Source organism: Streptococcus sp. HMSC062B01, from assembly GCF_001811085.1.
Classification (GTDB): Bacteria; Bacillota; Bacilli; order Lactobacillales; family Streptococcaceae; genus Streptococcus; species Streptococcus gordonii.
In genome coordinates this window covers 32,173-75,293 of the sequence record NZ_KZ672795.1, presented here as the reverse complement: position 1 = coordinate 75,293, position 43,121 = coordinate 32,173, and the positions used below count along the sequence as shown (strand labels likewise).

Genomic DNA, 43,121 nt, shown 5'->3' with positions numbered 1-43,121 from the left:
GTCGCAGGTTCGAATCCTGTCTTCCCGATTGTATTTAATTAGGACTAAACTTATTGTTTAGTTTTTATTTTTTAAAAAAGTCAATTGAAGAAACTTCAATTGACTCTTTTCATAATAGATTTGTTTATTACATGATTGAGTATTCATCTGCTAACATAATCGTTTCTTTTCCATTATTATCTGTAATGTAGATAGTTCGAGGATAGAATGGATTGAATTTATAGGTGAAATCAAAGGAGATCAGTGTATCAAGATGAGCTTCAGAAAATCGATAAGTTAGTTTTCCATTATTATTGAGAAGTTCGAATTGGATGAGATTTTCTAGTGGAAATGTATCTTTCAGGAAGTTATCAATAATGTACCAAAATGTATCAATAACTTCATCTGGTAAACTAGTAACTATTCCAAAACTGGCATATCGTCCTTTAGTGTTGGTAAATGCCATATTAACTGCTCCTTTCGTAAATTGTTTTCTTTATGATACTGAAAAATTGCTTAGATTGCAAGAAATTGCTTTTCATTTTTGGAAAAAAAAAAAGAGCGTGAGCTCTTTTGACAACTTTAGCGATTCTTTAGTTCTATATAGCGTTTGTACCAAATGTTAACATAAGCTTGCGAAAATGGTCCACGCTCTTGGTTGATCCAATCAACAAGAATTTTTACATTTTCCTTTAGAATATAATCTAAGTCATTTGAATAATTCATTTTTTTCTTATGACGTTCGTATTCTTCTACATCTAGCAGGCGTTTTTCTCCGTCAGCAAAGACTTTTACATCTAGGTCGTAGTCAATGTATTTTAAAGCTTCACTATCGAGATAGTAGGGGCTGGCTAGATTGCAGTAATAAGATGTGCCATTTTCTCGAATCATTGCAATGATATTAAACCAATATTTCCTATGAAAATACACGATTGCTGGTTCACGAGTGACCCAGCGTCGTCCGTCACTCTCCGTAACAAGAGTATGGTCATTTACCCCAATAATCGCATTTTCTGTTGTTTTTAGTACCATGGTGTCGCGCCATGTACGGTGCAAGCTACCATCATGCTTATAACTTTGAATTGTAATAAAGTCGCCTTCTTTTGGAAGTCTCATTTTTTACCAACTTTCTACAATTTTTAAAGTTTATCACTAATTATTGTATCATATTTTCATGAATAATTCTAAGTTTTTCCCTAAAATTTTTAGAAATAATCTCTTAGAGCGCTAGCGATGTCAGAGAAATCATAGCCTTTGCGAGCTAGTGCTTGGGTCAAACGCTGTTTTAAGTCATAGCCGTCGTACTTTTTTGAGTACTTGCGGTATTGCTTGTCTAACTCTTTATAGAGTAGCTCTTCTTGGTTCTCTTGGTCTTCTTCGATGTCCAAATGCTGATAGGCTTTTTTGGCTTGGCTATAGGAAAAACCTTTGTTTATAAAGGATTGAAGAATTTTTTCTTGTAGGGCCTTGTTGGGCAGTTTTCCCTGGTATTTTTTGAGCAGCTTTTGGGCAACCTTGTCTGTTAGTTCAGTGAAATCAAACTGGCTCAATTCTTCTTCTATGATAGTGCTAGAAATTCCTTTTTGCGTGAGCTTTTGCTTGAGAACAAAAGCGCCTTTGTCACCAGTGAGAAGGTTGGATTGGATAAAAGAATTAGCATACTTTCTATCATTAATCCAATTATCTTTTTTTAGATTGTCCAAGACCTGGCTGATGGTTTCCGGTTTGATGTCGTGCTGCGTTAAGTAGTCTTTAACTTCCTTCGTAGTTCTTTGCTTAAAGGAGAGTTGGTAGAGGGCTAGGTTTTTGCCATAGGAAAATTGGGCATACTCTTGAATTTTTTTTAGCTCTTGCTCTGTGATTTCCATTCCTTTAGACAGCATGAATCGGACGATGGTGTCTTCTGTAATATAGAGCTTTTCACTGTCGTCCAACTCCAAGAGGTAGAGTCTTTTTTTCTTTTCGATTTTTGTAATTTTCATAGGGGATTTTGGTGAAGTCCTTTCTTTTAGCTAAATGCTTCAAAGGCAGCTATCAAGCGCAGTTTGTCTGTATCAACATCCTTCCGGCCATAGTAGTCAAGAAAGAGCTCTGCGTATTGTGGATCAGATAAATTATAAGTAAGAGACCAGATGGCCCAATAAAGGTCAATGTGGCGATCGCTAAGGCCAGCGAGACCAAGGTCAATAAAGCAAGAGAAGGTTGTTGCATCTTTCAGGATAAAATTAGGCAAGCAGGCATCTCCATGAATCAGGGCGTCCGTCGTCAATAGGTGTCCCTGTTTTTGGATAATCTGGTAGGCTTCCTCACGGCTTTGGATATGAAATTGAGGCAGCAAGGCTTTTTGATAAAAGCAGCCTTTCCGATAATTTTCCTCTGCTTGCTCTTTATAGTGTTGGAGGCGATGCTGGATTGGGAAATGCTGGGGTTGGAGGCTGTGAAGTCTTCTGAGTGTGACAGCCATTGTTTGGCAAAGTTCTTCTGGCTGTTGGAGAAAGGCGAGGGCGTCCTTGCCCTCGGCTTCTTTAGTCAGCAAGTAGTCTTTATCTGCTGTCAGGTAGTGAATGACAGACACACCGAGCCCTTGTTTTTCAAACCACTTGGCAAGTGTGGCCTCTTGTGCTAACTGGCCTTTTTGGTCGATTTTCAAATAATAGCCCGTATCAGCATAGAAAACACTGGCTGCAGAATGTGAGGAGCTGTCGTAAAAATTAGCTCCCTCTAGATAAGTTCGTATTTGCTCAGGGAAATGGTCTAGTGGAAGGGATATTTTTTTTGATTTCATACTTTTATTGTAACATATTCTCAACTAATGCGAGGCAGCGTGGTATAATAGAAGCATGAATGTGAAAGTGAAGCAAAGAATCCCTTTGAAAATTAAGAAAATGGGGATTAATGGTGAAGGGATTGGATTTTATAATAAAACGCTGGTCTTTGTGCCTGGGGCTTTGAAAGGTGAGGAAGTCTACTGTCAGGTGACTAGAGTTCAGCGTAATTTCATCGAGGCCAAGCTCTTGACCATCAACAAGCGGTCGAAATTTCGGGTGGAAGCGCCATGTGAGATTTATGATAGCTGTGGGGGTTGTCAAATCATGCACCTCCATTATGACAAGCAGTTGGAGTTTAAGGAAGATTTGCTGCGTCAGGCCTTGAAAAAATTTGCGCCAGCAGGCTATGAGAACTATGAGATTCGTCCGACTATTGGTATGCAGGAGCCACTCTATTATCGGGCTAAACTGCAGTTTCAGACTCGGAAATTTAAGGATGAGGTCAAGGCGGGGCTTTATGCCCAGAATTCCCACTATCTGGTCTCGCTGAAAAACTGTCTGGTTCAGGACAAGGTGACTCAACAGATCATTAATAAGGTGGCTCGGCTTTTAGGCAAGTACAGGCTGCCTATTTATGATGAACGAAAGACTGCTGGAGTACGCACTGTCATGATTCGCAGAGCCAGAAAGACGGGGCAGGTGCAGATGATTTTTGTGACAGGCCGCAAACTGGACTTTTCTCCAGTCGTTCGAGACCTAGTGGCGGAATTTCCAGAGTTGGAAACAGTGGCGGTCAATTATCATACGAGCAAGTCCAGTGAGATTTATGGGGATAAGACAGAGATTATCTGGGGGGAAGAGGCTATCCAAGAAGGGGTGCTGGACTATGAATTCTCCCTGTCGCCTCGGGCTTTCTATCAGCTCAATCCTGAGCAGACAGAGGTGCTCTACGGGGAGGCGGTTAAGGCGCTTGATGTGACGAAAGAAGACCATTTGATTGATGCTTATTGCGGGGTTGGAACCATCGGCTTTGCCTTTGCTAAAAGAGTCAAGTCTCTGAGGGGCATGGACATCATCCCTGAGGCCATTGAAGACGCTAAACGCAATGCGAAACGCATGGGCTTTGACAATACACTCTACGAGGCTGGAACGGCAGAGGAGATTATTCCTCGCTGGTATACTGAGGGTTTTCGGGCGGATGCCTTGATTGTCGATCCGCCACGAACTGGTCTGGACGATAAGCTGCTGGAGACAATTGTCCGCTATGCACCTGAGAAGATGGTCTACGTTTCCTGCAATGTCTCAACTCTGGCTCGGGATTTAGTCAAGCTCTCTCAGGTCTACGATGTCCACTACATCCAGTCAGTTGATATGTTTCCGCATACCGCTCGGACCGAGGCAGTGGTGAAATTATCCAAGAAAGACAGCACTCGTATGAGTTAATCAGAAACAACTCGCAAGAGTTGACAAAATAGCTTTAAAAAAGGACTTAGTTTTCTGTGATACGGAGCTAAGTCTTTTCTTTTGTCAAATTAGAAGAGTAAGTTCGGAAGGTTAGTCTCCGTCAAATCACTTAGTCAAAAAAAGAGAACACTCGTCAAGTGTTCTCCAATGGCAATCAGTTATATTAGAATAAGCCAAAGACTAGGACTGCAAGAACGGCACCAATGATTGGTCCGACAACTGGAATCCAAGCATAGCTCCAATCACCATCACCTTTTTTGGGAATAGGAAGAAGACTGTGCATGATGCGAGGTCCTAAGTCACGAGCTGGGTTGAGGGCATAGCCAGTTGTTCCACCAAGTGAAAGACCAATCCCGACAATCAATGTTCCGACTGCAAAAGTGCCAATGCCTGCTTGCAGCTTATAAAGTCCAAGAGCGAAGATAGTCAGCACAAGAACAAAGGTTCCAAGGATTTCGCTAATCAGGTTAGAGAAGGTATCTTTGATAGCTGGGCCTGTGCTGAATGTACCCAAAACGTTAGCTGGATTTTCTTCAGCCAAATAGTGAGGTTTGAACTGTAGGAAGACGAGGAACTGTCCGACCATAGCACCTGCAAACTGAGCGAGGATATACGGAAGAACAGATGCCCATGGCAAATCACCTTTCAGAGCGACTCCGATAGTTAGGGCCGGATTCAGATGGGCTGGGCCAAGGTTGCCAGATACAAAAGCAGCGATGGCAACAGCGATCCCCCATCCCATGGTAATCACAATCCAACCTGAATTGTGGCTCTTAGTTTTGGGAAGAACTACACCTGCAACTACGCCATTTCCCAAAAGGAGCAAGAGCAGTGTTCCTAAAAATTCGCCAAATATTTCTTTCATCATCTATATTACTCCATTTAAAAGAAGGGGTGGCTGACAGTTCTTGGTCTACCGCCTCTTCTCGTATTTTCTATTTTTTTAATTCTTCTAAATCGTTATTTGCAAGGGCAGCTTGAACATCATTTCGATAAGCTGCTTTTTCATCTTCTGTCCAGTCGTAGAATCGTCCCATTTCATCCAGAACAGGTTCTACAATAGCATCTAAACTATCTCGCATAAAGAGCATGTGATTTGTCCGGCGAAGCAGGAAGTCAACTGGGCTGAGAGCTAATTCATTACGCATAGCATAATGCAGTGACAAGGTATCCGCTAGGCTAAGACCTGGTGCTTGTTCAATGCTGTGAGCGAGGGCATAGACTTTAGGAGCATTTGATCCGTAAAGGTTTGCAAGATAGAAGGCTTCTTTGCTGTCTAAGCCGCGTGAGACACCAAGTTGAGCAAAAGCTTCGATTTCGGAATCCACATTTGCTGGATTGAGCTCTCCGCCTGAAACAGGGTAGGTCTTCGAATTGATGAGTTTGAAGCTGCGGTCAAATTCTGCTCTGAGGATGTCAACGACACGCTCCATAGCACCTTCCGCCATCTTACGATAGTCTGTGATTTTACCGCCAGCAAGAGTCAAGAGACCATTGTTATCACGTTCCAGGCTGGAACCACGTGAAACTGCAGATGGGTCCAAGTGTTTTTCAGAAGTGCTGCTTTCGAGTTTGGTAACAGCCGCTTCGACATCCTCACGGGATTTTTCTTTGGCAAGATAGCTTTCAACAGTCGCAATCAGTGCATTGAAACTTTCGTCGCTAATGGTACCGTTGTTTCCGCCGTTGTAGTCAGAAGCACTGTTTCCAGCAATCAGAGGACGCAGACCTGCCCAACTGCTTTCGATGTCGTCAATTGTGATGTTTGCTTCTGGGAAGCGATTGTTGACAATGCCCAAGAGGTAAGCTACATCTTCTTGTGTTACTTTTGGATGCTCCAGGTCACCAGTGTAGTCAGTGTCAGTCGTACCAAAGTAAGTCTTGTTTTCACGTGGAAGAACAAAGACCATCCGACCGTCTCCCAAGCCTGTATCAAAGTAGACTGGCTGAGAAACCTTGATCTTGCTAGAGTCAACTACCAAGTGGACACCCTTGGTTGGACGCATTTGAGAATATTGCTCACCGTCATTTGACAGATTGCGTACCTTGTCGCTCCAAGGTCCAGTTGTGTTGATGACCAAGCGAGCCTTGATTTCAAAGACTTCATCCGTCAATAGGTCACGCGCAACAACGCCTGTAATCTTTCCAGAATCGTCAAAGAGGAAGCCTTCTGCCTTGACATGGTTGGCAATCAGAGCGCCGTCTTGGTTGGCTCGTTTGATATTTTCAATCACGAGGCGAGCGTCGTTGTTGCGGAAGTCAAGATAGACACCGCCACCAACCAGACCTTCCTTCTTGAGTTCAGGTTCCCGTTCTAAGACTTCTTCCTTGCTCAAGACCTTGTTGGCAGCAGGAGTGTTGTTGACACCGGCCAAGAGGTCATAGAGGTCCATAGCCACTTTGAGACGGAAGAGGCTGAAGGTAGCGCCCTCTTCTTCATAGACAGGCAGCAGCATAGGATCTGGTTTTGGAATATGAGGGGCAATTTGCTGTACCACAGCACGCTCAGAAACTGTATCTGAGACCACTTCTACGTCGAATTGCTTGAGGTAACGAAGGCCACCGTGGACCAATTTTGTAGAACGGCTAGAAGTCCCTTCAGCAAAGTCCTGCATTTCAATCAGACCGGTCTCCAGGCCACTAGCTGCAGCTTGCAGGGCTACTCCAGCACCGGTAATCCCACCGCCGATAATCAGGAGGTCCAAGGTGCGTTCCTGCATTTTTTTTATCGATAATTCACGTGTTTTCTTTGAAAATTCCATAATTGTACACTTTCTAACTTAGTCATTTCATGCTTCTACTGACTTGATTATCAAAATCAGTCGTCGATTTCTGCAAAGACTTGAGTTGCCTTAACGGCTTTTTTCCATCCTTTGTAAAGTTGTTCCTTGCGGGATTCATTCATAGACGGCTCAAAGAGTTCTCCTGTTTCATTGAGAGTACGGAGTTCGTCTAAGTCTTTCCAGTAGCCTACGGACAGTCCTGCTAAGAAGGCTGCACCGAGAGCAGTTGTTTCTAAGTTTTTAGCACGGGCAATATCGATTCCCAAAATGTCAGCCTGGAACTGCATGAGGAAGTTGTTCATAGCAGCACCACCGTCGACTTTGAGGACTTGAATAGCTGTCTTAGCATCCACCTGCATGGTATCGATGATGTCGCGTACTTGGTAAGCGATGGATTGCAGGGTAGCCTTGATAAAGTCTTCCTTGCTAGTTCCGCGGGTCAAGCCAAAGACAGATCCACGTGCATTTTGATCCCAGTAGGGAGCGCCCAGACCTGTAAAGGCAGGTACGACATAGACTTCGTCATTGTTGTGAGAATCAAGGGCATATTTTTCAGATTCTGGTGAATTTTCAACCATCCGAAGACCGTCGCGCAGCCATTGAATGGCACTTCCTGCGATAAAGATAGAACCTTCTAAAGCATAGTAAACCTTGCCGTTGATACCGTAGCCAATAGTTGTTAAGAGGTTGTTTTCAGACAGCTGCATCTCTTCACCAGTGTTCATGATGATGAAGGAACCAGTTCCGTAAGTGTTTTTGACCATACCAGGCTCAAAAGCTAACTGTCCAAAGAGAGCTGCCTGCTGGTCACCAGCCATACCAGAGATTGGAACTTCTCCACCGTAGAAATGGAAGGCTGCAGTTTTACCATAGATTTCTGAGTTAGAACGAACTTCTGGAAGCATGGCTTTTGGAATGTTGAGGATTTCCAAAATCTCATCATCCCATTTGAGTTCCTTGATGTTATAGAGCATGGTACGGGCTGCATTTGAGTAGTCGGTCACATGAGCCGTACCGTCAGTCAATTTCCAAACCAACCAAGTATCAATGGTCCCAAAGAGCAATTCACCCTTTTCAGCTCGCTCTTGAGCGCCTTCTACATGGTCCAATATCCAACGAACCTTGGTTGCAGAGAAGTAAGCATCGATGATCAAACCAGTCTTTTCATGGAATTTTTCTACGTAGCCTTGGCTTTTCAGCTGTTCAGCTAGAGGAGCTGTCTGACGAGATTGCCAAACGATAGCATTATAGATAGGAAGTCCCGTATTCTTATCCCAGACGACAGTTGTCTCACGCTGGTTGGTGATTCCGATGGCTTCAATTTGGTTAGGTTTTACTCCACTTTCGATGAAGGCACCGGCGATAACGGACTGCACAGAGTTCCAAATTTCATTGGCATTGTGCTCAACCCATCCAGCTTGAGGGAAAATCTGAGTAAATTCTTTTTGACTGGAGCTAACTTTTTCTCCTTTTTTGTTAAAGATGATGGCGCGGGAACTAGTTGTTCCTTGGTCAATGGCCATGATGTATTTTTCTTGTGACATGAACTGTCCTCCTGGTAAAAATCTTGAGGATGTTTCCTCTACAGTAACTAGTATATAAAATAAAACGCTTTCTTTTTCATCAACTTTTTTTAAATTTTAAAAAAATCTGAGGAGATTGTGCGAAAATCACAAAGAAACCTGGATTTCTCCAAGTTTCTCAATGAAATATCATGTTCCGAATTTTTGCTAAATCTTCCAAATCCAAGTCATTTTTTAAATAATAGACGGGAATCTGTTGGTTCTGATGGATGGGATTGTTTGTGATGATGAGATCGTAATTTTTGGTAAGGTCGTAGGATTCAATCGTAATAAAGCGATTGTACTCTAAATACCGCCTTAAAATGGCCGTCATTCTGGGAACAACTATAAAGCTATCGGTCAAGTCCATGCCTATCTTGATGACTTGACCGTCATTTTCAGCAATGTACTCCATCAGCTGGAGCCATTCCCACAAAATCTTTTTATCCAGAGATGTTCCCTGCTGGAAAATAGGCAGTTTGCTAAAAATCGTGTCTGCCACTTGTCGATAATCGTATTCGCTCCATAAGTAAGGATGGCGCAATTCCAAGTCATACTTGTATTTGTCTTGCAAGAGATAGCCTTTGAAAAGAAAGACACTGGCGCAGAGCTGGCTTAGTTCGTAGGTCACTTGGTCTTCGATGTAGTCCCCTAGCAAGTTCTGGCCCTTCATCTCTTGAATCAGTTGCGTAATCAGACTGGCAATTTCACCGCCAAAGCCCAGAATATACTCCATGGTGTGCAAGGGTAGAACCCGATGGGAAAGCAGAAATGAAAAGAAAATCATCATTTCCCCGTCTTCCTGACTCAGAGTGATGTGCTGTCCAGCAAAGAAATCATTTGTCCTGCGATGCAAGCGCTGGTAGAAGATATTTTCAAAATAGCCCTGCATTTTCTGCTCAATGTCCTTGAATTGACAGGCATTGACTCTTAGGCGCTGTTGGGTGATATGTGCCCAAAGGGCCAAGTCCAATCGCTGGCCTTGAGAGAGCTGGGCTCCGCAGAGTTCTTCTAAGACGCCAACTTCCTTCCTTCTTTCTGGTTTTTGAAGTTCTTTCTCCCAATCTTGGCTGGACCAGACCTTGCGAAAGAGGCAGAAATATAAGTAGCGGATCTGGTGCTCAGGTCCTTTCAAGCGGCCATTTTGGATAGATAGTTCAAACTCTGATAAAATCTGATTTAGACCAGATATATGACGACCGAGTGTTGCTTCACTGATCATGAGCTCTTGGGCTAATTGATGGGCTAAAAACTGCTGATGGTAGAGCAGGTAGTCTAAAATATGGTATTTGACAGCATTGTCCAAAAAGAGTCTGCGAATGTCCCGTCCCTTGGTATCTGGACCGATCGACAGACTAAGCGATTCGTCCTGAAGCTGGATGGATAAGGCTACATGATGGTCGCTAGCCTTGTCATTTATCAGGCTAATGTACTTGGTCAAGGTTGCTTTCGAGAAGCCTGTTTCAGACATGACATCCTTCAAACTGGATGTAGAATGTTGCTGTAAATAAGATAGGACAATAAACTGCCCCGCTTCACTCTTTTCCATTAAGTCTGCTAGATACATACGAAAACCCTTTCAATTCACTAGTCTTAGCTTAACACAAAATAGGAAAAAGAAGAAACAATGTGCTTCAATTTTTTATCGTTGCCTGGGTCAATAATGGAAGGCAGAAGTCTGTCATCATGTCTATCTTAATTCGCTATTCCATTTCTTTTGAACAAGTATAAGAGGAGCAGACACTCCTGCTTTTTTTGCTTTGAGTCTGATAGCTTTTTTATGGTATAATTGTAGAAAAATGACGATGAAGGAGCAGCTATGGATAATGTGATTGATTTGTCTATCCCGGTGGCAGAAGTGATTGAGAAGCATCCCGAGGTTTTGGATGTCTTGGTTGAATTAGGCTTTACGCCTCTGGCCAATCCTGTCATGCGTAATACAGTCGGGCGCGTGGTTTCTATCAAAAAAGGCGCTGGTATGAACGGCATTGACCTTAATAAAATCAAGCAAAGTCTGGAATTAAACGGCTATGAAGTGGTGGGGATTTAGAAATGGCTACTGAACGCATTGGAGTCCTCAAGTCTATCTTGCTGGACCTACATAACGGAGCTTCTGCAGAGTCTGTTCAGGAGCTTTTCAATGAGCATTTTGCTGGTGTGTCCGCTATAGAGATCAGCCTGATGGAGCATGAGCTGATGAACTCAGATACGGGAGTGACCTTCGAAGATGTCATGTCCCTCTGCAATGTCCATGCCAACCTCTTTAAAGGTGCCATTCAGAATGTGGAGGTGGCTGATACCGACCATCCAGGCCATCCGGTTCAAGTATTTAAGCAGGAAAATCTAGCCTTGCGTGCTGCTCTCATGCGGGTTCGCAGGCTCCTATCTACCTATGAAAGCACAGAAGATGAGGACCTTCTTCCTGAAATCCGCAAGGGACTCCAGCGTCAGCTGGGTTTGGTGGGGCAGTTTGATATCCACTATCAGCGTAAGGAAGAGCTCATGTTTCCCATCATGGAGAGCTACGGCCACGATTCGCCGCCCAAGGTTATGTGGGGGGTAGATGATCAGATTCGCGACCTTTTCCAAGAGGCTAAGATTGCTGCAGAGCAGCTACCGGATACTTTGATTGAAGAAGTCAAGGACAAGTTTGAGACTTTTGCTGCTGAGTTTGAAGCTATGATTTTCAAGGAAGAGTCTATCCTTCTAATGATTCTCCTTGAGTCCTTTCATCAGGATGACTGGCTCAAGATTGCTGAGGAAAGTGATGCTTATGGCTATGCTATCATCAAGCCAACAGAGAAATGGATTCCTGCGCGGCACTCATTCTCGGAGGAGGAAGCTGGGGATGTTGCTGATGAAGGAAGCGAAGCGCCAGCCAGCAGAGAACAGGCTAGTGAGGGCAAGTTTCAGCAGGTCATTGATACGCCGGATGGTCAGGTCACCATTTCCTTTAAGCCTAAGGAAAAGAAGGAGCAAGCCTTTAATCGGGAGTCCCAGCAGTCTTTTGGCCATGGCTATCTGTCGGTGGCGGAGGCCAATCTGATTTTGGACCATCTGCCCATGGAGATTACCTTTGTCAATAAGGACGATATTTTCCAGTATTATAATGACAGCGTGCCAGCGGACGAGATGATTTTCAAGCGGACGCCGTCCCAGATAGGTCGCAATGTCGAGCTCTGTCACCCGCCCAAGTTTTTAGACAAGGTGCGGCGGATTTTCAAGGCTCTGCGAGAGGGAGAGCGGGACAAGTTTGAGATGTGGTTCAAGTCGGAATCACGGGGCAAGTTTGTCCATGTGACCTATGCGGCAGTGCGGGATGAGGCCGGTGAATTTCAGGGGGTGCTGGAGTATGTACAGGACATTCAGCCCTTCCGTGATATTGACAGCGATTTTTACCGAGATTTGGACTAGGTATTTGCAGTTAGAAAGTGAGAAACATGAGTTACGAACAGGAATTTTTACAGGAGTTTGAAGCTTGGGTCAAGACTCAGGTCATGATTAACGAGATGGCGCTCAAGGAGAGTCAGGCGGTCTACGAGGCGGACCAGGATGAGCGTGCTAAGGAAGCAGCCATTCGCTATGAAAGTCGTCTAGATGCCTACCAGTTCCTTTTAGGGAAATTCGCCAACTATCAGGCGGGCAAAGCATTTCACGACCTGCCAGACGGACTTTTTGGAGAGAGAAATTATTGATTTTTCACTGGAAAGGTGATAGAATAGGTTCATCAGAGGTGTTTTGAGTCAAGCATTTTACAGAAAGTGGCGGTGCTGAGAAGTCCACAAATGCGTCAAAGCTGGTTGCTGATGGATGAAAAATTGAAATAAAAGTGTCTTTTTGTTTCCTTTTAGGACTAGGCAAGGAGTTGCAGGCTATACTAGCGTATGCCAAAGCGACTTAACGACGTCATAAAAGAGAAAGAAGAAGAGAAAAGTTGCGGGCATCTGCCCGAAATTGGGTGGTACCGCGGATAAACACATTCGTCCCTGTCAGATTGATGACAGGGGCGATTTTTTGTAGAAAGTGAGGGAGGAAGATGATAAGAGCTGAGTTACCAGATCGATTAGAAACAGAACGGCTAGTCTTACGAGTCCGCACCGTGGCTGATGCAGTGGATATCTTTGACTATGCCAGTCGGCCAGAAGTCTCTTATCCAGCAGGCTTTCCGCCCGTCCAGACCTTGGAAGACGAGGTTTATTATCTGAAGCATATTCTTCCTGAGCGTAATCAAAAGGAAAATCTCCCAGTAGGCTACGGGATTGTCGTCAAAGGAACGGATAAAATCGTTGGCTCTGTCGATTTCAACCATCGCCATGAAGATGATGTGCTGGAAATCGGCTATATCTTGCATCCAGACTATTGGGGACGTGGTTATGTGCCCGAAGCAGCGCGTGCCTTGATTGATCTGGCTTTTAGAGAACTGGGTCTTCACAAAATTGAGCTGACCTGCTTTGGCTACAATGTCCAAAGTCAACGAGTTGCGGAAAAATTAGGCTTTACCCTTGAAGCTCGCATTCGAGACCGCAAAGATGCCCAAGGCAATCGCTGTGATGATTTGAGATATGGCCTGCTTAGGAGTGAGTGGAAGGTGATTTGATGTCTGAAGAAGACAAACAATTAATCTCATTATCAGAGGAGCAGTTACGTCAAATTGATGAGCAATACTCTGAATTAAATGATAGTGATATTATCGAGCGATTAGCTTATTTAGAAATTAACAACAATGAAAAACGTATTGTCATCTCTGATATTGAACCAACCAAGGAAATAATGTCAGTCTCGAACCAAATTTTTGAGATTCAAAAGGATTTTCAAAAAATCAAGAATATGTTCGAATTGTTTATTTCAGATGTCTCGGATTTTTTAAGTATTAAGAATAAACTTGAGTCAAAGGAATTAGAAATTGAAGAGGCAGACGTGAATCGTTTCATGATTCATTTATTATCCAGTGGAAAATTGTTTGTCGATTTTAACGAAAACCAAATTAAACAAAAATATTCCAAGGATAGTGAGGAGTTTGATTGTATACATGGTTTTGCAAGCTATCAGTATGATACCAATTTTGCTTATCGATTTTGCCATTATTTGAGGAATTATTCACAACATATTGACTTACCAATAAATGAAGTAAAAGCTATTAGCCCAGATGATGAAACTGTTATAATCGATTTCTATATTGATTTAGATTATCTTTTAAATTCCAACTTTAAATGGAAAAAATTGAAAGTGGAGTTGATAAAACTAAACCAAGAAACATCTAAGATTGATGCTATAGCTCTAGTGAAAGAATACTTTAATGCTCTCACAGAGCTCTATGGTAATTATAATAAGTTGTTTTTAAAGTTAAACCATAATACATTAGTAGATATTAAATCAAAGTTGGAATCATTAAAATTGAAACACTCTAGGTATTATATTTCAAAGATAAGCAAGTACGATCTCAAATATAATCCTGGAAATTATACTATGTCACCACTTGCAGCATTTGCTGAAATTGAAGAGATTTATATTGAACTCTCAAAAATTGGTTTGGTTAAAATTATCAATAAAAGTAATTAAAGGAGAATACACATGTCTAAAGAACTTTCACCTAAATACAATCCAGCCGAGGTTGAGGCTGGTCGTTACCAAAAATGGCTTGATGCTGATGTTTTCAAGCCTTCAGGCGATCAAAAGGCTAAGCCTTATTCTATCGTTATTCCACCACCAAACGTAACTGGGAAGCTTCACCTTGGTCACGCTTGGGATACAACTCTTCAGGATATTATCATCCGTCAAAAACGCATGCAAGGTTTTGACACGCTTTGGCTTCCAGGGATGGACCACGCGGGGATTGCGACTCAGGCTAAGGTCGAGGAGCGTTTGCGGGAGCAAGGAATTTCCCGCTATGACCTTGGTCGTGAAAAATTCCTCGATAAAGTCTGGGAATGGAAAGACGAATATGCCACTACCATCAAGGAACAATGGGGCAAGATGGGGCTCTCTGTAGACTACTCGCGTGAGCGTTTCACTCTTGATGAAGGTTTGTCAAAAGCCGTTCGCAAGGTCTTTGTGGACCTTTACAAGAAAGGCTGGATCTACCGTGGTGAGTTTATCATCAACTGGGACCCAGCAGCTCGCACAGCACTTTCTGATATCGAGGTCATCCATAAAGACGTGGAAGGAGCTTTCTACCACATGAACTACATGCTGGAAGATGGCTCACGCGCCCTTGAAGTTGCGACAACTCGTCCTGAGACCATGTTTGGGGACGTTGCTGTTGCGGTCAATCCAGAAGACCCACGCTACAAGGGCTTGATTGGTAAAAATGTCATCCTTCCAATTGCTAATAAATTGATTCCAATCGTTGGAGATGAGCACGCAGATCCCGAATTTGGTACTGGTGTCGTGAAAATCACACCTGCCCACGATCCAAACGACTTCTTGGTTGGTCAACGTCACAACTTGCCACAAGTCAACGTCATGAACGACGACGGAACCATGAATGACTTGGCCTTCGAATTTGCAGGTATGGACCGTTTTGAAGCTCGTAAGGCAGTCGTTGCTAAGTTGGAAGAAATTGGCGCTCTTGTTAAAATCGAAAAACGTGTCCACAGTGTTGGTCACTCAGAACGTACAGGTGTTGTGGTTGAGCCACGCTTGTCTACGCAATGGTTCGTCAAGATGGACCAATTGGCGAAGAATGCCATTGCCAACCAAGACACAGAGGACAAGGTAGAATTCTACCCACCTCGTTTCAACGATACCTTCCTCCAATGGATGGAAAATGTTCACGACTGGGTTATCTCTCGTCAGCTCTGGTGGGGCCACCAAATCCCTGCTTGGTACAATGCTGAGGGTGAAATGTACGTTGGCGAAGAAGCTCCAGAAGGTGACGGATGGACTCAGGACGAAGACGTCTTGGATACGTGGTTCAGTTCAGCTCTTTGGCCATTCTCAACCATGGGCTGGCCTGATGTCGACTCAGAAGACTTCAAACGTTACTTCCCAACTTCAACTTTGGTAACAGGTTACGACATCATCTTCTTCTGGGTGTCTCGTATGATCTTCCAATCATTAGAATTCACTGGCCGTCAGCCATTCCAAAACGTCCTGATTCACGGTCTCATTCGTGACGAGCAAGGACGCAAGATGTCTAAATCTCTCGGAAACGGGATTGACCCAATGGATGTTATCGAGAAATACGGTGCCGATGCCCTTCGCTGGTTCCTTTCAAACGGTTCAGCACCAGGCCAAGACGTGCGCTTCTCTTACGAGAAAATGGATGCTTCTTGGAACTTCATTAACAAGATCTGGAACATCTCTCGCTATATCCTCATGAACAATGAAGGTTTGACCCTTGAGCAAGCAACTGCCAATGTGGAAAAAGTTGTTAACAAAGAAGCTGGAAATGTCACAGACCGCTGGATTCTCCACAACCTCAACGAAACCATTGGCAAGGTCACTGAGAACTTTGATAAGTTTGAGTTTGGTGTAGCTGGGCACATTCTCTATAACTTCATCTGGGATGAGTTTGCAGACTGGTACGTTGAGTTGACCAAGGAAGTCCTTTATAGCGATAATGAAGAAGAGAAAGTCATCACACGTTCTGTTCTCCTTTATACTTTGGACAAGATTCTTCGCCTCCTTCACCCAATCATGCCATTCGTGACAGAGGAAATCTTTGGACAAATCTCAGAAGGCTCTATCGTTACAGCAGAATACCCAACTGTTAACCCAGCCTTTGAAGACCTTGCTGCCCACACTGGTGTGGAAAGTCTTAAAGACTTGATCCGTGCTGTTCGGAATGCGCGTGCGGAAGTAAACGTAGCACCAAGCAAGCCTATCACCATCCTTGTTAAGACAAGCGATAGCGACTTGGAAGCCTTCTTTAACAGCAATGTCAACTACATCAAACGATTCACAAATCCAGAACACTTGGAAATCGCATCAACCATCCCTGCACCTGAACTCGCAATGTCAAGCGTTATCACAGGAGCAGAAATCTACTTGCCACTGGCAGACCTCCTCAATGTCGAAGAAGAACTGGCTCGTCTCGATAAAGAACTCGCTAAATGGCAAAAAGAACTGGATATGGTCGGTAAGAAGCTCTCTAACGAACGCTTCGTAGCCAATGCCAAACCAGAAGTCGTCCAAAAAGAACGCGACAAACAAGCTGACTACCAAGCTAAATACGACGCGACCGTAGCACGTATTGATGAGATGAAGAAGTTGGTGAAATAAACATAGAAACACGGTGATAAACCGTGTTTTTTGGTATAATGAAATCAATATCTATTGATGGAGAAAGTGATGTCTAAACACCCTCATTATGAATTGTTAAATTTACTTGGCTACGGTCTTGCCAAGTTTGACAAACTTTTTATAAAAGAATTTCAATGTGCTAGTAAATCTGAGTTTTATCGCTATATAGTTTCTTTAGGTATCGCAGAAACAACTGGTGTAGTCAAAAATAGAATGGATTTATTCGACCCCTATTTTGAGAACAATCGAAAAGGTTGGTGGCAAAAAGCTGAAGTATACCGTTTTAGAAAAGATTTAATTGACATGATGTTTGGGAACGAAGATGTTCACAGCTATGCAGAAATAGTTAAAATGCTGCTTGCAAGCGGAGGGAAGAAAACAGGTATAACCATCATTGAAAAGCCAATAGTCCGAACTAAATTCAAACGACTACAAGAAACTGGAATGGAAGCAGAGAATTATTTTATACTCCATTATGATAAAGAAGAAAAATTTCAAGGTGGACAATTGACCGATGCCCGTCTTTATGGTGATGGATATGATTTCCAAGTAGATGTTCAAGAACATTCTTACCTTGCTGAGGTTAAAGGGATTCGAAAATCTAAGGGACGTGTTCGTTCGACAGCCAGAGAATTTGAGAAAGCAAAAGAGTTTCAATCAGATTTTGTATTATCCTTGGTCACCAATCTAGATGACATTCCAAAGTTAGTATTAATCGATAATCCTTTGAAGCATTTTGAATTTGAAAAAAATATTGTCAAAAGTGAAATCATAGAATATAGAAGTTTAGAAGACTTGTACTAGTCGTTTAATATTTATAGATTTATAAGCATAGAAATATGGCTGGTTATCGTATGATATTAAATCCTCAAATCCTAGGGAAATCAGTATCTCTTCACAGGGAAGTACATGATGCTCTGTACTTTGAGTATAATTTCAATTTAACTTTTATCTTACAGTATCGGTATAGAATTCATAGACTAGGTCTAGAAGATAATCAATATACTAGATATTATTACTTACAAACAAAATCCGAACCAGCTGATAGTGGTGATGCTGGTTATGACGAGAAAATTTATTCAAAATTAAAGAAGAAATTATGTATAATACTATTGATAATGGCGATTCAAAAATAGAATTTTCTCAAAATGAGATAGATGAAGCAATTGATATTATTGATGAGGAACGGAAGCGTATTATAAAAAATTTAAATTAAGGTATTACAGACCCTAAAAAGTTAGCCAATTAAATTTTGGAGTACAGATACATGTCTCTCCTATTCCTGTTTCATCAAAAAATTTCTCACATCTCAAATAATCTTCAAAGGATGTTTAATTATACTTGGCTTTTCTAAGTTTTTACGAATTATAAGATAGATCTATCCAATTTGTTTTTTATTCCAGTGTGTAGTAAAATATAACTACATAAGAAAACCAATTTTAAAAGGAGTAATTTCATGGCTGTACCAACTTCAGTCCGTTTATCAGATGAGTTAAATGAAAAACTGACTTTATGGACGAGTTCCCACAATATATCTAAGTCGGAGTTTATTGCTCAGGTTTTGGCAGAAAAGTTAGAGGATCTTTATGATATCCAAGAAGCTGATCTGGCGATGCAGGAGTGGCTTGATAATGGCCAAGAGACTTATTCTCATGATGAGATGATGAAGCGCTATGGCTAGATATCAGGTTCGTTATGCCTCAACTTTTTTCAAAGCCATGGATAAATTGGATAGAGGAACACAGAAGGTCATCGCCAAGTGGATTGATAAACATTTGGTAAATGTCGACTTTCCTAGGGCGCCAGGGAAATATTTGTCAAGCAACCTTTCGGGTTATGTGCGCTTTCGTGTGGGATCTTATCGGATTATTGCTAAGGTTGATGATGAAGATTTCGTGATTCTGAATATTCATGTAGCGAAACGTTCGGAAGTCTATAACTTTAAAGGAGAAGATTAAAACTTAATTTTAGTAAGGCAAGATTATTTATATCATGCTGATTAGCCCCATATAATAAGCTCCCAGACTTAGTTTGGGAGCTTAGTGTTTTATATCTTCTGTTTGGCCTTGATAGTGGTAAATGCAGAGCCGCTTTGCCTGGTCTGGACGGCTGATGGTAAAGTGGAAGTAATGGTCTTTCTGATCTAAACTTTTAGCCTTAGAGAGTTTGAAATAAGTGACCTGGCGGCTGGCCATATGGCGGAGGATATCATCTTCCATGGCCATCAGAGGCTGGGGAAGATTGGAGAATTGATAAAAATCCTCTTGAAATTGATAGTAATTCTGGGAAAAATAGTCAAATTGAAGTTCCTCATGTATATTCTGAGTAGTCATCTGTGCCTCCTAGGGCTTGTATCGAAAGAATCTGGTGAATAGCAAAGCCTTTGTAATGGTCACCTTCCTGCAGGAGGACCTGTTTGCTGTCCAGATGAGAGACTGTAGCAACAACATCAGTCAGCTTTCCCTGATTAAGAAAGGTGATTCGGATGGGAACTTGCTGGCTGTAGGCTTGACTGAGTAGCTGGTTTATCTCCTGTCTATCAAGCTGAGTTAACTGGCTCATATCTAGTTCTTTTTTGGCCAGAGCAGTACTGTGTTCAGAGAGAAAAAAGCCAGCCCACTTAGCCATCCCCCGATCCTGAAAGTCACGTGCCGACTGATAGGGGAGATAAGAGCGGTCAGTCATGATAAGCCCTCCAAACCTCCAGCAGAATGGCCACCAGTTAACTTGCTTCGAGCAATAGCACGAGAGGAGTCCAGTAAGGCCGAGCCCTTAAGCAAAGAGGCAAAGCCAAAGTGTTCTCTGATGTGGTCAATCGTCAGCTGGAGATCTTCTTCTTTTTGAACTTGCAGAGGATCATCAAAGAGAGAAATCATACCATAGCCTTGATCGACAAAGTCACTGTAAAAAACGCCAATCTGTCGGATAGCCCCGCCCTGATATTTAGAACGAAAAAGCTGAACTACGATTTGGGCCAGTCGATCGCTGTTATTGGTAGGCTCAATTTTTTTCTGTGTATGAATGGAAGGCAGACACTCCTGTTTGGAATAGCGGGCATAGATGGAGACACACTGGCATTTCTTACCAGAACGTCTGAGACGAATGGCGACCTGCTCAGCCATTTCTCGGAAAACGAGCTCAATCTCTGCCTGCTGTCTATAGTCTCGGGGAAGAATTTGCGAATTCCCTAGGCCGTGTGACTTGACCTGATAAGGCTTGTGCACATTGCTTTCATCAATGCCGTGAGCGTGAAACCAAAGCTGCAGGCCCATGACTCCCATTTCTTTTTTGAGAATGTCTGGGTTAAAGTGAGCCAAATCATAAATGGAATGGATGCCTAGCTTCTTAAGACGGGTGGCTGTTCGGTGGCCGATGCCCCAAAAATCTGTCATGGTCGGAATAGTCCAGACCTTGCTGGGAACATCCTCATAGGACCAGTTGACCCGCATCTTTTTTGTGTGTTTGGCTTCAATGTCTAAAGCTAGCTTGGCGAGAAGAGGATTGGCGTTGCTCAGACCGATAGAGGCATAAATCCCAGTCTTCTTCCAGATAGCCTGTTGAATGCGGGCAGCCAGCAGGTCCAGTTTGGTCCTGCGGTCCAGCGTCTGATCAGGAATGAAGTAGTTGATAGAGCTTGTCAAATCTAAGAAGCCCTCATCAATTGAGTAGGGGAAAATATCATCGGGAGCTGCGAAATCCTGGAAAATCTTTTGGATTTCCATATTTTTCTGGATGTAGTAGTTCATCCGAGGGGGGACCAATAGGGTCTTTTGGGCAGTGTCTTCGATAAAGCGCACATAATCTGCTGTAATAGGCAGTCCCTGCTTGCGGGCAGCAGCATAGTTGAACTTACGGGTGTGGACATCGAAAGGAAGATTATAGCTTCGGCTGACATTCTGGCTGCCGAAATTCTTTTTAAAGAGAGGGGTGGCAGCTAGTATCAGTCCAGAGGAATTTTCAACTCGGCTCATGACACAGAGTGAGGTTTTTAAAGGATCGAGACCGAGAGCAATGCATTCGCAAGAGGCATAAAAACTTTTCATATCCACAAAAGCGATGTCTGAACGGGGCTCGCGTGAATAATCAAATAGGACCATAACTACACCTCAATCGGCAGAAAATGTCCGACTACAATACCAACAATAGTAGGCTGGTCTTCATAAGGGGCAAAGAGGTCATCATAGTCAGGATTGATAGACTCTAAGCGTAGGCCTTCAGCTTCGCGGTAGACTTTTTTGATATAGGTCTTGCCATTCCACATAAGAGCATAGACTGCCCCATCGTAGTCGAATCCTGTCTGTTTCATAAGGGCAACAGAACCATTGGGATACTTAGGCTCCATAGAATCCCCAGAGACCCAGGATGCAAAGTCGTGCTGGATATCTTGATCAAAGTAGACAGTTTCGTAGTCTGTTTCATTGTCATAGTAGCTGTGACCGAGACCTGCAGCCAGCTCAACGGATAGAACCTTATAGGCTGTAAGGGAGCTAATCTTACGCTGTCTCTCTAAGAGCTGACTAGCGAGTTGGTCTACTTCTTTTTTATGAGGTAGAGTTAATAAAGGGTAGGTGTAGAGCGCGCTGGTCTCATCCACAAAGTAGTTCTCTTGGACCTTGAGACAGGTGGCCAACCTCCTGAGATTTTTGGCGTGGGGTTCTGCTAAACCATTTTCCCAAGCAGAGTAGGTCTTTCTGGAAATTCCAAGCTCTCGGTAAATGGAAGACTGAGTCAGATTAAGTTCCAGCCGGCGTTTTTTTAATTTTTCATGCGAAAACATATCACACCTCCTATGTAACGTTCTAAAAGTTACGTATAGTATAACAGATGAAATCGAGAAAAGCAAGCTCTTTATCGAGTATTGTTATTTCCTGCAAGAGTGTGGTAAACTGTAGGGAGAAATATAACCTGGAGGTAGAGACATGTTTCCTATGACAGCAAAAACGACCATGACAGAAGAAGCTTATCGCCGTTTCGCTTGGGCCAACTTTTGGTATCGAAAGACAGGGCTCTTTCCTCTGATCATTGGTGAAGTGGCTTTGTTAGCAGTAGGATTGGTCTGTCTATTCTTTAGGGAGCCTTTGCCAGCTATTGGTATTTTCATTTTCATGCCGATCATGCCTTTTTTACTTTATCGTTCTTTTAACCAACAATTCCTCAAGCTCTATAAGGATAATCCTCTCTGGCATGATTTGGAGCAGGAGTTTAGCTTCTATGAGACAGACTTTCAAGTCATTAATCGCAATCATACCTCCCGATATAACTATCAGGATATTGTGGCGATTTTGGATAAGCCGGAGAGTTTTTACATCATGGTTGGCCGGTCAATGGGACTGATTTTGGATAAGGCAGATTGTCAGCCTGAATTAATTGATTTTTTACTGAAACTAAAAGAAAACAGAAGTCTCTAATGCTGGGGTGCTTCTGTTTTTTATCTGCTTAATTTTCAAAAGATTGGCCTGCTAGAGGCTAGTTATGTTATAATACTCTTTATGAGAGTTGTTGCAGGTAAATACGGGGGCAGGCCCCTCAAGACTTTGGATGGCAAGACGACTAGGCCTACGACCGATAAGGTTAAGGGGGCGATTTTTAATATGATTGGTCCTTATTTTGACGGTGGCCGAGTGCTGGATCTTTATGCCGGGAGCGGGAGTTTGGCCATTGAAGCTATTTCGCGAGGTATGGAGGAAGCTGTCTTAGTCGAAAAGGATCGCAGAGCTCAGGCTATCATTTCAGAGAACATCCAGATGACTAAGGAGGTCACACGTTTTGACTTGCTCAAGATGGAGTCTGGCCGAGCTTTGGAAATATTGACAGGTGCTTTTGACTTAGTTCTCTTGGATCCGCCTTATGCCAAGGAGCAGATTGTGGCAGACCTTGAGAAGCTAGAGGAGCGTCAGCTATTGAGTCAGGATGTCCTAGTAGTCTGTGAGACAGACAAGGATGTGGAATTACCAGAAGAAATTGCAGGGCTGGGCATTTGGAAGCAGAAGATATATGGAATTTCAAAGGTGACGGTGTATGTCAGATAAGATAGGATTATTTACAGGGTCTTTTGACCCGATCACTAAGGGCCATGTGGACCTGATTGAGCGGGCCAGCAGCCTCTTTGATAAGCTCTATGTAGGAATTTTCTACAACCGAGAAAAGTCTGGTTTTTTCACAATTGAGGCTAGAGAGCGGATAGTCAAAGAAGCGCTAGAACATTTGGATAATGTGGAAGTCATCACTTCGCAGAATGAGCTAGCAGTGACAGTAGCTCGGAGACTGAGAGCTAAAGTTTTTGTGCGCGGGCTTCGTAACAGCCAAGACTTGGACTATGAAGCTGATATGAACTTCTTTAATCGCGAGTTGGCAGGAGAGCTGGAAACGATTTTCTTGCTCAGCAAACCAGCCTATCAGCATATCAGTTCATCGCGTATTCGGGAGCTGCTTGCTTTTCAGCAGGATATAGCGGACTATGTGCCCCAAAGTGTAATCAAAGAATTAGAAAGAAGAACTTATGAAAAAAATTAGTGTTTATAAATGGCCCATTATTATTTTTTCAAGCTTGATTTTGCTTGTCGTATCTTTGACGGTTCCTTTACCATACTATATTGAAGTTCCTGGCGGTGCAGAAGATATTCGAAAGGTCTTGCTGGTTGACAATAAGGAAGATAAGGAAGCTGGGGCCTACGAGTTTGTGACAGTTGGAGTTCAACGAGCAACCTTTGCTCATCTTGTCTATGCGTGGCTGACTGATTTCACGGATATCTACTCTGCTGAAGAAATGACTGGTGGATCATCGGACCAAGAATTTATCCGAATCAATCAGTTTTATATGGAAACATCCCAAAACATGGCCAAGTACCAAGGCTTGAAAACAGCTGGAAAAGATATTAGCATGAAATATCTGGGCGTCTATGTTTTGCAAGTTGCAAAAGATTCGACTTTTAAGGGAATTTTGAATATTGCGGATACGGTGACGGGAGTTAATGACAAGACTTTTGACAGTTCAGAAGAATTGGTGAAATATGTTAATTCGCAGAAATTAGGAGATAAGGTTAAGGTCACTTACCAGGAAGATGGCCAAGAAAAATCAGCGACTGGAAAGATTATTAAGCTAGAAAATGGTAAAAACGGAATCGGTATTAGCTTAATCGATAGAACAGAAGTCACTAGTAACATTCCGATTGAATTTACTACAGAAGGCATTGGAGGACCTAGTGCGGGTCTCATGTTTAGCTTGTCAATTTATACACAACTTGCAGATCCAACCTTACGAGATGGACGTGTGATTGCAGGTACAGGAACTATCAATCGTGATGGAGAAGTTGGTGATATTGGTGGGATTGATAAGAAAGTCGTCTCAGCTGCTAAAAGTGGTGCTAGCATCTTCTTTGCTCCCAATAATCCTGTAACAAAAGAAATGAAAAAAATCGATCCAAAAGCAAAGACAAACTATGAAACTGCAGTTGAGGCTGCTAAAAAGATTAAAACAGATATGAAAATTGTTCCTGTTAAAACCTTACAGGATGCCATTGATTATCTTAAGAACAATAAATAATAAAGCTGAGGCAGTCTTGTCTCAGCTTTATTTTTTGATGGAAGTCCTATTTGTCAAATTAGAGAAATTATCTGACTTTTCTCAGAAATGACTTTTTAAGGGTAAAAGCTTAAAATCTGCCTGTTTTTGTAGTATAATAGAGGAGTTATCTAGATAGAAGTGAGAAAATATATGCGCAAAGAAATTGCTCCAGAGCTTTATAATTACAATAAATTTCCTGGTCCTGAGTTCAAACAGATTGGTTCACAGGTCTTAACGGAGGAGATTGAGTTTAATTTGGTAGAGAACTACCGAGAAGCTTTTGATGTGACAGCTTTTAACCAACGCTTTTCAGAGATTTTAACCAAGTTTGATTATATTGTCGGTGATTGGGGCAATGATCAGTTACGGCTACGAGGCTTTTATCAGGATGAAAAAGCTAAGGAAAGTGACTTTAAAATCAGTCGTTTGGAAGATTATTTGCTGGAGTACTGTAATTATGGCTGTGCCTACTTTGTATTAGAAAACCTTCAGCCTAAGCGAGCTTCTTTTGATAAAAAATCTCGCAGTAAACGGGAGCAAGAACAGAATTCTGGTTCAACGTCAAAACGATCACGTTCTAGACGCTCAAGACGTCGGAATGACCAGAGTCGCGATAATCGTCAAAATAAACCAAAAGAAAAAGTCGCAAAAGAAGCCAATCGTCACTTTGTCATCCGTCAAAAATAAAGGAGAAACATGAAACCATCTATTTATAGTTTAACACGTCAGGAAATGATTGAATGGGCTGAAGCTCAAGGAGAAAAGAAATTCCGTGCTACCCAGATTTGGGAGTGGCTCTACCGCAAGCGGGTCCAGTCTTTTGAAGAGATGACCAATCTTTCCAAGGATTTGATTGCCAAACTAGACGATCAGTTTGTCGTCAATCCTCTTAAACAGCGTATCGTACAAGAGTCTGCTGACGGTACGGTCAAGTACCTCTTTGAGCTGCCGGATGGTATGCTGATTGAGACGGTGCTCATGCGCCAGCACTATGGACTTTCTGTCTGCGTGACCACTCAAGTAGGTTGTAATATCGGCTGTACCTTCTGTGCTTCTGGCTTGATTAAAAAGCAACGCGACCTCAACAATGGTGAGATTGTTGCTCAGATTATGCTGGTTCAGAAGTATTTTGACGAGCGTGGTCAGGATGAGCGGGTCAGCCATATCGTGGTAATGGGAATCGGTGAACCTTTTGACAACTATGACAATGTACTCAAGTTTGTCCGGACGGTCAATGATGATAAAGGTTTGGCTATCGGTGCCCGCCATATCACGGTTTCGACTTCAGGCCTGGCTCATAAGATTCGTGACTTTGCCAATGAAGGTGTGCAGGTCAATCTAGCTGTATCCCTACATGCCCCAAATAATGATCTGCGGACCAGCATCATGCGGATTAACCGTTCCTTCCCTATCGAAAAGCTTTTTGCAGCTATCGAATACTATATTGAGACGACCAACCGCCGGGTGACCTTTGAGTACATCATGCTCAATGAAGTCAATGACGGGGTAGAGCAGGCCAAGGAGCTGTCTGAGCTACTCAAGAACATTAAGAAGCTGTCTTATGTCAATCTCATTCCTTATAACCCAGTTAGCGAGCACGACCAATACAGCCGCAGTCCCAAAGAGCGCGTGATGGCCTTCTACGATACCCTCAAGAAAAACGGAGTCAACTGCGTGGTTCGTCAGGAACATGGAACGGATATTGATGCAGCCTGCGGTCAGCTGCGTTCTAATACCATGAAGCGTGATCGCGAGAAAGCATTGGTAGAAAATGTTCAGCCTTAAGAACTACCTGACTTCAGACGGTGAGTTGACTGCTAAGGGACGGAGATTGCTGATCGGAGGAAGCTGGCTCTATTTCTTGATGCTTTGCATTCTGTGCTTTATTCCTCAAGTTCCAGAGCCAGGAATGGAAACGCCGGGAGTCCAGTGTTTTGGCCGAATAGTGGTTTTGCTAGTCCCTTTTAATTCCTTTGTCAATATTGGCGAGATTACTTCTTGGATCCAGCTGGTCAAGGTTTTTATCCAAAATCTAGCTAATATCTTCTTGCTGTCGCCCTTAATTTTTCAATTGCTTTGGCTCTTTCCGAAGTTGCGGAAGACAAAGAAGGTTGTATGGCTGAGCTTTGGGATGAGTCTGTCTATCGAAGTGACTCAGATTCTACTGGACCTTCTCATCAACGCCAATCGAGTCTTTGAAATTGATGATCTCTGGACTAATACATTGGGTGGTTATCTGGCTTGGCGGGTATTTCAGCTTGGTCAGAAAATCTGGAAAGATCGTCAAGATGACGTTTTCAAAAGAGATTAGCGAGAGAAAAGTTCGGATTTAGAAGAAAAATTAAAATTTTTTCTTGACAAGAAAAAGGGAAAGACCTATAATAAAATAAATCATCAGAAAAGTAATAATTTTTTCTACTTTCAGGGAGCCTGTGGTTGGTGGAAACAGGTAGTGGAGGATTATGAAGTGGGCTGATGCAAAAAATGAATTTGAAGCAATAAAAATTCGGTGAGCACACCTTACAGTGCAGCTTGTTGTTAGACAAGACAGAGATATGGAGGCAGTCTATACTTTGCTCCATAATTGAGGTGGCACCGCGATTTTACGCCCTCACACAGAGTTTTTTCTGTGTGTGGGCTTTTGTTTTGCTTGAAAATAAAGAAAAGAGGCAATTAATATGACAGAAACTAAAGGATATTTTGGACAATTCGGCGGCTCCTTTGTACCAGAGCCTATCCAAGCCTTGCTGGATGAATTGGAAGCGACTTTTGAGAAGTATAAGGATGATCCAGAATTTTTAAATGAATACCGACATTATTTGGCGGATTATTCAGGCCGGGAGACCCCGCTCTACTTTGCAGAAAGTCTGACTCAGCACCTGGGCGGAGCTAAGATTTATCTGAAGCGGGAAGATCTCAATCATCTGGGCTCACACAAGCTCAATAATGTTTTGGGACAGATTCTACTAGCTAAGCGCATGGGCAAGACCCGGGTCATTGCTGAAACTGGAGCTGGCCAGCATGGTGTGGCAACTGCGGCAGCCGCAGCTAAGTTTGGTATGAAGTGCGATGTTTACATGGGTGCAGAGGATGTAGAGCGCCAGCGTCTCAATGTCTTCCGCATGGAAATGATGGGAGCGACTGTTCACGCTGTGGAAACAGGAACCAAAACCCTCAAGGATGCAGTGGATGCAGCCTTTGGAGCTTGGATGAACGATTTGGAAGCCTTCTATGTCTTGGGCTCAGCTGTCGGTCCTCACCCCTATCCGACGATTGTCCATGAGTTCCAAAAGGTGATTAGTGAAGAATCTCGCCGTCAGATTTTGAACAAGGAAGGCCGCTTGCCAGACTATGTCATTGCCTGTGTAGGCGGTGGCTCCAATGCTATCGGCGCTTTTTCTCAGTATGTGGCGGATGAAGAAGTCAAGCTGGTTGGTGTTGAAGCGGCTGGACGGGGTCTTGATACAGACCAGCATGCAGCGACCATGACCAAGGGAAGCGTCGGAGTAGTGGATGGTATGAAGACTTACGCTGTCTTTGCTGAAGATGGTCAGGTGGCACCGGTTTACTCCATTTCAGCAGGCTTGGACTATCCTGGAGTTGGTCCCGAACATGCTTTCTTTAAGGATTCTGGTCGAGTAGAATACGTGGCCGCGACAGATGATGAAGCTGTGGACGCCTTGCTTCTCTTGACACAAAAGGAAGGAATTTTACCAGCAATCGAAAGTTCTCACGCCATTGCTGAAGCCATCAAGCGAGCTCCGCAACTGTCATCTGACCAAATCATCATTATCAATGTATCTGGTCGTGGAGACAAGGATGTGGCAGCCATTGCTGACTATCTAGAAAAACGAAAATAAAATACCCAGCAGAAGAGTAGTAATATCTCTCCTTTCAGAGAGTCTGTGGTTGCTGTAAACAGGCAGGAGAAGTTATGAAATGGGCTGCTGGAGACAAAATTTTGTCCTTTAGTTGAACTTTTATCACTTTGTTACCTTACTTTGCCATGAGCCAGTATGCTGCTTTGTACTAAAAGGGATCTAAATGACTGTAAATAAGTAAATGAGATGTGGAGCATGAAAACTCCATAACTGAGGTGGCACCGCGATGATACGCCCTCACAGGATGAACTGTGCGGGCGTTTTTCTGTAGTTTTGGAGCAGGTTTTGACGGTGGACAGGTGCTATCTGTTCTTGTGAAATGCAGTTATGGCTTGCAGCTTGCTCCTCCTTAAACGCTTCTGATTAAATAGAAAGAAACATTATGCAAAAGATTTTACCAGCTGATATTTTATCGCCGATTCTGGCTTATATGCGGATTCAGGGCGACCACAAGGTGATTTTGGAAAGTATTCCAAGAGATAGCGAGACAGCTCGCTTTTCTATCCTAGCCTATAATCCAGTCTTTGAAGTTCGCTATGAAAATGGCCGTTTAACAAAGAATGGGCAAGTCATTGAGGCAGATCCATTGGACTTTCTGCATGAGTTAGCCGTAAAAAAAGGCCATCATTCAGACCTGCCTTTTGGTGGTGGAGCCATCGGTTTTGTTGGCTATGATATGATTTCCCTCTATGAGGAGATTGGCCAGATTCCAGCTGATGTGATTGGAACGCCGGATATGCACTTTTTCGTCTATGAGAGTTACATGGTTTTTGACCATAAAAAAGACAAGGTCTATATCCTTGAGGAGGCCCTCTACAGTGATAGAAGCGAAGCTGATTTGGCTGCTAGTCTGGAGCGTATCATGGCTGAGCTGGCGCAGCCTGCGGTAGATGAATTTTCACCGCTGGAACTGTCCAGTTTGAACTTCCAGAGTCATATCGAGCAGACAGCTTTTGAAAAAATGGTGGAAGAAGCACGGAGCTTGATTCGACAGGGCGACATGTTCCAATGTGTTCTCAGTCAGCGCTTTTCATCAGAGTATTCTGGTAGACCGCTGGATTACTATCGCAATCTGCGCGTGACCAATCCTTCCAACTATCTCTACTTTTATGATTTCGGAGATTATCAGATTATCGGAGCCAGCCCAGAAAGTCTGGTGTCTGTCAAGCAGGGGCAGGTTACGACCAATCCTATTGCTGGAACCAGACCGCGAGGGAAGGATGAAAGAGAAGATAAAGCCTTGGCAGAGGAGTTGCTGGCTGACGAGAAGGAAGTGGCTGAGCACCGTATGTTAGTTGATTTGGGACGTAATGATATCGGTAAAATTGCCCAGAATAACAGCGTGGAAGTCACTAAGTACATGGAAGTGGAGTATTTCCGCTATGTCATGCACCTGACTAGTGTAGTTCGTGGTCAGCTTCTGCCCCAACTGACAGCCATGGATGCCCTCAAGTCAACCTTGCCGGCCGGCACTGTCTCGGGTGCGCCTAAGATTCGGGCCATGAAGCGAATCTATGAGCTGGAACAGGAAAAACGTGGCGTTTATGCAGGGGCTATCGGCTATCTTTCTGCGACAGGGGATATGGATTTTGCCATTGCTATCCGGACCATGATTTTGAAAAATGGCAGAGCTTACGTTCAAGCTGGAGCGGGTATTGTTTATGACTCGATCCCTGCTAATGAATACCAAGAAACCATCAACAAGGCCAAATCAATGACCAAGATAGGAGAGATGCAATGATTTTATTGATTGATAATTATGATTCTTTTACTTACAATCTAGCCCAATATATTGGAAATTTTGCAGAAGTTAAGGTCTTGCGAAATGATGATGCAGGCCTTTATCAAGCGGCAGAAGAAGCTGATGCTTTGGTTCTTTCTCCGGGGCCAGGCTGGCCAGCAGATGCAGGACGGATGGAAGAACTTATCCGCGATTTTGCTGGTAAAAAGCCGATATTGGGGATTTGCTTGGGACACCAAGCCATTGCAGAAGTATTTGGCGGAAAGCTAGGTTTGGCTCCCAAGGTCATGCACGGCAAACAAAGTATTCTGCGCTTTGAGAGAAAATCTCCTATCTATAAAGGAATAGAGGATGGGCAGCCGGTCATGCGCTATCATTCGATTTTGATTGAAGAGATGCCGGAGGACTTTGAAGTGACAGCTCGAGCGGTTGATGATAACTCGATTATGGCTATCCAGCATAAGAGCCTGTCTATTTATGGTTTTCAGTATCATCCTGAAAGTATTGGCACGCCAGACGGCTTGTCGTCTATCAAGAATTTCATTGACTTAGTAAAATAGAGGAGACGATATGAAAGAGATTATTGCAAAACTAGCTGATTTTAAGGATTTAAGTGGCGCTGAGATGACAGATGTGATCGAGCGTATTGTCACTGGACAGGTGGAAGAGTCCCAAATTGCAGCCTTTTTACTGGGGCTCAAGATGAAGGGAGAGACAATCGAGGAACGAACCGCTTTGGCACAGGTCATGCGAGACCATGCTAAGCAGATTCCGACCACCATTCGCACTGCCATGGACAATTGCGGTACGGGTGGGGACAAGTCTTTCAGCTTCAATATTTCGACTACAGCAGCTTTTGTACTAGCGGGTGGCGGGATTAAGATGGCTAAGCATGGCAATCGATCTATTTCTTCTAAGTCAGGCTCAGCTGATGTCTTAGAAGCTCTTGGTATCAATCTAGACTTGGATGCTGCTAGCTTGGGCAAGGTTTTTGAACAGACAGGTATCGTCTTTCTCTTTGCAAAGAATATGCATCCAGCCATGAAATACATCATGCCAGCACGTCTTAGTCTTGGCATTCCCACTATCATGAATCTAACTGGTCCGCTCATCCATCCCATGAGTCTAGAAACTCAGCTTTTGGGGACCAGCCGACCAGATATGCTAGAGAGTACGGCAGAGGTCTTGAAAAATATGGGCCGTAAGCGTGCAGTAGTTGTGTCGGGTCCAGATGGTCTTGACGAGGCCGGTCTTCATGGCTGTACCCAGTATGCCCTGCTGGAAAATGGGCAAATCAGCCTGCACAGCTTTCTGCCGTCAGATATTGGCATGAAAGAGATACCTCTTGAAGCGATTCGTGGAGGCAATGCCAAGGAAAATGCGGAAATTCTGCTATCTGTCCTGCAAAATCAAGCCAGTCCTTATCTAGAAACGACAGTTCTGAATGCTGGATTGGGTTTCTACGCTAATGGAAAATCAGATAGCATAGAAGAAGGAATAGCTTTGGCCCGCCAAGTGATCGCTAGTGGCGCAGCCTATGAAAAACTCAAGCAACTACAGGAGTATCAGAAATGAGCAAAGAATTTCTTCCAACCATTCTAAAGCAAAAAGAGCAGGAAATGGCAGCCATGTCCTATGAAGAACTGCAACCCCTGCGCTCGACCTATTCCCTCTATGAGTATCTCAAAAGCCAGTCCCAAGAGCTGCAGCTGATTGCTGAGGTCAAAAAAGCCAGTCCAAGTTTGGGAGATATTAATCTTGCTGTGGATATTGTGGAGCAGGCTCGCACTTATGAACGATGCGGTGCAGCTATGATTTCGGTCCTGACAGATGAGATTTTCTTCAAAGGACATCTGGATTACCTGAGAGAGATTTCCAGCCGAGTGACCATTCCAACCCTCAATAAGGACTTTATTATTGATGAAAAACAGATTGTTCGCGCCCGCAATGCTGGAGCGACAGTCATTCTTCTGATTGTAGGTGCCTTGTCTGAAAAGCGGCTGCAAGAACTCTATGATTTTGCGACAGGTTTAGGTTTGGAAGTTCTGGTCGAAACCCATAATCTGGCGGAGCTGGAAATTGCTCATAGAATAGGAGCGCAGATTATCGGTGTCAATAACCGCAATCTAGTTACTTTTGAGACAGATATCAATACAAGTCTTCAGCTGTCTGCCCATTTCAAAGATGACAGGGTTTACGTATCTGAGTCCGCTATTTTCAGCAAGGAAGATGCTGAGCTAGTAGCTCCTTATTTCCATGCGATTTTAGTCGGAACAGCCCTGATGCAGGCAGAGGATGTGGCAGAAAAAATTAAGGAGCTGAAAATTGACAAAGGTTAAGATTTGCGGCTTATCAACGGCCAGCGCTGTGGAAACGGCATGCCAGAGTGGTGCGGATTACATTGGTTTTGTCTTTGCTGAGAGCCATCGGAGGGTCAGTTTGGAGCAAGCACAGAAGCTAGCTGCCTTGGTACCAGCTACTGTCCGAAAGGTAGGAGTTTTTGTTTCTCCAAGCTTGACAGAGCTGCAGGAAGCTATTTTGGTGGCAAATCTGGATTTGGTGCAGATTCATGGCAATTTTAATGAAGATCTTCTGACTGAGATCGGCCGGCCGGTTATTCGAGCTTATCAGGTCAAGGGAGCCTTAAAAGATGTCAGCCAACAAGCGGACTACCTGCTCTTTGATGCACCTCTTGCTGGTAGTGGTCAGACCTTTGATTGGCAATCTTTTGACAAGAATCAAATCCACCAGCCCTTCTTTATCGCCGGTGGTTTGAATGCAGGAAATGTCCGAGAAGCTATTCAGCACTTTGCCCCTTACGCAGTTGATGTCTCTAGCGGGGTCGAGACTGACGGCCAGAAGGACTTAGAAAAGATAAAAGAATTTATAGAAAGAGTGAAACATGGCATATAATCAACCCAATCAAGAAGGATTTTATGGTGAGTTTGGTGGACGTTTTGTTCCAGAAACGCTGATGACAGCAGTTTTAGAGCTAAACAAAGCCTACCGTGAGAGTAAAAAAGACCCAGCCTTTCAGGCTGAGCTGGACGAGTTGCTGAAGCAGTATGTAGGGCGAGAAAATCCTCTCTATTTTGCAAAAAATCTGACAGCCTATGCTGGTGGTGCTAAGATTTATCTGAAGCGGGAAGACCTCAACCATACCGGTGCCCATAAAATCAATAATGCCCTAGGGCAGGTTCTGCTAGCTAAGAGAATGGGCAAGAAGAAAATCATTGCAGAGACTGGTGCGGGTCAGCACGGAGTAGCCACCGCCACAGCTGCAGCCCTTTTCAATATGGACTGTACTATCTATATGGGCGAAGAAGATGTCAAGCGCCAAGCCCTCAATGTCTTTCGAATGGAACTTTTAGGAGCTAAGGTAGAGTCAGTGACCGATGGCTCTCGAGTCCTCAAGGATGCAGTTAATGCTGCCTTGAGAGCTTGGGTGGCTCAGGTTGATGATACTCACTATATTATGGGCTCAGCCTTAGGTCCCCATCCTTTCCCAGAGATTGTCCGCGACTATCAGAGTGTGATTGGGCGTGAGGCCAAGCGTCAGTTTGCTGAGCAAAATGCAGGTGCCTTGCCAGATGCTTTAGTGGCTTGCGTTGGCGGTGGTTCAAACGCTATTGGGCTCTTTTATCCCTTTGTTGACGATAGCACAGTTGCCATGTATGGAACAGAAGCCGCTGGGCGAGGCATTGATACAGATGAACATGCTGCGACCTTAACCAAGGGCCGGCCAGGTGTTTTACACGGTGCCTTGATGGATGTCCTACAGGATGAGCAAGGCCAGATTCTGGAAGCTTTCTCTATCTCTGCCGGGCTGGATTATCCAGGCATCGGTCCAGAACATTCTCATTTTAATGCTATCCAGCGCGCCACTTATGTCCCAGTCACGGACGAAGAAGCCTTGGAAGCCTTCCAGCTCCTGTCTCGTATTGAAGGGATTATTCCTGCTCTAGAGTCTAGCCACGCTATTGCTTACGCAGTTAAGCTGGCTAAGGAGTTGGGACCGGATAAATCAATGATTATCTGCCTATCCGGCCGTGGTGACAAGGATGTCGTTCAGGTAAAGGAACGCTTGGAAAATGAAGCGGCTCAAAAAGGAGGTGCCCATGACTAAAACACTCACTCAGCATTTAGAAGCCATCAAAAAAGCAGGCAAGGGAATTTTTCTTCCTTATATCATGGCTGGTGATCACGAGAAAGGTTTAGCAGGTTTGCCAGAAACTATCGCATTTTTGGAAAACTTGGGTGTGTCAGCCATTGAAATAGGCCTGCCATTTTCAGACCCTGTTGCAGATGGGCCGGTTATTGAAGAAGCCGGTCTGAGAAGTCTGGGTCACCATACTTCCGCCAAGTCTTTAGTCGCAAGCTTGCAGAAGTTGGACACTCAGCTGCCTCTCATCATCATGACCTACTTCAATCCTATTTTCCAGTACGGTCTCAAAGATTTCGTCAAGGACTTAGCTACAACACCGGTTAAAGGATTGATTATTCCGGATCTGCCCTACGAACATAGAAATTTCATCTTGCCTTTGCTGGAAGATTCAGATATCGCTCTAGTTCCTTTGGTGAGTCTGACGACTGGACTAGAACGTCAGCAGGAGCTGATCAAGGAAGCTGAAGGTTTTATCTACGCTGTAGCTATCAACGGTGTGACGGGTAAGAGCGGAAGCTACCGCGATGATTTGGACCAGCACTTGAGCAAGCTTCGTGATATTGCTGAGATTCCAGTACTGACGGGCTTTGGCGTTTCGACTTTAGAGGATGTTGACCGCTTCAATCAAGTCTCAGATGGAGTTATTGTTGGATCTAAGATTGTCAAAGCTCTTCATGAAAAGGATGACAGTATCGCAGACTTTATCGAAGAAGCAGCAGCTTATAAGAAATAAGAACCACAGCACCAAACAAAAGACAGGGTACAAATGCCAGCCTGTCTTTTTTCTTTTTAAAGCAGAAGCAGGCGAGGCCAGAGAAGCTAGCGATTTGGATAAGAATGAGAATTTCCGTCAAACTGAAAATAGCTGAGCAGGACGCCAGAAATAGAAAGTCACCAGCACCAATACGAAGATTGTAGAAGAAGGCTAGAAGTCCTAAGGCTAAAAAGAAAAGCATGAGAAGATTGATGCCTGCTGTCACCATCAGCAAGAGCTGAAAAATTAACCAGACCATCAAGGGATACTGTTGATCTCTTTGATCGTAGATAGCTAAGGTTAAGCCCATGGTGACTACCAATAATTGACTAATGGAAAGAATGCTCAGAGAAGTTGCCAGAAAAAGACCGCCCAAGAGACATTCAAAAAATAAATAGCGTAAGGGAATCTTATCTCCGCAGAAGCGGCAACGAAGCCGGTTCATGACTTGGGAAAAAATAGGAATCAAATCACGCGGTGCCAATCTTTTCCCGCAGGCATTGCAATGGCTAGCTGGAGCGATGATAGACTGCTCTGGGAAGCGGTCGATGACCAAGCCTAGGAATGAGGCAAAGACGGTACCAACAAGAAAAAAGTATAGGTGAATCATACTTATTTATTCGTAATTTTAAACAGAAAAATTCTGAAATTTTGCAACTTTTCTAATAAAGTCTTTTTTTGAATCTTTTGTCTTGACTTTCTTATTTAGAAGCATTATAATTAAACCATAATCTAAAAAGATTAGAATGATTATAAATAAAATAAGCGAGGTAAGAATATGACTCAAGTAAAAAATGCCGCTGCAACAGATGTAGCAACTTTTGTAAATCAAAACTCTTTGCCAAAAACTAAGGCTGTATTGAACCAAGTAGTGGCAGATCTTTATACTGCTCATATTGCTCTTCACCAAGTTCACTGGTATATGCGTGGCGCTGGTTTCATGGTTTGGCATCCAAAAATGGATGAATACATGGAAACTTTGGATACAACTTTGGATGAAGTTAGTGAACGTTTGATTACTTTGGGTGGTAAACCATACTCTACTTTGACAGAATTTATCCAACATAGTAAGATCGAAGAAAAAGCTGGTGAATTTAGCAAAAATGTAGAAGAAAGTTTAGCGCGTGTAATTGAAATCTTCCGCTATTTGACAAATGTATACCAAGAAGCGCTGGATGTGACTGACGAAGAAGGTGACGATGTAACCAATGATATCTTTGTTGGAGCTAAAGCAGATTTAGAAAAGACAATCTGGATGTTGACAGCTGAAATTGGTCAAGCACCAGGATTGTAAAAAAAATTAAAGAAGAAGTTAAATTCTAAAATATGATTAGAGTTTCATATAGAGAAATTTAATTTTAGAATGATACGTATTTTTTATCACCCCTCTTTGAAAAAGTAGCTGACACAGCTGCTTTTTCTGTTTATTTTTCCATCTTGAAAATATGTGCAAATTCTGGTACAATAGGGCACATGAAAACACTTTATGATGTTCAGCAATTTCTTAAAAGTTTTGGCATCGTAATCTATATGGGCAAGCGATTGTATGATATAGAACTGATGAAGATTGAGTTAGAGCGAATTTACGATGCGGGCTTGATGGACAAACTAGAATATTTAGAGGCTGATGCAGTCTTGCGCCGTGAACATCAGTTAGAGTTGAAATATATTGAGAAGAATGGAGAATGGAAGAAATGACCTGGATTTTGATGGCGATTATGGCTGGTATACTGGCTTGGATGGGCTTTAACTATTTTAGATTGCGTAGAGCAGCAAAAGTAGTTGAAAATGCAGAGTTTGCGAGCCTAATCCGTCGAGGTCAGCTTGTGGATTTACGAGAACCTGTTGACTTTCATCGAAAACATATCTTGGGGGCTCGAAACATCCCATCAACGCAGTTAAAAGGAAATTTGGGAGCACTTCGTAAAGATAAGCCAGTCTTGCTCTATGAAAATGCTCGCGGTCAACGAGTAATGAATGCAGCCCTTCTTTTAAAGAAAAATGGTTTTTCTGACATCTATATCCTGTCTTATGGTCTGGATAGCTGGAAGGGAAAAGTTAAAACAAGTTAATTTAGCTTTAAACATATTATGTATAAAAGGCACAGATTTTATCTGTGCCTTTTATTATGTGATTTTTGTCCATCTTGCTCCGTAAGGTACATAGACGGGTGGTTATGATTTGATCGTTTAGTCAAGAAGAATGGCCAAGTATTAAAGATAGAAAAAATATATAATCTATCGACTTAGTTCTAGATAGTTCTTGATAAGCTTTAGCTCATCTTGATTTAAAGAACGATAGTCACCTTCAGCCAAACTGGGATCAAGTTGAAAGTCTCCAAAATGAGTTCTTTTGAGATAGATAACTTTCACACCTATTGCTAGGAACATTTTCTTCACTTGGTGAAATTTTCCCTCTGAGATAGTTACAGAAGCTGTGCTCAAAACAGGGGTAGCAGAATGGATTATGAGTTGAGCCGGCTTACAAACCTTGCCATCTAAGAAGCGAACGCCCTGTTGGAAGGTTTCAATAGCCTGATTATTTAGAAGTCCGTTGACTTGGACGTAATAAGTTTTATCTACATGATATTGAGGATGAAGTAGTTGAAAACCAAGGGGGCCATTATCAGTAATTAAGAGGAGGCCAGTCGTATCTCGGTCTAAGCGACCAATAGAGTATAGTTCTCCACTATAGTCTTCCTTTTTAATCAGATCAATTACTGTTTCTTTACTAGCATCGGAGTTGGCTGTTATATAGCCTCGCGGTTTATTCATCATAAAATAACGATGAGCAGGAGCAGAAATCTTTTGTTTATTGAGGAGGATTTCTTGTAGACCAGTATCTACATTTTGGCTAAGACTTCTAGCGGGGTTCTGATCTACCAGAATAGCCCCTCGGAGCAAGGCTCGTTTCATGGATTTTCGGCTAATTGATGCTTGAGCTAGCAAACGGTCTAATCGCATAGTTCTTCCTTTTAATAATCTTATGCTTAATTATAAGTTTTCAATGTAAGAAATGCAAATAATGCGAGAAGGGCTGATTTTTCAATGAAAACATTTACACTTAGCTAAACTGTGATTTTTGAATTAGACTGTGGTATAATTGTTCAGTTAGAAATAAAAATTTAAAGTAATAGAGGCAATCATGACAAAATTAAGAGAAGATATCCGTAACATTGCGATTATCGCCCACGTTGACCACGGGAAAACAACCCTCGTTGACGAATTATTGAAACAATCTGAAACTCTTGATGCACGTACAGAGTTGGCAGAGCGTGCGATGGACTCAAACGATATCGAAAAAGAGCGTGGAATTACAATTCTTGCTAAAAATACAGCCGTTGCCTACAACGGAACTCGTATCAATATCATGGACACACCTGGACACGCGGACTTCGGTGGAGAAGTTGAGCGTATCATGAAAATGGTTGACGGTGTTGTCTTGGTGGTAGATGCCTACGAAGGAACCATGCCACAAACTCGTTTCGTATTGAAAAAAGCCTTGGAACAAGACCTTGTTCCAATCGTGGTTGTAAATAAAATCGACAAACCATCAGCTCGTCCAGCAGAAGTAGTAGACGAAGTATTGGAACTCTTCATCGAGCTTGGTGCAGATGATGACCAGCTTGATTTCCCAGTTGTTTATGCATCAGCGATCAACGGAACCTCTTCATTGTCAGACGATCCAGCTGATCAAGAAAAAACAATGGCACCAATCTTTGATACCATCATCGACCATATCCCAGCTCCAGTGGACAATTCAGATGAGCCTTTGCAATTCCAAGTGTCTCTTTTGGACTACAATGACTTCGTAGGTCGTATCGGTATCGGGCGTGTCTTCCGTGGTAGTGTGAAAGTTGGGGACCAAGTTACCCTTTCTAAACTAGACGGCACAACCAAAAACTTCCGTGTTACAAAACTTTTCGGTTTCTTTGGTTTGGAACGTCGTGAAATCCAAGAAGCTAAAGCAGGTGACTTGATTGCTGTTTCAGGTATGGAAGATATCTTTGTTGGTGAAACCATTACACCGACAGATGCCATTGAACCTCTTCCAATCCTACACATCGATGAGCCAACGCTTCAAATGACCTTCTTGGTAAACAATTCACCATTTGCAGGTCGTGAAGGAAAATGGGTGACTTCTCGTAAGGTGGAAGAACGCTTGCAAGCAGAATTGCAAACAGACGTTTCGCTTCGTGTTGACCCAACAGACTCACCAGATAAATGGACTGTTTCAGGTCGTGGAGAGTTGCACTTGTCCATCCTGATCGAAACAATGCGCCGTGAGGGTTATGAGCTACAAGTATCTCGTCCAGAAGTTATCGTAAAAGAGATTGATGGCGTTAAGTGCGAACCATTTGAGCGCGTCCAAATCGACACACCAGAAGAATACCAAGGTTCTGTTATCCAAAGCCTTTCAGAACGCAAGGGTGAAATGCTAGATATGGTGGCTACTGGTAATGGACAGACTCGTTTGGTCTTCTTGGTTCCTGCGCGTGGTTTGATTGGCTACTCTACTGAGTTCTTATCTATGACTCGCGGTTATGGAATTATGAACCATACCTTTGATCAATACCTGCCAGTGATTCCTGGTGAAATCGGTGGTCGTCATCGTGGTGCCCTTGTTTCCATTGATGCTGGTAAGGCTACAACATACTCTATCATGTCTATTGAAGAACGTGGTACTATCTTTGTCAACCCAGGTACTGAGGTTTATGAAGGAATGATCATCGGTGAAAACTCTCGTGAAAACGACTTGACTGTGAATATCACCAAAGCTAAACAGATGACTAACGTTCGTTCAGCTACCAAGGACCAAACAGCTGTTATCAAGACACCTCGTATCTTGACCCTGGAAGAATCTTTGGAATTCTTGAATGATGATGAATACATGGAAGTAACACCAGAGTCTATCCGTTTGCGTAAGCAAATTCTAAACAAGGCAGAGCGCGAGAAAGCCAACAAAAAGAAAAAATCAGCTGCAGCTGAATAAGTAAAAGGGAAAGGAGTAGCAAGATGGTTTATTTAATAATTGGAATTTTGATACTCTTATATTACCTTTTTGCTGCTCCTCAGAGCATTAAAGGCACCTTTAATGTCTTATCAGTTGTATTAGTCTTGGTTTTGTTTATCATTCTCTTGGTATTAGCAGCGTTTAGGATTTTTCAAATGCCAGGAGAGTTATTTGTCGGGGCTGCTATGCTTATTTTGGCTTATTTTGCCTTACGCGACATTGCTCGATTAGATAAGAAACCTGGTTTGTTTGATTTTTTAGACGATAAAAGCAAAGATTAAAAATTGGCTTAAGAACTAAAATTTGATTTAGTTCTGGGCCTTTTTTTATAGATTGTGAAATGAAAGGAGGATAAGAGTTAAACTCTGATAACTTTTAGAATTCTATTACAAATCATTGCAAATCAGAAAAAATATCACATTTTTTTCACAAGTTAACAACAGACGTAAATAAAGCGCATCTATGACTTTTTTATTTCTTTAAAAAAGGGTAAAATAGAATGAAGTACAATTAAAGAGGTTTTTTATGAAGAATATAGCAAGTTTTGCTAACAAGAAAGTCTTGGTTTTAGGTTTGGCTAAGTCAGGTGAATCTGCTGCTCGCCTTTTAGATAAATTAGGAGCCATCGTGACAGTTAACGACGGTAAACCTTTCGAGGAAAATCCTGCTGCTCAATCCTTGCTAGAAGAAGGCATTAAAGTGGTGACAGGAGGCCATCCTCTGGAGTTGCTGGATGAAAACTTTGAATTGATGGTTAAAAATCCAGGTATTCCTTATAATAATGCTATGGTTATTCGGGCTCTGGAGAAGGAGATTCCTGTTATCACTGAAGTTGAGTTGGCTTATCTGATTTCTGAAGCTCCAATTATTGGTATTACGGGATCAAATGGCAAAACGACGACCACAACCATGATTGCGCAAGTCTTGACGGCTGGTGGTCAAAATGGTCTTTTGTCTGGTAATATCGGTTTTCCTGCCAGTCAAGTAGCCCAATCAGCTAGTGGCAAAGATACACTGGTCATGGAACTGTCTTCCTTCCAGTTGATGGGGATTGAGGCTTTTCATCCACAGATAGCTGTGATCACCAATCTCATGCCGACTCATCTGGACTACCATGGCTCTTTTGAGGAATATGCAGCTGCCAAGTGGAATATCCAGAAAAACATGACAGCTGATGATTATCTTGTTTTGAATTTCAATCAAGATTGGGCCAAGGGAATGGCTAGCCAAACTCAGGCTACTGTTGTTCCTTTTTCAACAACTGAAAAGGTGGATGGTGCCTATCTTGATGGTGATGTCTTGACCTTCCGTGGAGAAGCGATTATAAAGGTGGCTGAAATCGGTGTTCCTGGCAGTCACAATGTCGAAAATGCTCTGGCTACTATTGCAGTAGCTAAACTTCGTGGTATTGATAATCAGACGATCAAAGAAGTCTTGTCAGCTTTTGGAGGCGTTAAGCATCGTCTCCAGTATGTGGGCCAGGTAAATGAGGTTGCCTTTTACAACGACAGTAAGTCTACCAATATCTTGGCAACCCAGAAAGCCTTGTCCGGTTTTGACAATAGCAAGGTGATTCTGATTGCAGGTGGCTTGGACCGAGGCAATGAATTTGACGAGTTGGTGCCTGACCTCAAAGGGCTCAAGAAGATGGTAATCTTAGGGCAATCAGCTCCGCGTGTAAAGAGAGCCGCTGATCAGGCTGGTGTTTCTTATCTGGATGCGACTAATGTCCGGGATGCAGCTCATAAGGCTTTTGCTCAAGCAGAGCCAGGAGATATTGTTTTGCTCAGTCCTGCCAATGCTAGCTGGGATATGTATAGTAATTTTGAAGTCCGTGGCGATGAATTCCTCGCTGCATTTGAAGAATTAAAAGGTTAAGATGAAAAAGATTGTATTTACAGGCGGAGGAACGGTCGGGCATGTAACCCTCAACCTTCTCCTGATTCCGAAATTTATCAAAGAAGGCTGGCAGGTCCATTATATTGGCGATAAGCATGGTATTGAGTATCAAGAAATCCAAAAGTCGGGACTGGACGTGACCTTCCATTCGGTAGCTACCGGTAAACTTCGTCGCTACTTTTCGTGGCAGAATCTGCTGGATGGCTTTAAGGTCGTCTGGGGCATTTTTCAGTCTTTGGGCATCATGCTCAAGGTACGGCCGCAGGCCCTCTTTTCTAAGGGAGGCTTTGTATCTGTTCCGCCCGTGATTGCAGCTCGGCTGTCAGGAGTGCCCGTCTATGTTCATGAATCGGATCTATCCATTGGCTTGGCCAATAAAATCGCCTATAAGTGTGCGACCAAGATGTATTCAACCTTTGAGCAAAGCTCTAGTCTGACCAAGATTGAGCATGTCGGAGCTGTGACCAAGGTCGGTAGTCAAGAGCCAGTCCTACCGCAGGAACTAGAAGAAATCCGTCAGTATTTTGATAAAGAGTTGCCAACTCTTCTTTTTGTGGGTGGTTCTGCTGGTGCCAAGGTTTTTAATGATTTTGTCAGTCAGAATCAAGCTACATTGACCGAGCGTTATAATATCATCAATCTGACAGGCGATGAGAGTTTGGATACTTTGTCTGACCGACTCTTTCGCAGAGCCTATGTGACGGACCTCTATCAGCCTTTGATGGACCTGGCAGATGTAGTTGTGACCCGTGGTGGTTCTAATACAATCTTTGAGCTCCTTGCTATGGCTAAGTTGCACATTATCGTTCCTTTAGGACGCGAAGCCAGCCGTGGTGATCAGATTGAAAATGCGGATTATTTTGTGAAAAAGGGATATGCTGTGAAGCTGGAAGAAGAGCAGCTAACTTTAGAAGGGCTTGAAGCTTCTGTGGAACAGGTTCTAAGGGATAAAGATACATATTATCAAGCCATGAAAAATTCTCATGAAATCAAGTCAGTAGAAGATTTTTATGCTGTATTGAAAAATGATATAAACAAAGGGAAAAAATGACGACAAAAGATAAAGGTGACCAAAAAGAACTCCAAAAATATTTATCTGAGTGGCAAAAACGTCATCAGGAGTACTTAGAAAAAAAATCTCAAGAAAAAGCCTCTGAAACTGATGAAGAAGAGCGTAACGATGAGACTTTGGAAACTTCAGAATCTGCTGGGACAAACGAAACAGATAATAGCGAAGATGAAAAAGAAGACCAAGCTCAAGATCAAGCTTCAGATGACGATGAGACAAATGAGTCTGAAGAGAC

General features: G+C 43.0%; 46 protein-coding genes, 1 pseudogene and 1 other annotated feature. Of the genes and pseudogenes, 33 read left to right on the top strand and 14 right to left on the bottom strand.

Going from position 1 to position 43,121, the window contains the following annotated elements:
- Positions 1 to 127: 127 nt before the first annotated feature.
- From HMPREF2780_RS07965 to HMPREF2780_RS07950, 4 genes are all read right to left on the bottom strand, one after another.
- Positions 128 to 445, bottom strand: coding sequence for a DUF960 domain-containing protein (locus tag HMPREF2780_RS07965; RefSeq protein WP_008809152.1), 318 nt, complete (start codon positions 443 to 445; stop codon positions 128 to 130).
- Between the two features lie 116 nt (positions 446 to 561).
- Positions 562 to 1,095, bottom strand: a complete 534-nt coding sequence (gene ntdP, locus HMPREF2780_RS07960; protein WP_012000105.1) for a nucleoside tri-diphosphate phosphatase — start codon at positions 1,093 to 1,095, stop codon at positions 562 to 564.
- Positions 1,096 to 1,184: 89 nt separating this feature from the next.
- Positions 1,185 to 1,961, bottom strand: coding sequence for a recombination regulator RecX (gene recX, locus HMPREF2780_RS07955; protein WP_105026460.1), 777 nt, complete (start codon positions 1,959 to 1,961; stop codon positions 1,185 to 1,187).
- A 26-nt stretch (positions 1,962 to 1,987) separates the two neighbouring features.
- Positions 1,988 to 2,764, bottom strand: coding sequence for an aminoglycoside 3'-phosphotransferase (locus HMPREF2780_RS07950; protein WP_105026459.1), 777 nt, complete (start codon positions 2,762 to 2,764; stop codon positions 1,988 to 1,990).
- A 55-nt stretch (positions 2,765 to 2,819) separates the two neighbouring features.
- Between HMPREF2780_RS07950 and rlmD the strand changes: the two genes are divergently transcribed.
- Positions 2,820 to 4,190: a 23S rRNA (uracil(1939)-C(5))-methyltransferase RlmD gene (gene rlmD, locus HMPREF2780_RS07945; RefSeq protein ID WP_105026458.1), complete on the top strand. Its 1,371-nt coding sequence runs from the start codon at positions 2,820 to 2,822 to the stop codon at positions 4,188 to 4,190.
- Positions 4,191 to 4,374: 184 nt separating this feature from the next.
- Here rlmD and HMPREF2780_RS07940 read toward each other — a convergent pair whose 3' ends face one another.
- From HMPREF2780_RS07940 to HMPREF2780_RS07925, 4 genes are all read right to left on the bottom strand, one after another.
- Positions 4,375 to 5,079 (bottom strand): MIP/aquaporin family protein, encoded by a 705-nt coding sequence (locus HMPREF2780_RS07940; RefSeq protein WP_060970256.1) that lies wholly within the window; start codon positions 5,077 to 5,079, stop codon positions 4,375 to 4,377.
- 67 nt (positions 5,080 to 5,146) lie between these two features.
- Complete coding sequence (gene glpO / locus HMPREF2780_RS07935; protein ID WP_105026457.1) at positions 5,147 to 6,973, bottom strand: type 1 glycerol-3-phosphate oxidase; 1,827 nt, start codon at positions 6,971 to 6,973, stop codon at positions 5,147 to 5,149.
- A 56-nt stretch (positions 6,974 to 7,029) separates the two neighbouring features.
- Positions 7,030 to 8,538 (bottom strand): glycerol kinase GlpK, encoded by a 1,509-nt coding sequence (gene glpK, locus HMPREF2780_RS07930; RefSeq protein ID WP_105026456.1) that lies wholly within the window; start codon positions 8,536 to 8,538, stop codon positions 7,030 to 7,032.
- Between the two features lie 157 nt (positions 8,539 to 8,695).
- Positions 8,696 to 10,123: an AcpB/EbpR/MafR family transcriptional regulator gene (locus HMPREF2780_RS07925; RefSeq protein WP_105026455.1), complete on the bottom strand. Its 1,428-nt coding sequence runs from the start codon at positions 10,121 to 10,123 to the stop codon at positions 8,696 to 8,698.
- A 252-nt stretch (positions 10,124 to 10,375) separates the two neighbouring features.
- On the opposite strand from HMPREF2780_RS07925, the gene HMPREF2780_RS07920 reads away from it, so the two are divergent.
- The 9 genes from HMPREF2780_RS07920 to HMPREF2780_RS07875 all read left to right on the top strand — a co-directional run bounded on the left by HMPREF2780_RS07920 (position 10,376) and on the right by HMPREF2780_RS07875 (position 18,758).
- Positions 10,376 to 10,606, top strand: a complete 231-nt coding sequence (locus tag HMPREF2780_RS07920; RefSeq protein ID WP_070493849.1) for a DUF1858 domain-containing protein — start codon at positions 10,376 to 10,378, stop codon at positions 10,604 to 10,606.
- A gap of 2 nt (positions 10,607 to 10,608) precedes the next feature.
- Positions 10,609 to 11,970, top strand: coding sequence for a DUF438 domain-containing protein (locus tag HMPREF2780_RS07915; RefSeq protein ID WP_105026454.1), 1,362 nt, complete (start codon positions 10,609 to 10,611; stop codon positions 11,968 to 11,970).
- Positions 11,971 to 11,996: 26 nt separating this feature from the next.
- Entirely contained in the window at positions 11,997 to 12,251 is a 255-nt protein-coding gene (locus HMPREF2780_RS07910; protein WP_105026453.1) for a DUF1912 family protein, read from the top strand.
- Positions 12,252 to 12,592: 341 nt separating this feature from the next.
- Positions 12,593 to 13,153 carry a GNAT family N-acetyltransferase gene (locus HMPREF2780_RS07905; protein WP_105026452.1) on the top strand — a complete coding sequence of 187 codons (561 nt, stop codon included), beginning with the start codon at positions 12,593 to 12,595 and terminating at the stop codon, positions 13,151 to 13,153.
- Positions 13,153 to 14,115 carry a ribosome-binding factor A gene (locus HMPREF2780_RS07900; RefSeq protein WP_105026451.1) on the top strand — a complete coding sequence of 321 codons (963 nt, stop codon included), beginning with the start codon at positions 13,153 to 13,155 and terminating at the stop codon, positions 14,113 to 14,115. Before HMPREF2780_RS07905 ends, HMPREF2780_RS07900 begins: the two co-directional genes overlap by 1 nt.
- Before the next feature lie 12 nt (positions 14,116 to 14,127).
- Positions 14,128 to 16,779: a valine--tRNA ligase gene (locus HMPREF2780_RS07895; RefSeq protein WP_105026450.1), complete on the top strand. Its 2,652-nt coding sequence runs from the start codon at positions 14,128 to 14,130 to the stop codon at positions 16,777 to 16,779.
- Between the two features lie 69 nt (positions 16,780 to 16,848).
- Positions 16,849 to 17,604 carry a protein NO VEIN domain-containing protein gene (locus HMPREF2780_RS07890; RefSeq protein ID WP_070493868.1) on the top strand — a complete coding sequence of 252 codons (756 nt, stop codon included), beginning with the start codon at positions 16,849 to 16,851 and terminating at the stop codon, positions 17,602 to 17,604.
- Positions 17,605 to 18,256: 652 nt separating this feature from the next.
- Positions 18,257 to 18,481, top strand: coding sequence for a type II toxin-antitoxin system RelB family antitoxin (relB, locus tag HMPREF2780_RS07880; protein ID WP_008809136.1), 225 nt, complete (start codon positions 18,257 to 18,259; stop codon positions 18,479 to 18,481).
- A complete protein-coding gene (locus HMPREF2780_RS07875; RefSeq protein WP_061594639.1) occupies positions 18,474 to 18,758 on the top strand; it encodes a type II toxin-antitoxin system RelE family toxin in 285 nt (94 codons plus the stop codon). Before relB ends, HMPREF2780_RS07875 begins: the two co-directional genes overlap by 8 nt.
- A gap of 81 nt (positions 18,759 to 18,839) precedes the next feature.
- On the opposite strand, the gene HMPREF2780_RS07870 is transcribed toward HMPREF2780_RS07875, so the two are convergent.
- From HMPREF2780_RS07870 to HMPREF2780_RS07855, 4 genes are read right to left on the bottom strand one after another with little or no spacing between them, the layout of a single operon-like run.
- A complete protein-coding gene (locus HMPREF2780_RS07870; protein ID WP_061594638.1) occupies positions 18,840 to 19,133 on the bottom strand; it encodes a DUF5960 family protein in 294 nt (97 codons plus the stop codon).
- Entirely contained in the window at positions 19,111 to 19,485 is a 375-nt protein-coding gene (locus HMPREF2780_RS07865) for a YolD-like family protein (RefSeq protein ID WP_061594637.1), read from the bottom strand. The genes HMPREF2780_RS07870 and HMPREF2780_RS07865 overlap by 23 nt, the downstream gene beginning before the upstream one ends.
- A complete protein-coding gene (locus HMPREF2780_RS07860) occupies positions 19,482 to 20,897 on the bottom strand; it encodes a Y-family DNA polymerase (protein WP_105026448.1) in 1,416 nt (471 codons plus the stop codon). Before HMPREF2780_RS07860 ends, HMPREF2780_RS07865 begins: the two co-directional genes overlap by 4 nt.
- A gap of 2 nt (positions 20,898 to 20,899) precedes the next feature.
- Positions 20,900 to 21,577, bottom strand: coding sequence for a helix-turn-helix domain-containing protein (locus HMPREF2780_RS07855; protein ID WP_061583597.1), 678 nt, complete (start codon positions 21,575 to 21,577; stop codon positions 20,900 to 20,902).
- Positions 21,578 to 21,719: 142 nt separating this feature from the next.
- Between HMPREF2780_RS07855 and HMPREF2780_RS07850 the strand changes: the two genes are divergently transcribed.
- The 15 genes from HMPREF2780_RS07850 (at position 21,720) to trpA (ending at position 34,884) form a co-directional block, all read left to right on the top strand.
- Entirely contained in the window at positions 21,720 to 22,208 is a 489-nt protein-coding gene (locus tag HMPREF2780_RS07850; protein ID WP_061583596.1) for a YcxB family protein, read from the top strand.
- 72 nt (positions 22,209 to 22,280) lie between these two features.
- A complete protein-coding gene (rsmD, locus tag HMPREF2780_RS07845; protein ID WP_185759714.1) occupies positions 22,281 to 22,829 on the top strand; it encodes a 16S rRNA (guanine(966)-N(2))-methyltransferase RsmD in 549 nt (182 codons plus the stop codon).
- Positions 22,819 to 23,313, top strand: a complete 495-nt coding sequence (gene coaD / locus HMPREF2780_RS07840; RefSeq protein WP_045634726.1) for a pantetheine-phosphate adenylyltransferase — start codon at positions 22,819 to 22,821, stop codon at positions 23,311 to 23,313. Before rsmD ends, coaD begins: the two co-directional genes overlap by 11 nt.
- Complete coding sequence (locus tag HMPREF2780_RS07835; RefSeq protein ID WP_045634725.1) at positions 23,300 to 24,343, top strand: SepM family pheromone-processing serine protease; 1,044 nt, start codon at positions 23,300 to 23,302, stop codon at positions 24,341 to 24,343. Before coaD ends, HMPREF2780_RS07835 begins: the two co-directional genes overlap by 14 nt.
- A gap of 171 nt (positions 24,344 to 24,514) precedes the next feature.
- A complete protein-coding gene (locus HMPREF2780_RS07830; RefSeq protein ID WP_045634724.1) occupies positions 24,515 to 25,051 on the top strand; it encodes a YutD family protein in 537 nt (178 codons plus the stop codon).
- A 9-nt stretch (positions 25,052 to 25,060) separates the two neighbouring features.
- Positions 25,061 to 26,149, top strand: a complete 1,089-nt coding sequence (rlmN, locus tag HMPREF2780_RS07825) for a dual-specificity RNA methyltransferase RlmN (RefSeq protein ID WP_061594633.1) — start codon at positions 25,061 to 25,063, stop codon at positions 26,147 to 26,149.
- Positions 26,136 to 26,675 (top strand): VanZ family protein, encoded by a 540-nt coding sequence (locus HMPREF2780_RS07820; RefSeq protein WP_061596553.1) that lies wholly within the window; start codon positions 26,136 to 26,138, stop codon positions 26,673 to 26,675. Before rlmN ends, HMPREF2780_RS07820 begins: the two co-directional genes overlap by 14 nt.
- Positions 26,676 to 26,750: 75 nt before the next feature.
- Positions 26,751 to 26,980, top strand: a binding site (T-box leader).
- Positions 26,981 to 27,042: 62 nt separating this feature from the next.
- A complete protein-coding gene (gene trpB / locus HMPREF2780_RS07815) occupies positions 27,043 to 28,224 on the top strand; it encodes a tryptophan synthase subunit beta (protein WP_002921983.1) in 1,182 nt (393 codons plus the stop codon).
- A 403-nt stretch (positions 28,225 to 28,627) separates the two neighbouring features.
- A complete protein-coding gene (gene trpE, locus HMPREF2780_RS07810; RefSeq protein ID WP_105026447.1) occupies positions 28,628 to 29,986 on the top strand; it encodes an anthranilate synthase component I in 1,359 nt (452 codons plus the stop codon).
- The gene (locus HMPREF2780_RS07805) at positions 29,983 to 30,546 is read left to right on the top strand and encodes an aminodeoxychorismate/anthranilate synthase component II (RefSeq protein WP_061586154.1); all 564 of its coding nucleotides are present in this window, start codon (positions 29,983 to 29,985) and stop codon (positions 30,544 to 30,546) included. Before trpE ends, HMPREF2780_RS07805 begins: the two co-directional genes overlap by 4 nt.
- Before the next feature lie 10 nt (positions 30,547 to 30,556).
- On the top strand, positions 30,557 to 31,561 hold the full coding sequence (trpD, locus tag HMPREF2780_RS07800) for an anthranilate phosphoribosyltransferase (protein WP_105026446.1): 1,005 nt from the start codon (positions 30,557 to 30,559) through the stop codon (positions 31,559 to 31,561).
- Positions 31,558 to 32,325 (top strand): indole-3-glycerol phosphate synthase TrpC, encoded by a 768-nt coding sequence (gene trpC, locus HMPREF2780_RS07795; protein WP_045773866.1) that lies wholly within the window; start codon positions 31,558 to 31,560, stop codon positions 32,323 to 32,325. The genes trpD and trpC overlap by 4 nt, the downstream gene beginning before the upstream one ends.
- A complete protein-coding gene (locus tag HMPREF2780_RS07790) occupies positions 32,312 to 32,899 on the top strand; it encodes a phosphoribosylanthranilate isomerase (RefSeq protein WP_105026445.1) in 588 nt (195 codons plus the stop codon). The genes trpC and HMPREF2780_RS07790 overlap by 14 nt, the downstream gene beginning before the upstream one ends.
- Positions 32,889 to 34,112 carry a tryptophan synthase subunit beta gene (trpB, locus tag HMPREF2780_RS07785; protein ID WP_105026444.1) on the top strand — a complete coding sequence of 408 codons (1,224 nt, stop codon included), beginning with the start codon at positions 32,889 to 32,891 and terminating at the stop codon, positions 34,110 to 34,112. The genes HMPREF2780_RS07790 and trpB (HMPREF2780_RS07785) overlap by 11 nt, the downstream gene beginning before the upstream one ends.
- The gene (trpA, locus tag HMPREF2780_RS07780; RefSeq protein WP_060970866.1) at positions 34,105 to 34,884 is read left to right on the top strand and encodes a tryptophan synthase subunit alpha; all 780 of its coding nucleotides are present in this window, start codon (positions 34,105 to 34,107) and stop codon (positions 34,882 to 34,884) included. Before trpB (HMPREF2780_RS07785) ends, trpA begins: the two co-directional genes overlap by 8 nt.
- Here trpA and HMPREF2780_RS07775 read toward each other — a convergent pair.
- Positions 34,853 to 35,515: a prepilin peptidase gene (locus tag HMPREF2780_RS07775; protein WP_105026443.1), complete on the bottom strand. Its 663-nt coding sequence runs from the start codon at positions 35,513 to 35,515 to the stop codon at positions 34,853 to 34,855. The two genes, trpA and HMPREF2780_RS07775, sit on opposite strands and share 32 nt — an antisense overlap.
- Before the next feature lie 168 nt (positions 35,516 to 35,683).
- Here HMPREF2780_RS07775 and HMPREF2780_RS07765 point away from each other — a divergent pair, with 168 nt between their 5' ends.
- From HMPREF2780_RS07765 to HMPREF2780_RS07755, 3 genes are all read left to right on the top strand, one after another.
- A complete protein-coding gene (locus HMPREF2780_RS07765) occupies positions 35,684 to 36,199 on the top strand; it encodes a Dps family protein (protein WP_105026442.1) in 516 nt (171 codons plus the stop codon).
- A 179-nt stretch (positions 36,200 to 36,378) separates the two neighbouring features.
- Positions 36,379 to 36,603 carry a YqgQ family protein gene (locus HMPREF2780_RS07760; protein WP_020992685.1) on the top strand — a complete coding sequence of 75 codons (225 nt, stop codon included), beginning with the start codon at positions 36,379 to 36,381 and terminating at the stop codon, positions 36,601 to 36,603.
- Entirely contained in the window at positions 36,600 to 36,977 is a 378-nt protein-coding gene (locus HMPREF2780_RS07755; RefSeq protein ID WP_185760670.1) for a rhodanese-like domain-containing protein, read from the top strand. The genes HMPREF2780_RS07760 and HMPREF2780_RS07755 overlap by 4 nt, the downstream gene beginning before the upstream one ends.
- Before the next feature lie 165 nt (positions 36,978 to 37,142).
- Here HMPREF2780_RS07755 and HMPREF2780_RS07750 read toward each other — a convergent pair whose 3' ends face one another.
- Complete coding sequence (locus HMPREF2780_RS07750; RefSeq protein WP_105026440.1) at positions 37,143 to 37,868, bottom strand: 16S rRNA pseudouridine(516) synthase; 726 nt, start codon at positions 37,866 to 37,868, stop codon at positions 37,143 to 37,145.
- A 181-nt stretch (positions 37,869 to 38,049) separates the two neighbouring features.
- On the opposite strand from HMPREF2780_RS07750, the gene typA reads away from it, so the two are divergent.
- The 5 genes and pseudogenes from typA to HMPREF2780_RS07725 all read left to right on the top strand — a co-directional run.
- Complete coding sequence (typA, locus tag HMPREF2780_RS07745; RefSeq protein ID WP_012000144.1) at positions 38,050 to 39,897, top strand: translational GTPase TypA; 1,848 nt, start codon at positions 38,050 to 38,052, stop codon at positions 39,895 to 39,897.
- A 23-nt stretch (positions 39,898 to 39,920) separates the two neighbouring features.
- Positions 39,921 to 40,199 (top strand): DUF3165 family protein, encoded by a 279-nt coding sequence (locus HMPREF2780_RS07740; protein WP_008809110.1) that lies wholly within the window; start codon positions 39,921 to 39,923, stop codon positions 40,197 to 40,199.
- A gap of 244 nt (positions 40,200 to 40,443) precedes the next feature.
- A complete protein-coding gene (gene murD / locus HMPREF2780_RS07735) occupies positions 40,444 to 41,796 on the top strand; it encodes a UDP-N-acetylmuramoyl-L-alanine--D-glutamate ligase (protein WP_045773860.1) in 1,353 nt (450 codons plus the stop codon).
- Between the two features lies 1 nt (position 41,797).
- Positions 41,798 to 42,868 carry a UDP-N-acetylglucosamine--N-acetylmuramyl-(pentapeptide) pyrophosphoryl-undecaprenol N-acetylglucosamine transferase gene (locus HMPREF2780_RS07730; RefSeq protein ID WP_048777937.1) on the top strand — a complete coding sequence of 357 codons (1,071 nt, stop codon included), beginning with the start codon at positions 41,798 to 41,800 and terminating at the stop codon, positions 42,866 to 42,868.
- Positions 42,865 to 43,121: pseudogene (locus tag HMPREF2780_RS07725) on the top strand (cell division protein FtsQ/DivIB); the annotation flags it as partial. The gene HMPREF2780_RS07730 and the pseudogene HMPREF2780_RS07725, both read left to right, overlap by 4 nt.

Coding starts and splice junctions, on each gene's coding strand:
- HMPREF2780_RS07965 (WP_008809152.1), bottom strand. CDS start 445: ATGGCATTTACCAACACTAAAGGACGATATGCCAGTTTTGGAATAGTT.
- ntdP (WP_012000105.1), bottom strand. CDS start 1,095: ATGAGACTTCCAAAAGAAGGCGACTTTATTACAATTCAAAGTTATAAG.
- recX (WP_105026460.1), bottom strand. CDS start 1,961: ATGAAAATTACAAAAATCGAAAAGAAAAAAAGACTCTACCTCTTGGAG.
- HMPREF2780_RS07950 (WP_105026459.1), bottom strand. CDS start 2,764: ATGAAATCAAAAAAAATATCCCTTCCACTAGACCATTTCCCTGAGCAA.
- rlmD (WP_105026458.1), top strand. CDS start 2,820: ATGAATGTGAAAGTGAAGCAAAGAATCCCTTTGAAAATTAAGAAAATG.
- HMPREF2780_RS07940 (WP_060970256.1), bottom strand. CDS start 5,079: ATGATGAAAGAAATATTTGGCGAATTTTTAGGAACACTGCTCTTGCTC.
- glpO (WP_105026457.1), bottom strand. CDS start 6,973: ATGGAATTTTCAAAGAAAACACGTGAATTATCGATAAAAAAAATGCAG.
- glpK (WP_105026456.1), bottom strand. CDS start 8,538: ATGTCACAAGAAAAATACATCATGGCCATTGACCAAGGAACAACTAGT.
- HMPREF2780_RS07925 (WP_105026455.1), bottom strand. CDS start 10,123: ATGTATCTAGCAGACTTAATGGAAAAGAGTGAAGCGGGGCAGTTTATT.
- HMPREF2780_RS07920 (WP_070493849.1), top strand. CDS start 10,376: ATGGATAATGTGATTGATTTGTCTATCCCGGTGGCAGAAGTGATTGAG.
- HMPREF2780_RS07915 (WP_105026454.1), top strand. CDS start 10,609: ATGGCTACTGAACGCATTGGAGTCCTCAAGTCTATCTTGCTGGACCTA.
- HMPREF2780_RS07910 (WP_105026453.1), top strand. CDS start 11,997: ATGAGTTACGAACAGGAATTTTTACAGGAGTTTGAAGCTTGGGTCAAG.
- HMPREF2780_RS07905 (WP_105026452.1), top strand. CDS start 12,593: ATGATAAGAGCTGAGTTACCAGATCGATTAGAAACAGAACGGCTAGTC.
- HMPREF2780_RS07900 (WP_105026451.1), top strand. CDS start 13,153: ATGTCTGAAGAAGACAAACAATTAATCTCATTATCAGAGGAGCAGTTA.
- HMPREF2780_RS07895 (WP_105026450.1), top strand. CDS start 14,128: ATGTCTAAAGAACTTTCACCTAAATACAATCCAGCCGAGGTTGAGGCT.
- HMPREF2780_RS07890 (WP_070493868.1), top strand. CDS start 16,849: ATGTCTAAACACCCTCATTATGAATTGTTAAATTTACTTGGCTACGGT.
- relB (WP_008809136.1), top strand. CDS start 18,257: ATGGCTGTACCAACTTCAGTCCGTTTATCAGATGAGTTAAATGAAAAA.
- HMPREF2780_RS07875 (WP_061594639.1), top strand. CDS start 18,474: ATGGCTAGATATCAGGTTCGTTATGCCTCAACTTTTTTCAAAGCCATG.
- HMPREF2780_RS07870 (WP_061594638.1), bottom strand. CDS start 19,133: ATGACTACTCAGAATATACATGAGGAACTTCAATTTGACTATTTTTCC.
- HMPREF2780_RS07865 (WP_061594637.1), bottom strand. CDS start 19,485: ATGACTGACCGCTCTTATCTCCCCTATCAGTCGGCACGTGACTTTCAG.
- HMPREF2780_RS07860 (WP_105026448.1), bottom strand. CDS start 20,897: ATGGTCCTATTTGATTATTCACGCGAGCCCCGTTCAGACATCGCTTTT.
- HMPREF2780_RS07855 (WP_061583597.1), bottom strand. CDS start 21,577: ATGTTTTCGCATGAAAAATTAAAAAAACGCCGGCTGGAACTTAATCTG.
- HMPREF2780_RS07850 (WP_061583596.1), top strand. CDS start 21,720: ATGTTTCCTATGACAGCAAAAACGACCATGACAGAAGAAGCTTATCGC.
- coaD (WP_045634726.1), top strand. CDS start 22,819: ATGTCAGATAAGATAGGATTATTTACAGGGTCTTTTGACCCGATCACT.
- HMPREF2780_RS07835 (WP_045634725.1), top strand. CDS start 23,300: ATGAAAAAAATTAGTGTTTATAAATGGCCCATTATTATTTTTTCAAGC.
- HMPREF2780_RS07830 (WP_045634724.1), top strand. CDS start 24,515: ATGCGCAAAGAAATTGCTCCAGAGCTTTATAATTACAATAAATTTCCT.
- rlmN (WP_061594633.1), top strand. CDS start 25,061: ATGAAACCATCTATTTATAGTTTAACACGTCAGGAAATGATTGAATGG.
- HMPREF2780_RS07820 (WP_061596553.1), top strand. CDS start 26,136: ATGTTCAGCCTTAAGAACTACCTGACTTCAGACGGTGAGTTGACTGCT.
- trpB (WP_002921983.1), top strand. CDS start 27,043: ATGACAGAAACTAAAGGATATTTTGGACAATTCGGCGGCTCCTTTGTA.
- trpE (WP_105026447.1), top strand. CDS start 28,628: ATGCAAAAGATTTTACCAGCTGATATTTTATCGCCGATTCTGGCTTAT.
- HMPREF2780_RS07805 (WP_061586154.1), top strand. CDS start 29,983: ATGATTTTATTGATTGATAATTATGATTCTTTTACTTACAATCTAGCC.
- trpD (WP_105026446.1), top strand. CDS start 30,557: ATGAAAGAGATTATTGCAAAACTAGCTGATTTTAAGGATTTAAGTGGC.
- trpC (WP_045773866.1), top strand. CDS start 31,558: ATGAGCAAAGAATTTCTTCCAACCATTCTAAAGCAAAAAGAGCAGGAA.
- trpB (WP_105026444.1), top strand. CDS start 32,889: ATGGCATATAATCAACCCAATCAAGAAGGATTTTATGGTGAGTTTGGT.
- trpA (WP_060970866.1), top strand. CDS start 34,105: ATGACTAAAACACTCACTCAGCATTTAGAAGCCATCAAAAAAGCAGGC.
- HMPREF2780_RS07775 (WP_105026443.1), bottom strand. CDS start 35,515: ATGATTCACCTATACTTTTTTCTTGTTGGTACCGTCTTTGCCTCATTC.
- HMPREF2780_RS07765 (WP_105026442.1), top strand. CDS start 35,684: ATGACTCAAGTAAAAAATGCCGCTGCAACAGATGTAGCAACTTTTGTA.
- HMPREF2780_RS07760 (WP_020992685.1), top strand. CDS start 36,379: ATGAAAACACTTTATGATGTTCAGCAATTTCTTAAAAGTTTTGGCATC.
- HMPREF2780_RS07755 (WP_185760670.1), top strand. CDS start 36,600: ATGACCTGGATTTTGATGGCGATTATGGCTGGTATACTGGCTTGGATG.
- HMPREF2780_RS07750 (WP_105026440.1), bottom strand. CDS start 37,868: ATGCGATTAGACCGTTTGCTAGCTCAAGCATCAATTAGCCGAAAATCC.
- typA (WP_012000144.1), top strand. CDS start 38,050: ATGACAAAATTAAGAGAAGATATCCGTAACATTGCGATTATCGCCCAC.
- HMPREF2780_RS07740 (WP_008809110.1), top strand. CDS start 39,921: ATGGTTTATTTAATAATTGGAATTTTGATACTCTTATATTACCTTTTT.
- murD (WP_045773860.1), top strand. CDS start 40,444: ATGAAGAATATAGCAAGTTTTGCTAACAAGAAAGTCTTGGTTTTAGGT.
- HMPREF2780_RS07730 (WP_048777937.1), top strand. CDS start 41,798: ATGAAAAAGATTGTATTTACAGGCGGAGGAACGGTCGGGCATGTAACC.